51 protein-coding genes, 1 tRNA gene, 2 pseudogenes and 1 riboswitch (2 of these 55 only partly in view) are annotated in these 56,588 nt (G+C 64.0%); of the genes and pseudogenes, 31 read left to right on the plus strand and 23 right to left on the minus strand.

The genetic code is table 11. From position 1 onward, the window contains the following. From ACSVHC_RS18300 to ACSVHC_RS18325, 6 genes are all read right to left on the minus strand, one after another. A protein-coding gene (locus ACSVHC_RS18300; protein WP_437770792.1) for a class I SAM-dependent methyltransferase crosses the window boundary here: on the minus strand, positions 1-630 show its 5' portion. The gene continues 147 nt to the left of window position 1, outside the view; the window shows 630 of its 777 coding nt (coding positions 1-630); it begins with the start codon at positions 628-630; the stop codon falls past the left edge of the window. Positions 631-680: 50 nt separating this feature from the next. Next, complete coding sequence (locus ACSVHC_RS18305; RefSeq protein ID WP_437770791.1) at positions 681-2,105, minus strand: aminotransferase class V-fold PLP-dependent enzyme; 1,425 nt, start codon at positions 2,103-2,105, stop codon at positions 681-683. A 35-nt stretch (positions 2,106-2,140) separates the two neighbouring features. Next, positions 2,141-2,253: riboswitch (SAM riboswitch) on the minus strand. Positions 2,254-2,414: 161 nt separating this feature from the next. Beyond that, positions 2,415-3,227 (minus strand): histidinol-phosphatase, encoded by an 813-nt coding sequence (gene hisN, locus ACSVHC_RS18310; RefSeq protein WP_236811797.1) that lies wholly within the window; start codon positions 3,225-3,227, stop codon positions 2,415-2,417. A 59-nt stretch (positions 3,228-3,286) separates the two neighbouring features. Next, a complete protein-coding gene (gene rsgA, locus ACSVHC_RS18315; RefSeq protein ID WP_437770790.1) occupies positions 3,287-4,402 on the minus strand; it encodes a ribosome small subunit-dependent GTPase A in 1,116 nt (371 codons plus the stop codon). Positions 4,403-4,404: 2 nt separating this feature from the next. Next, positions 4,405-5,799, minus strand: coding sequence for a 3-phosphoshikimate 1-carboxyvinyltransferase (gene aroA, locus ACSVHC_RS18320; RefSeq protein ID WP_437770789.1), 1,395 nt, complete (start codon positions 5,797-5,799; stop codon positions 4,405-4,407). 6 nt (positions 5,800-5,805) lie between these two features. Next, positions 5,806-6,321 (minus strand): DoxX family protein, encoded by a 516-nt coding sequence (locus ACSVHC_RS18325; protein ID WP_437770788.1) that lies wholly within the window; start codon positions 6,319-6,321, stop codon positions 5,806-5,808. A 215-nt stretch (positions 6,322-6,536) separates the two neighbouring features. Here ACSVHC_RS18325 and ACSVHC_RS18330 point away from each other — a divergent pair, with 215 nt between their 5' ends. Beyond that, positions 6,537-7,376 (plus strand): sigma-70 family RNA polymerase sigma factor, encoded by an 840-nt coding sequence (locus tag ACSVHC_RS18330; protein ID WP_437770787.1) that lies wholly within the window; start codon positions 6,537-6,539, stop codon positions 7,374-7,376. Continuing rightward, on the plus strand, positions 7,373-7,630 hold the full coding sequence (rsrA, locus tag ACSVHC_RS18335) for a mycothiol system anti-sigma-R factor (protein WP_028264789.1): 258 nt from the start codon (positions 7,373-7,375) through the stop codon (positions 7,628-7,630). The genes ACSVHC_RS18330 and rsrA overlap by 4 nt, the downstream gene beginning before the upstream one ends. 79 nt (positions 7,631-7,709) lie before the next feature. Here rsrA and ACSVHC_RS18340 read toward each other — a convergent pair whose 3' ends face one another. From ACSVHC_RS18340 to ACSVHC_RS18360, 5 genes are all read right to left on the minus strand, one after another. After that, positions 7,710-7,784, minus strand: a complete 75-nt coding sequence (locus ACSVHC_RS18340) for a 50S ribosomal protein bL37 (protein WP_369299106.1) — start codon at positions 7,782-7,784, stop codon at positions 7,710-7,712. Positions 7,785-7,890: 106 nt separating this feature from the next. Further along, complete coding sequence (locus ACSVHC_RS18345; RefSeq protein WP_234747938.1) at positions 7,891-8,505, minus strand: PadR family transcriptional regulator; 615 nt, start codon at positions 8,503-8,505, stop codon at positions 7,891-7,893. Further along, positions 8,505-9,353 carry a DUF4097 family beta strand repeat-containing protein gene (locus tag ACSVHC_RS18350; protein WP_437770786.1) on the minus strand — a complete coding sequence of 283 codons (849 nt, stop codon included), beginning with the start codon at positions 9,351-9,353 and terminating at the stop codon, positions 8,505-8,507. The genes ACSVHC_RS18345 and ACSVHC_RS18350 overlap by 1 nt, the downstream gene beginning before the upstream one ends. 118 nt (positions 9,354-9,471) lie before the next feature. Further along, positions 9,472-10,071: a GDSL-type esterase/lipase family protein gene (locus tag ACSVHC_RS18355; protein WP_236811788.1), complete on the minus strand. Its 600-nt coding sequence runs from the start codon at positions 10,069-10,071 to the stop codon at positions 9,472-9,474. Positions 10,072-10,206: 135 nt separating this feature from the next. Continuing rightward, on the minus strand, positions 10,207-14,007 hold the full coding sequence (locus ACSVHC_RS18360; RefSeq protein WP_439181193.1) for a multifunctional oxoglutarate decarboxylase/oxoglutarate dehydrogenase thiamine pyrophosphate-binding subunit/dihydrolipoyllysine-residue succinyltransferase subunit: 3,801 nt from the start codon (positions 14,005-14,007) through the stop codon (positions 10,207-10,209). A 541-nt stretch (positions 14,008-14,548) separates the two neighbouring features. Between ACSVHC_RS18360 and ACSVHC_RS18365 the strand changes: the two genes are divergently transcribed. From ACSVHC_RS18365 to ACSVHC_RS18385, 5 genes are all read left to right on the plus strand, one after another. Further along, the gene (locus ACSVHC_RS18365) at positions 14,549-16,015 is read left to right on the plus strand and encodes a hemolysin family protein (protein ID WP_437770784.1); all 1,467 of its coding nucleotides are present in this window, start codon (positions 14,549-14,551) and stop codon (positions 16,013-16,015) included. After that, positions 16,012-17,082, plus strand: a complete 1,071-nt coding sequence (locus ACSVHC_RS18370) for a hemolysin family protein (RefSeq protein WP_345452788.1) — start codon at positions 16,012-16,014, stop codon at positions 17,080-17,082. The genes ACSVHC_RS18365 and ACSVHC_RS18370 overlap by 4 nt, the downstream gene beginning before the upstream one ends. A 125-nt stretch (positions 17,083-17,207) precedes the next feature. Further along, positions 17,208-18,164 (plus strand): metal ABC transporter solute-binding protein, Zn/Mn family, encoded by a 957-nt coding sequence (locus ACSVHC_RS18375; RefSeq protein WP_437770783.1) that lies wholly within the window; start codon positions 17,208-17,210, stop codon positions 18,162-18,164. A gap of 120 nt (positions 18,165-18,284) precedes the next feature. Continuing rightward, complete coding sequence (locus ACSVHC_RS18380) at positions 18,285-19,118, plus strand: metal ABC transporter ATP-binding protein (protein WP_437770782.1); 834 nt, start codon at positions 18,285-18,287, stop codon at positions 19,116-19,118. After that, positions 19,119-20,036: a metal ABC transporter permease gene (locus ACSVHC_RS18385; RefSeq protein ID WP_437770781.1), complete on the plus strand. Its 918-nt coding sequence runs from the start codon at positions 19,119-19,121 to the stop codon at positions 20,034-20,036. Here ACSVHC_RS18385 and ACSVHC_RS18390 read toward each other — a convergent pair. Beyond that, positions 20,033-20,515: a Fur family transcriptional regulator gene (locus ACSVHC_RS18390; protein WP_437770780.1), complete on the minus strand. Its 483-nt coding sequence runs from the start codon at positions 20,513-20,515 to the stop codon at positions 20,033-20,035. The genes ACSVHC_RS18385 and ACSVHC_RS18390 overlap by 4 nt on opposite strands. A gap of 108 nt (positions 20,516-20,623) precedes the next feature. Between ACSVHC_RS18390 and ACSVHC_RS18395 the strand changes: the two genes are divergently transcribed. Further along, positions 20,624-21,280, plus strand: a complete 657-nt coding sequence (locus ACSVHC_RS18395; protein ID WP_437770779.1) for an MBL fold metallo-hydrolase — start codon at positions 20,624-20,626, stop codon at positions 21,278-21,280. 19 nt (positions 21,281-21,299) lie between these two features. On the opposite strand, the gene cds1 is transcribed toward ACSVHC_RS18395, so the two are convergent. Next, a complete protein-coding gene (gene cds1 / locus ACSVHC_RS18400; RefSeq protein ID WP_437770778.1) occupies positions 21,300-22,388 on the minus strand; it encodes an L-cysteine desulfhydrase Cds1 in 1,089 nt (362 codons plus the stop codon). A gap of 115 nt (positions 22,389-22,503) precedes the next feature. Between cds1 and ACSVHC_RS18405 the strand changes: the two genes are divergently transcribed. The 4 genes from ACSVHC_RS18405 (at position 22,504) to ACSVHC_RS18420 (ending at position 26,469) form a co-directional block, all read left to right on the plus strand. Next, complete coding sequence (locus ACSVHC_RS18405; RefSeq protein ID WP_437770777.1) at positions 22,504-23,358, plus strand: sulfurtransferase; 855 nt, start codon at positions 22,504-22,506, stop codon at positions 23,356-23,358. Positions 23,359-23,435: 77 nt separating this feature from the next. Continuing rightward, complete coding sequence (locus tag ACSVHC_RS18410; protein WP_437770776.1) at positions 23,436-24,632, plus strand: NAD(P)-dependent alcohol dehydrogenase; 1,197 nt, start codon at positions 23,436-23,438, stop codon at positions 24,630-24,632. Beyond that, positions 24,629-25,057, plus strand: a complete 429-nt coding sequence (locus ACSVHC_RS18415) for an HIT family protein (RefSeq protein ID WP_437770775.1) — start codon at positions 24,629-24,631, stop codon at positions 25,055-25,057. Before ACSVHC_RS18410 ends, ACSVHC_RS18415 begins: the two co-directional genes overlap by 4 nt. 198 nt (positions 25,058-25,255) lie before the next feature. Beyond that, a protein-coding gene (locus ACSVHC_RS18420) for an IS3 family transposase (protein ID WP_437771182.1) occupies positions 25,256-26,469 on the plus strand; the annotation gives its coding sequence in 2 pieces (ribosomal slippage) (positions 25,256-25,517 and positions 25,517-26,469; 1,215 coding nt in all). A gap of 145 nt (positions 26,470-26,614) precedes the next feature. Here the strand turns inward: ACSVHC_RS18420 and hrpA are convergent. From hrpA to ACSVHC_RS18435, 3 genes are read right to left on the minus strand one after another with little or no spacing between them, the layout of a single operon-like run. Further along, on the minus strand, positions 26,615-30,622 hold the full coding sequence (hrpA, locus tag ACSVHC_RS18425) for an ATP-dependent RNA helicase HrpA (protein ID WP_437770774.1): 4,008 nt from the start codon (positions 30,620-30,622) through the stop codon (positions 26,615-26,617). A 13-nt stretch (positions 30,623-30,635) separates the two neighbouring features. Then, on the minus strand, positions 30,636-31,622 hold the full coding sequence (locus tag ACSVHC_RS18430; RefSeq protein ID WP_437770773.1) for a helix-turn-helix transcriptional regulator: 987 nt from the start codon (positions 31,620-31,622) through the stop codon (positions 30,636-30,638). A 60-nt stretch (positions 31,623-31,682) separates the two neighbouring features. Continuing rightward, positions 31,683-31,847 carry a hypothetical protein gene (locus tag ACSVHC_RS18435; protein ID WP_439181194.1) on the minus strand — a complete coding sequence of 55 codons (165 nt, stop codon included), beginning with the start codon at positions 31,845-31,847 and terminating at the stop codon, positions 31,683-31,685. Positions 31,848-31,928: 81 nt separating this feature from the next. On the opposite strand from ACSVHC_RS18435, the gene ACSVHC_RS18440 reads away from it, so the two are divergent. Then, entirely contained in the window at positions 31,929-32,897 is a 969-nt protein-coding gene (locus ACSVHC_RS18440; protein WP_439181195.1) for a GlxA family transcriptional regulator, read from the plus strand. On the opposite strand, the gene ACSVHC_RS18445 is transcribed toward ACSVHC_RS18440, so the two are convergent. From ACSVHC_RS18445 to ACSVHC_RS18470, 6 genes and pseudogenes are all read right to left on the minus strand, one after another. Next, entirely contained in the window at positions 32,894-33,205 is a 312-nt protein-coding gene (locus ACSVHC_RS18445; RefSeq protein WP_437770771.1) for a protealysin inhibitor emfourin, read from the minus strand. The two genes, ACSVHC_RS18440 and ACSVHC_RS18445, sit on opposite strands and share 4 nt — an antisense overlap. Before the next feature lie 33 nt (positions 33,206-33,238). Beyond that, positions 33,239-34,255: a M4 family metallopeptidase gene (locus ACSVHC_RS18450; protein WP_437770770.1), complete on the minus strand. Its 1,017-nt coding sequence runs from the start codon at positions 34,253-34,255 to the stop codon at positions 33,239-33,241. A 176-nt stretch (positions 34,256-34,431) separates the two neighbouring features. Then, positions 34,432-34,504 (minus strand) — tRNA-Arg (locus tag ACSVHC_RS18455). An 87-nt stretch (positions 34,505-34,591) separates the two neighbouring features. Beyond that, positions 34,592-36,116, minus strand: a pseudogene (locus ACSVHC_RS18460) (FAD-dependent oxidoreductase). Next, positions 36,113-36,985, minus strand: a pseudogene (locus tag ACSVHC_RS18465) (FAD:protein FMN transferase). Before ACSVHC_RS18465 ends, ACSVHC_RS18460 begins: the two co-directional pseudogenes overlap by 4 nt. A gap of 4 nt (positions 36,986-36,989) precedes the next feature. Continuing rightward, entirely contained in the window at positions 36,990-37,409 is a 420-nt protein-coding gene (locus ACSVHC_RS18470) for an FMN-binding protein (protein WP_437770767.1), read from the minus strand. A gap of 219 nt (positions 37,410-37,628) precedes the next feature. Between ACSVHC_RS18470 and argS the strand changes: the two genes are divergently transcribed. From argS to ACSVHC_RS18520, 10 genes are all read left to right on the plus strand, one after another. Next, positions 37,629-39,278 carry an arginine--tRNA ligase gene (argS, locus tag ACSVHC_RS18475; protein ID WP_437770766.1) on the plus strand — a complete coding sequence of 550 codons (1,650 nt, stop codon included), beginning with the start codon at positions 37,629-37,631 and terminating at the stop codon, positions 39,276-39,278. 80 nt (positions 39,279-39,358) lie between these two features. After that, a complete protein-coding gene (gene lysA, locus ACSVHC_RS18480; RefSeq protein ID WP_437774060.1) occupies positions 39,359-40,780 on the plus strand; it encodes a diaminopimelate decarboxylase in 1,422 nt (473 codons plus the stop codon). Further along, on the plus strand, positions 40,773-42,089 hold the full coding sequence (locus tag ACSVHC_RS18485) for a homoserine dehydrogenase (protein ID WP_437770765.1): 1,317 nt from the start codon (positions 40,773-40,775) through the stop codon (positions 42,087-42,089). The genes lysA and ACSVHC_RS18485 overlap by 8 nt, the downstream gene beginning before the upstream one ends. After that, the gene (gene thrC / locus ACSVHC_RS18490; protein WP_345452819.1) at positions 42,090-43,196 is read left to right on the plus strand and encodes a threonine synthase; all 1,107 of its coding nucleotides are present in this window, start codon (positions 42,090-42,092) and stop codon (positions 43,194-43,196) included. It begins immediately after the preceding gene. A 2-nt stretch (positions 43,197-43,198) separates the two neighbouring features. Next, positions 43,199-44,173, plus strand: coding sequence for a homoserine kinase (thrB, locus tag ACSVHC_RS18495; RefSeq protein WP_437770764.1), 975 nt, complete (start codon positions 43,199-43,201; stop codon positions 44,171-44,173). 301 nt (positions 44,174-44,474) lie between these two features. Then, positions 44,475-46,631 carry a transcription termination factor Rho gene (rho, locus tag ACSVHC_RS18500; RefSeq protein WP_437770763.1) on the plus strand — a complete coding sequence of 719 codons (2,157 nt, stop codon included), beginning with the start codon at positions 44,475-44,477 and terminating at the stop codon, positions 46,629-46,631. A gap of 177 nt (positions 46,632-46,808) precedes the next feature. Further along, complete coding sequence (gene prfA, locus ACSVHC_RS18505) at positions 46,809-47,882, plus strand: peptide chain release factor 1 (protein WP_028264759.1); 1,074 nt, start codon at positions 46,809-46,811, stop codon at positions 47,880-47,882. A gap of 18 nt (positions 47,883-47,900) precedes the next feature. After that, positions 47,901-48,773, plus strand: a complete 873-nt coding sequence (prmC, locus tag ACSVHC_RS18510) for a peptide chain release factor N(5)-glutamine methyltransferase (RefSeq protein ID WP_437770762.1) — start codon at positions 47,901-47,903, stop codon at positions 48,771-48,773. Between the two features lie 12 nt (positions 48,774-48,785). Further along, entirely contained in the window at positions 48,786-49,598 is an 813-nt protein-coding gene (locus ACSVHC_RS18515; protein ID WP_437770761.1) for an L-threonylcarbamoyladenylate synthase, read from the plus strand. Continuing rightward, positions 49,595-50,392: a WecB/TagA/CpsF family glycosyltransferase gene (locus tag ACSVHC_RS18520; protein ID WP_437770760.1), complete on the plus strand. Its 798-nt coding sequence runs from the start codon at positions 49,595-49,597 to the stop codon at positions 50,390-50,392. Before ACSVHC_RS18515 ends, ACSVHC_RS18520 begins: the two co-directional genes overlap by 4 nt. Here ACSVHC_RS18520 and ACSVHC_RS18525 read toward each other — a convergent pair. Beyond that, entirely contained in the window at positions 50,389-51,285 is an 897-nt protein-coding gene (locus ACSVHC_RS18525; RefSeq protein WP_437770759.1) for a glycosyltransferase, read from the minus strand. The two genes, ACSVHC_RS18520 and ACSVHC_RS18525, sit on opposite strands and share 4 nt — an antisense overlap. A gap of 213 nt (positions 51,286-51,498) precedes the next feature. Here ACSVHC_RS18525 and ACSVHC_RS18530 point away from each other — a divergent pair, with 213 nt between their 5' ends. The 8 genes from ACSVHC_RS18530 to atpA form a co-directional block, all read left to right on the plus strand. After that, positions 51,499-52,608: an MraY family glycosyltransferase gene (locus ACSVHC_RS18530; protein ID WP_437770758.1), complete on the plus strand. Its 1,110-nt coding sequence runs from the start codon at positions 51,499-51,501 to the stop codon at positions 52,606-52,608. A gap of 128 nt (positions 52,609-52,736) precedes the next feature. Beyond that, the gene (locus ACSVHC_RS18535; protein ID WP_437770757.1) at positions 52,737-53,225 is read left to right on the plus strand and encodes a hypothetical protein; all 489 of its coding nucleotides are present in this window, start codon (positions 52,737-52,739) and stop codon (positions 53,223-53,225) included. After that, the gene (locus tag ACSVHC_RS18540) at positions 53,212-53,550 is read left to right on the plus strand and encodes a hypothetical protein (RefSeq protein WP_345452836.1); all 339 of its coding nucleotides are present in this window, start codon (positions 53,212-53,214) and stop codon (positions 53,548-53,550) included. Before ACSVHC_RS18535 ends, ACSVHC_RS18540 begins: the two co-directional genes overlap by 14 nt. Before the next feature lie 81 nt (positions 53,551-53,631). Then, on the plus strand, positions 53,632-54,432 hold the full coding sequence (gene atpB / locus ACSVHC_RS18545) for a F0F1 ATP synthase subunit A (RefSeq protein ID WP_236811724.1): 801 nt from the start codon (positions 53,632-53,634) through the stop codon (positions 54,430-54,432). Positions 54,433-54,514: 82 nt separating this feature from the next. Further along, positions 54,515-54,733 (plus strand): ATP synthase F0 subunit C, encoded by a 219-nt coding sequence (atpE, locus tag ACSVHC_RS18550; protein WP_028264751.1) that lies wholly within the window; start codon positions 54,515-54,517, stop codon positions 54,731-54,733. A gap of 54 nt (positions 54,734-54,787) precedes the next feature. Then, positions 54,788-55,348, plus strand: a complete 561-nt coding sequence (locus ACSVHC_RS18555) for a F0F1 ATP synthase subunit B (RefSeq protein WP_236811722.1) — start codon at positions 54,788-54,790, stop codon at positions 55,346-55,348. Next, complete coding sequence (locus ACSVHC_RS18560) at positions 55,348-56,175, plus strand: F0F1 ATP synthase subunit delta (RefSeq protein WP_234747860.1); 828 nt, start codon at positions 55,348-55,350, stop codon at positions 56,173-56,175. The genes ACSVHC_RS18555 and ACSVHC_RS18560 overlap by 1 nt, the downstream gene beginning before the upstream one ends. Before the next feature lie 83 nt (positions 56,176-56,258). Continuing rightward, positions 56,259-56,588: the 5' portion of a F0F1 ATP synthase subunit alpha gene (gene atpA, locus ACSVHC_RS18565; protein WP_234748626.1), read on the plus strand. Its footprint extends 1,308 nt past the window's final position; 330 of the gene's 1,638 nt are visible here — the first part of the coding sequence; its start codon is at positions 56,259-56,261; the stop codon falls past the right edge of the window.

A 56,588-nucleotide genomic window follows, 5' to 3' on the forward strand; every position in this document is an offset into this window, starting at 1 on the left:
GCGCGACTTCACAAGTTCGAGGATGTCGGCCGGAGTCACGGGATCCTCCCAATGTGTCACGTGACTTTCGAGACCCGCGAACTCCGGGCCCACCACAGGCCGGAAGTCCGGTTTGTGGACATCGCCGGCATGCATGATGCGGGTCAATCGATGGACCCAGGGCACCGAAGTGTCCATTTGGTTCCAGATCAAGCCGATAGTGCCCTGGGGTCGAAGGATCCGGGCGATCTCGGTGCTCGCGGCGAGGGGATCGCACCAGTGCCAGGCCTGGGCAACGCTGACGACGTCGAATGCTGAGTCCGCCAGTCCAGTTGCCTCGGCAGTGCCCTCCAGGGTGATCACTTGTGGATACGTTTTGCGGAGCTGGGTGAGCATGTCCATCGAGGGGTCCACTGCGGACACCGCGAGCCCGCGCTCGACGAAGAGCGCGGTGAACTTTCCGGTGCCGGCGCCGATGTCTGCCGCGTCCCGGGCGCCTTCCGGCAGCAGCCAGTCGGCCGAATCCGCAGGGTAGCCGGGCCGGACACGATCATAGTGTTCTCCGCCGTCCTGGAAACTCCGGCCGAGTTCAAGGCGCCGTTCCTCATAGAGCTTGGGGCCGGCTGATGTGCCTTTGGGTCGCGGGGCCACGCAGGAACTCCTTCGTAGGACAGGAAAAATACCCTACGAATCTACCGCAATCAGTCAGTGCTGCAGGGAGCGGCTCCCGCGGTCCCGGGAGTGTTGGGAGCCCACTCCGGGTAGCTGCGGTGGTCGTTCGCCGGCACCCAGCGGCCGGCATCCACTACGTAGTCCCAGCCGAGGCCGTTGCTCTTGAGCGCGTGGATGCCCGCAATGAGCCGGGTGGCGTCTTCCAAGCGCGAGCCCACGCCGAAACTGGCTCGAAGTGATCCGGAGGGCAGGCCGAGGCGCTTGAGCAGCGGGTGGGCGCAAAAGCGTCCGTCGCGCAGGCCAATGCCGTGCTCGGCCGCAAGATAGGCAGCCACAAGTCCGGCGTCGTAGCCCTGGAGCGAGAAGTTCACGACGCCGATGGTGTCCTGGGGATCCGTGTCGCTGAAGATCTGGTGCACGGTCACGCCGTCGATTTGCTTGAGGCCCTCGACCAGATGCGAGCGGATGGCTGCCTCGTGGGCGTGCCATTCATCGTGGTCGAGGCTGGCGATGACCTGTGTGGCCCGGGCGAGTGTGGCCGCGCCGAGTACGTTCGGCGAGCCGCCTTCGTGCCTGGCCGGTCCTGTGGCCCAGCTGACGGAATCGAGGCGCGCTTCTCGGACGGCGCCGCCTCCGGCCAGGTGCGGTGTACCGGCGTCGAGCCAGTCGGGACGGCCCACCAGGACACCTGCGCCGAACGGCGCATAAAGCTTATGCCCCGAGAAAACCAAGTAGTCGACATCCGCGGCGGCGATGTCGATTCTGCGGTGCGGGGCGAGTTGCGCCGCGTCCACCACAATCCGCGCCCCGAATTCGTGGGCCAAGGCAGCGAGTTCCTTGATGGGCAGGATTTCGCCGGTCACGTTTGACGCGCCGGTGACAGCCAGGAGGCTGACGCCGCCGTGGGAGAGCGCTGTGCGGACGTTGGCGACGGTCTCGGACAACGTTCCCGCGGCAACGATGCTGCGGTGGGGGACACTTTGCCACGGGAGGAGATTGGCGTGGTGCTCGATGTCCAGGTAAAGGACTTCGCCAATGTGTCGACCGTCCTCAACTGGCAGGCAGCCGGCCAGTAGATTGAGGGAATCAGTGGTGTTGCGCGTGAAAATGACCGAATCGTCCGGCCGGCCGCCAACGAAGTCACGGACGATGTTGCGGGCGTTTTCATAGACCGAGGTGCTGATTTGGGAGGCATAGCCTGCGCCGCGGTGGACGCTCGCGTAGTACGGCAGGATCTCGTTGAGGTACGCGGAAACCACCGTCAGGGCAGGTGCGGAAGCGCCGTAGTCAAGATTGGCGTAGCGGATGTGGCCGCCCTGGATCAAGGGTGCCTGCAACTCCGCGCCGGTGACCGCAGCGAGTGGGCGCGATGCCCGGGGGAGGGTTTCACCGCGGTGCTGTGCAGATTCGTTGTTCAGCGAAAGAGCCTGGGAAGTAAATGTGGCTGTGCTCATGGGACCTCACTCAAGAGGGACCCCTGCGTGCAGGGGGTCCGCGCTTGCCGCATCCGTTCCGGACCGGCCGGGTCGTCACCCGGGGCACCCCGCCGCGATGGAGGGTTGCCGGCCAGCAAACCGGGGTTTCGCGCTGGCACTCGTGACCTGTAAAGAGCGTAGGACACCGGCAAGGCTCATTCCAATGTGACCGGCGATTGTTAAGCGGATTATTACACCGCCGGAAAAATGTGCCTCCTGCCGAAGAAAAAGCGGCGGACGCCCCCAAAAGTGGGCGTCCGCCGTCGTTTATTCAGTGGAGAGAGTGGACTAGAGGAGGTCGTCGAGCTCGGGGTTGAGCCTCTTGAGGACCTCGGAGTGCAGGATCGAGTTAGTGGCCACGGCGTTTCCGCCGAAGGGACCATCCGCACCGTCCAGGGACGTGAAGCGCCCGCCGGCTTCCGTCACGATCGGCACCAAAGCCGCCATGTCGTAGACCTGGAGTTCCGGCTCGGCAGCGATGTCCACGGCGCCCTCGGCCACGAGGCAGTAGGACCAGAAATCGCCATACGCACGGCTGCGCCAGACATCGTTCTCGAGGCCCAGGAAGTTGTCCAGCTTATCGTGCTGCTTCCACTCGGAAAGCTCGGAGTAGGAAAGCGAGGCGTCTTCGAGCCGCGACACGTTGGAAACCTTCAACCGGGTGGCTGCGGCCAGCGACCGGCCCATGTAGGCGCCCGAGCCCTTGGCCGCCCACCAACGCTTGCCGAGCGCCGGAGCGCTCACGAGCCCCACTACTACCTCGCCCTCGTCCACGAGGGCGATCAGCGTAGCCCAGACGGGTACGCCACGCACGAAGTTCTTGGTCCCGTCAATGGGGTCGATGATCCAACGCCTCGAGCCGTGGCCCGTGCTGCCGAATTCTTCCCCGAGGACGGCGTCGCGGGGGCGGGAACGGGAGAGCTGCCCACGGATTGCTTCCTCTGCTGCTTTGTCGGCATCGGTGACGGGGCTCAGGTCGGGTTTGGTCTCGACCTGGAGGTCCAGTGCCTTGAACCGCTCCATTGTCAGGGAATCGACGGAGTCGGCCAGGACGTGTGCCAGCCGCAGGTCGTCGTTGTAGCTCGAATCGGGTTGGGTCATGGTTCCAAACTACCGTCTGTTCGCCGGTGAGCCGGGGAGGTAGGACGGCAGGCGCGCAGTTAGTTGACCGTACCCAATTCCTTGGTCTCCTGGGCTTCCATGCGCGGGTCCGCGCCGAGGAGCCGGCGCAACGACGCCAAGCGGGCCGGACCTGCCTCGCCGGCGTGGCCGTCGGCGACCCAGGAATCCAGTCCGCATCGAACCGCGGAGGCATCGTGCTTGCAGCCTCGCTCGCACATCTCCGTTCCGGGTTCCAGATCCGGGAAGGCATGCAGGATGCGGTCCGGGTTCACGTGGGCGAGGCCGAAGGAGCGGATGCCGGGCGTATCGATGATCCAGCTGCCCCCGGGGGCATCGCTGAGCTTCAGTGCGAGGGCAGAGGACGAAGTGTGCCGTCCCCGACCCGTCACGGCGTTGACCCCGCCCGTGGCGCGCTCGGCGCCGGTGAGGGCATTCACCATCGTGGACTTCCCGACGCCGGAATGGCCCAGGAGCACAGTGACCTTGCCGTCGAGGTAGTCCCGCAATTGGCCGACGGCGTCGCCATCAAGGCGGGCGGAGAGGCCGTCGTCTGAACGGGCATCGATGCCGGAGGCGCCGGCGTCGGCCGTGCGGCTGATGATGATGGGGAAACCAAGGCTCACATAGTTGGCGAGCAATTCCGTCGGATCCTTGACGTCCGCTTTGGTGACGAGCAGCAACGGCTCGATTCCGGCGTCGTACGCTGCCACCAAGGCGCGGTCGATGAATCCGGTGCGCGGCTCCGGATTGGCGGCCGCAACCACCACCACGAGCTGATCGGCGTTGGCGACGACGGCCCGTTCGATCGGATCCGTGTCGTCGGCGCTTCGTCGCAGGAGGGTCTTTCGCTCCTGGACGCGCACGAGGCGAGCGAGGGTGTCCGGGGCTCCGGACACATCGCCGACGAGGGCCACGAAGTCTCCGGGAACCACGGGGGAGCGCCTCAGTTCCCGGGCGCGTGCGGCAATCACAATGCGTTCGTTGTCCGAGCTTTCGCCCACGATCGCGGTGTAACGGCCGCGGTCGACTGTGATGATGCGCCCGATCACGGCGTCGTCGTGGCTCGGGCGGTCTTTCGTGCGGGGGCGTGTGCCCTTCTTGTTGGGGCGGATCCGGACATCGGACTCATCCCAGGAGCTTGCGTCGCGGGCCATCGTTAGTTGCTTGTCTCCGTTGAAACGGTGTCCGCGCCCGCTGGGCCGGAACTGAGCATCGATGCCCAGATTTGCGGAAATTCGGGCATGGTCTTGGAAGTCGTCGCGATGTCTTCGACCTGGACACCCTCGATGGCGAGCCCAAGGATGGCGCCCGCGGTAGCCATGCGGTGGTCGGCATAGCTGCGCACGACGCCGGCGTGCAGCGCCGCGGGCCGGATCACCAAGCCGTCGCTGGTTTCCTCGGCGTCGCCGCCAAGCCGGTTGATTTCGGCGACCAAAGCAGCCAGCCTGTCCGTTTCGTGGCCCCGCAAATGAGCGATGCCGGTGAGCCGGGAAGGGCTGGTTGCCAGGGCGCACAATGCCGCAACGGTAGGGGCGAGTTCGCTGGTTTCGTCGAAGTCCGCGCCAAGGATCTCCGGTCCGCCGGTGACTGTCAGCGTGCCGTTGTCCAGCGTGACAGTGGCACCCATGGCGGCGAGGATGTCCCGCCAGAGGTCCCCGACTTGCGTGGTGTTGGCCGGCCAGTTGGGAATCCGGACAGTTCCCTTCGTGGCCAACGCCGCGGCGAGGAAGGGACCCGCGTTGGAGAGATCCTGCTCGATCCTCTCGTCGAACGCCTGGATGGTACCGGGGGCGACGCGCCAATGGTTCGGCACGGAGTCATCCACCTGCACTCCGACGCCGCGCAGGACCGAGACGGTCATGTTGATGTGGTCAAGGCTCGGTACGGGTTTGCCGACATGTTCCAGGTGAAGGCCCTCATCGAACCGGGCACCGACCAGCAACAGGGCGGAGACGAACTGCGACGAGGCGCTCGCATCGATCACCAGGTGGCCACCGCGGACAGAGCCCGTGCCGGATACTTTGAACGGCAGGGAGCTCGCCGCGTGCCCGTCCAGTGCGCTGACTTCCAGCCCGAGTGTCCGGAGGGCCTCGATAATGGTGCCCATGGGACGTTGGCGTGCGTGGGGATCGCCGTCGAACACCGAAGCGCCGTTGCGCAGGGCCGCGAGCGGCGGCACGAAACGCATGACCGTGCCGGCCAGGCCACAGTCGATGGCGGTCTCCGACGCGACGGCCACGGGGTCGATCGGAGTGACTTCAAGGTCCGGGCCGTAGTGTCCATCGCCGGGAACCTCGGTAATGGTGGCGCCAAGCCGGCGGAGGGCCTCGACCATGAGTGCCGAATCCCGTGAATGCAAGGGTGCCCGCAGCCTGCTTGGGCCGTTGGCCAATGCCGCCAGGACCAGATAGCGGTTGGTCAGCGACTTCGAACCAGGAACCGTGACCGTGGCATCCACGGGGTGGCTGGCGAAGGGTGCCGGCCACAGGGGGAGTGCGGAGGCTGTGGTGCTCCCTGAATCGTCTGTCTGCGTCGAGGGGGTTCCTGGCATGCTTCCTTATGCTCCAACTGCGTTGTCTACGGCCTTGCGGACGGCCCGGTCTGTCTTCTTGAACTGCTTGCCCGTGGCCTTCTTGGCGTCCATGGCAAGGTGTTCGGCGCGCCATGCGAGGCTCGGTTTGCCCGCGGTGTCGACGGCGGCAAGGAATACGCCACCTGTCAGCGAAATGTTCTTGAGCAACTGGGCGCGGCGGGCGAGCCGGCCTTCCTTGGTGCTGATGTCGGCAGAACGCCATTCGACAAAGGTATTCAGGACCGAAATGCCGGCAAGCAGGCTTGCCGAGAACCGGGAACATTTGCCGAGGGCCAGCAAGGCGCCGGCGCCCACTTGCGCGCCGCCGATGACCCGCGCCAGCACTTTCTCGTCCGCCGGGAAAGGCAGCGACTCGGAAGCGCGGCGGAGCAGCGGAGAGAGCTGTTTGGCAGTGTCATCCGCGTTCTTGAGCTTGTCCAGCCCTGCGACGACAAAACTGGAAGCCAACATTGGCCTGGCGAGAAAACGGACGAGGGACATGTTTTGCCTCCTGGATGGCTTGCCACAGTGTTCAAGTGGTGTTGCGTTCAAGTGGTGCGGTGTTCACGGGGTGCAGTCGGATCTAGTCTTGCATCTTTGCGGAATATTTGCCCGAAGCCTGCCGTTGTCAAGAGAAGGTGCGGTATGGGCTGGACCTTGGATTGTGGCGCGTGCATTGTGCCGCGCGGTCATGTCGTTTGAGTGGAGATGGTTTTTTGGCCTTGGTTAAAGACCGCGAGGAACACTTGGCGCTTGGGCGGGAGCTGCCAAGGGACTCCCGGAGGGTGACAGTAGACTTGGATGCAATGAGCACCATGGATCCGGCCGCAGCGGCCATGTACAAAGCAGCGACCGACGTCACGGACGCAACGTCCGACGGCGACGCCACTGTTGAGGCCGACGTCGAGATTGCAGTGGACTTCGCAACCGAGACCCCCGAGCAACGGAGGGCGCGCTTCGAACGCGACGCCATGCAGTATGTCGACCAGCTCTATTCGGCTGCCATGCGCATGGCCAGGAATCCGTCCGACGCCGAGGACCTGGTCCAGGAGGCCTACACCAAGGCCTTCTCAGCCTTCCACCAGTACAAGCCGGGCACCAACCTCAAGGCGTGGCTGTATCGCATCCTGACCAACACGTACATCAACCTCTACCGGAAGCGGCAGCGCGAACCGTTGCAGTCGAATTCGGACACCATCGAGGACTGGCAGCTGGCGCGGGCGGAATCCCATACGTCCGCGGGGCTGCGCTCTGCGGAGGCGGAGGCACTGGACCATTTGCCGGACTCGGACGTAAAGAGCGCCTTGCAGTCCATTCCGGAGGAATTCCGGCTCGCGGTGTACTTCGCTGATGTCGAAGGATTCGCATACAAGGAAATATCAGACATCATGAATATCCCGATCGGGACGGTCATGTCCCGGCTTCATCGCGGCAGGAAAATGTTGCGCGATCTGCTGGCGGACTATGCCGCAGAGCGGGGAATCCGCGCCGGCGCGGAAGAAAAGGCCTTGGCCGTGGGCGCGGCCACAAGCAAAAAACAGGAGAAAAGGAAATGAGCTGCCAAGGATTGGGCGACTGCGACGATGCTCGGATGCAGCGTATCTACGAATACCTCGATGGTGCGTTGACCCGCGAGGACATCGCGGAGATCAAAGTGCATCTGGAAGACTGCCCGGAGTGCACCGAGCAATACGACCTTGAGTGCGTCATCCGCACCGTGGTAAAGCGCTCCTGTACGGAAGCGGCTCCTGAGAATCTCAAGAACTCGATCCTGGACAGGATCCACGCTATGAAGTCCGTGGACGTCTAAGAGGCTTGAACGGCAAGGGCCCCGGAAACCTGATGGTTTCCGGGGCCCTCCGCATTAAGTCTTACGCTAAGCCGCTGGCTTAGGTGTTGGGACGCTTGCCGTGGTTTGCGCCGCCGCGCTTACGGTCACGACGCTTACGTGCACGCTTGCTCATAGCTGGCCTCCTTAGATTCTTGATACTCAATAAAGCTGCCCTCCAGTCTCCCACATCACGGGGCCGCCCCGCGAACCGTGCCGGCCAGGCCGGCGGGAATCCGGACTCAGCCGCGCAGGGAATTCCGGATGGAGATCCTGGCCTGGTCCAGGACGGTGCGCACGGTTTCGAGGGCAATCGGAGTCAGGGCCTTGGAGCCGGCGTGCTGCCGTAGCTCCACGCGTATGTCATCGCGGAAGGACTGGACCATCATTTCGGCTTCCTTCAGGATGCGGTGTCCCTCCGGAGAGTAGCTTCCGGCCCATGACTGGAATTCCGCGGACTTCGCATTGGCTCGCGCGGCTTCGGCAGTCGCGGCCAGGTCTGCACGCAAGCCGCGCATGTTGCTGCGGATATCGTCGCGAAGATTGTCGGCCAACCGCCGCACCGAGGCGGAAATGTTGTCCTCGACGTCGGCCAGTTCCTGCCGCCGGCTGTTGAGCTCCGCCAGTCCGGCCGCGGTGATCGAATAGTTGGTGCGGCGCCCGTCGCTGCTGGTGGCTACAAGGCCCTCCTCCTCGAGTTTGCCAAGGCGCGGGTAGATGGTTCCTGCACTGGGGGAGTAGGTCCCGCCGAAGCGTTCGCCGAGGGCCTTGATGAGCTCGTAGCCGTGCTTGGGACCAGATTCCAGGAGTGCTAGCAGGTAGAGCCTAAGTGCTCCGTGGGCAAAGACGGGCGGCATCAGGCTTCCTCTTCTCCGGGGACTGAGTGCGTTGTTCCAGGTGTTGGCGCACTGCCATGGATGATGGAGGTCTTTCCAGACACGGAATTGGTACGTGCCACCATGAGCCGCTCGTCGGGGCCAACGATGGTCTGGACCCTTCCGCCTGACTGCGCGTAGAGCTGGTCATCGATCATCACAGTGCCACCGGCCGTTTTGGCCACGATGTCCACGCCCACATCATGAGGCAGGCGGATGGTGAGGTCGCCGGAAACGGAATTGGCTCCGAAGTCCTGGGTGTAGCCGTGAAGGTCGAAGCTGAGGTCGCCGCTGACGGTATTGGCCCGGATATTCTTGAAGCGGCCCGAAGCCGTGACTTCGCCCGAGACGCTCTTGGCGGTCATGACGCCGTCGTGGTTCCGGGCGATGACTTCACCGCTGACGGTGTTGACGTGGAGCTCGCCCCGCGTGCCGTCCGCGAGGACTGACCCGGAAACTGTATTGAGTCGGATATGACCGCTGACGCCCGACACCATGCCGTCGCCGCCCACGGTTCCTGCTTCGACGTCGACGCCGGCTGGCAGCGCGATGCTGATGACGATCGTGTTGGTGCTGGTGTTGTTGACGGTCCCCATCAGGTTGCGGAACCAGCCCTGGGGGCCGTGCAACTGGTGGCGGACTTCGAGCCGGCCGTCAATGAGGCTGACGCTCAGTGGATCGCCGGCGATCTCCGAGACTTCGATCCTGGTGATTGCTTCGTCGTGGGTGACGACGTCGAAGCGGCCCTTGACGATCCCCAGCTTGAGTGAGCGGACGCCGTCGACGTCGATGGTCTGCGGACCGGTAACGGTCCAGTTTTCTTCTGACATGACCCCTCCATTGCTGCACTGTGGACATTGCGATATATCGCGTTTATGTAAACACGATATATCGCGATATCGAAGTTGGCAATGGGCGCTGCGCGAGAGGGGCTGTCTAAGGCCCCGGCTATTCCGGCTGGGCGATCCTCAGCCACTGGAACCAACCGCGGTGCAACACGAGCCAGGCCATGAGTCCATAGCCCGCCTGGCCGGGGGTGCCGCCATTCGCGGCGAGGTCCGTGCGCCATTGTTCGTGGTTGAGCAAGGGCGAGAACGTGTCGACGTAGTGATGGTTGCGGCGGGTGGTGACGTCCGCAAATGCCGCGTTGAGATCCGCGATCCGACGGTTTTTGGCCGGGTCCAGCGTGGGCGGCGGACCGACGACGAATACTTCGATGTTGCTTTGGGACGCCCCGTCCAGGATATTGGCCAGATTGAGGCGGCTGCGTGCTGTGGAGACACCGAATTCGATGTCGCGGCCGGACAGGCCGATGACCAAGCGGTTTTCGTGGACGTTGCTGAAGCGTCTCCCGGCTTCGTCGAGCCAGCGCGCCGCAAGGCCTTCTGTGCCCTCCATGGGGCAGGGAAGAGAGTAGCTTTCCACAAGGACGGAGTCCTGTGGAGTCCGTGCAAGAACCCGTCCGAGCCAGCCCAAGGCCCTGGGATCACCGAGCCCGGCGAGTAGTTCATCACCAACAGCTGCGATGCGCAGCTTCCTGTCTTCCACAGTTACCTCTTCACCAAACGTTGCGGTCCTTGCACTGTGCCCGGCCGGGCGGCTGTATCACCGGACACTTGTTCCATTAAACAGAACTGCCCGGCTGGAAGCGGGTATTGAACCTCCAGCCGGGCAGCTGCCGTCTTACTTGCGTTCGAATGCCTGCTTCAGCAACGTGGCCTGTTCGGCGCTGTGGCGCTTCATGGAACCGGCTGCCGTGGAGGCCGATGCCGGACGCGAAACGAGCCGGACCTTGCGGTCCAGTGCCTGCGGCAGGTTCAAGCCGATGAACGGCCATGGACCTTGGTTGGCGGGTTCGTCCTGCGCCCAGACGATGTCGGCGTTCGGGTACTTGGCCAGTTCCGCCTCGATCTGGGCCTGGGGCAGCGGGTACAGCTGCTCCAGGCGGATGATTGCCGTCGAGGTGTCGCCGGTCTTCTGGCGGTTCGACAGGAGATCGTAATAGAGACGGCCGGAAACCAGGATCACGCGGTCAACGTTCTGTGCCTGAAGGGGCTCATGTTCGCCGATAACCGGCTTGAAGCCGCCCGTGGTGAAGTCCTCCACCGCAGAAGCCGCACCCTTGAGGCGCAAAAGCTGCTTCGGGGTGAAGATGATGAGCGGCTTGCGCGGACGACTGTAGGCCTGCCGGCGCAACAAGTGGAAGTGCGAGGCGGCAGTGGTGGGGTTCGCCACGATCATGTTGTCCTCAGCACAAAGCTGCAGGAAGCGCTCGATGCGCGCGGACGAGTGGTCCGGCCCCTGGCCTTCGTAGCCGTGAGGCAGCATGAGCACGAGCGAGGAACGCTGGCCCCACTTCTGCTCGGCCGAGGAGATGAATTCGTCGATGATGGTCTGTGCACCGTTGACGAAGTCACCGAACTGGGCTTCCCACAACACCAATGCGTCTGGGCGTTCCACGGAGTAGCCGTATTCGAAGCCCATGGCTGCGTATTCGGACAACAAGGAGTCGTAGATCCACAGCTTGGCCTGCTCGTCGCTCAGGTTGCCCAGCGGCATCCATTCGCGCCCGTTGGCGCGGTCGTGGAAGACGGCGTGACGCTGCACGAACGTGCCACGGCGGGAGTCCTGGCCGGCAAGGCGGACGGGTACGCCTTCCATGACAAGCGAACCAAAAGCCGCGATCTCGCCGAAGCCCCAGTCGATGCCGCCTTCGCGGGACATCTGCTCGCGCTTCTCAAGCAGTTGCTTGAGCTTGGAGTGGACCGTGAAGCCGTCCGGAATGTCGAGGTGCGCCTGGCCGATCCTCTGCAGCATTTCGGCTGAAATGGCGGTGGTGGCCGGCGCGTTGGTGCCGAAGTCCGCCTGCTGGGCGATGGGACGCTCGATGTCCGAAACCGCTGCGGAATCCGCCGTGATGATCGGGATAGGCGAAGTCTGCGCCGCGTGGGTCTCCGCGAAGACGCGTTCGAGGCGTTCCTGGTAGTCGCGCAGCAACTGTTCGGCTTCGTCCTCGGTGATGTCGCCACGGCCGATGAGGGATTCCGTGTAGAGCTTGCGGACGGAGCGCTTGGCTTCGATGAGGTTGTACATGAGCGGCTGCGTCATCGAGGGGTCGTCGCCCTCGTTGTGTCCACGGCGGCGGTAGCACACCATGTCCACAATGACGTCCTTGTGGAAGCGCTGGCGGAACTCGTAGGCCAACTGCGCGATGCGCACGACGGCCTCGGGGTCGTCACCGTTCACATGGAAGACCGGAGCCTGGATCATCTTGGCCACGTCGGTGGAGTACGTCGAGGATCGCGACGACGACGGTGCGGTGGTGAAGCCCACCTGGTTATTCACGATGATGTGGATGGTTCCACCGGTACGGTAACCACGCAGTTGGGACAAGTTGAGGGTTTCCGCCACAACGCCCTGGCCGGCAAAGGCGGCATCGCCGTGGACCATGATCGGCAACACGGGGAACGCTTCGCCAAGGTCCAGCCGGTCTTGCTTGGCCCGGACAATGCCTTCAAGCACAGAGTCAACCGCTTCAAGGTGGGACGGGTTGGCGGCGAGGTAGACCTTGGTCTCATTGCCGTTGTCCGAAGTGAACGTTCCTTCCGTGCCCAGGTGGTACTTGACGTCGCCCGAGCCCTGCACGGAGCGGGGGTCCTGGGTGCCTTCGAACTCGCGGAACACCTGGGCGTACGTCTTGCCCGCGATGTTGGTGAGCACGTTGAGGCGGCCACGGTGGGCCATGCCGATCGCTACTTCGTCGAGTCCGTCGTCGGCGGCGTCGGAAATGATGGTGTCCAGCAGCGGAATCAGCGATTCGCCGCCTTCGAGGGAGAACCGCTTCTGGCCCACGAACTTGGTCTGCAGGAAGGTCTCGAAGGCCTCTGCTGCGTTGAGCTTGGAGACGATGCGAAGCTGCTCTTCGCGGCTCGGCTTGGAGTACGGGTGCTCCACCTGGTCCTGGAACCACTTGCGTTCTTCAGGCTCCTGGATGTGCATGTACTCAATGCCCGTAGTGCGGCAATAAGCGTCGCGGAGGACGCCGAGGATGTCGCGGAACTTGAGCATGGGCTTGCCGCCGAATCCGCCGGTAGGCCACTCGCGGTCCAGGTCCCACAGGGTGAGGCCATACGTCAGCACGTCGAGGTCCGGGTGCTTGCGCTGGACGTATTCGAGCGGGTTCGTGTCGGCCATGAGGTGGCCGCGGACCCGGTAGGAGTGGATCAACTGCTGGATGCGGGCAACCTTGTTGATCTCGTCGGCGGGGTCGACTTGGAGGTCGGGGCTCCAACGGACGGGCTCGTAGGGGATGCGGAGTGCTTCGAAGATCTCGTCGTAGAAGTTCTGGGCACCGAGGAGGAGCTGGTGGACGAGCTTGAGGAACTCGCCGCTTCCGGCGCCTTGGATGACGCGGTGGTCGTACGTGGACGTCAGCGTGAGGATCTTGCTGATGGCGTTCTGGGCGATGATCTTCTCGCTGGCGCCCTGCCACTCAGCCGGGTAGTCGAGGGCTCCGACGCCGATGATGGCCGCCTGGCCCTTGGAGAGCCGGGGCACGGAGTGCACGGTACCGATGCCACCCGGGTTTGTCAGGGATACTGTGGTCCCCGCGTGGTCGTCCGCCGTGAGCTTGCCGTTGCGCGCACGCTTGATGAGGTCTTCGTAGGTGTGCCAGAACTCCGCGAAGTTCATGGTTTCGGCCTTCTTGATGTTGGGAACCATCAGGAGGCGCGTGCCATCGGGCTTGGGCATGTCGATGGCGATGCCGAAGTTGACGTGTGCGGGCTGCACGGCAACGGGCTTGCCATCTACTTCGTCGTAGTACACGTTCATCGACGGGAACTGGGACAGGGCGCGGACCACTGCGTAGCCGATGAGGTGGGTGAAGGAGACCTTGCCGCCACGGGCGCGGGCGAGGTTGGAATTGATGACGACGCGGTTGTCGATCAGGAGTTTGGCTGGAACGGCCCTGACGCTCGTGGCAGTAGGAACCTCAAGGCTCAAGACCATGTTGGACGCAATGGCCTTGGCCGGACCGCGGAGGACGGAGACGACGTCCTCTTCCGGGGGAGTGGGAGCCTTGGTGCTCTTGGGGAGCTGCGCCGGGATCGGCTGGGACTGGCTGCCGTCGGATGGCTTCTGCGCGCCGTCCTTGGCGACAGTGGCCGGAGCCTTCTTGACCGGTGCTGCGGGAGCAACCGGAGCAGGTGCGGGGGCTGCCGGGGCAACCACAGGCGCGGCCGGCGTCATTGCCGTTGCGGCGGCCTGTGCCACGACAGGAATTTCACGAGTGGGAGGGTTTGCAGGGGCTGCGGAGGTTCCGTTGGAGGAAGTGCCGTCAGCGGTGTCGAAGGACTCGAAAAGCGGCCACCATTTGGCGTCGACCGAATTCTTGTCCTGCTGGTACCGCTCGTACAGTTCGTCAACGAGCCACTCGTTTCCGCCAAATTCCTCGGGTAGACGGTGGCTTGGCTGCTCTGGCACTTGAAATACGCCTCTTCCATGAGTGTTGATTTCCAGCTGGCCCGGGAACTGCAGGAGGTGCAAAGGCGAGCCAGGGTCTGGGTCCCGCGAACTCAGACCCTAGCCAGTCTAGTGACGAGCGACGGCTATCTGCCAATAGTGGTGATCTAAATCATGCCGATGGCGATATGCCCCGGCTTCCATGCCCCGAGGTGCATCTTCTTTCCCGGGTTTTTCCTGCCGTTTTAGCGCCGCAGATCTCGAACCCGGCCGGTGAAGTCGCGTGAAGCCGCGCCGCGGCCGGACTGTAGACTTGAATTCTTATGGACAGTAATTCTAGGTGCCGGCCTGGGAGCTGCAGGGGAAGCCGTTCGGCTATCTCCGAGCAACGCGCCCACAGAGCCGGCAATGCCCGTACACATGCCCATCGCACCCCGGAGCTCCAGGCCGGCAGGCCGGCGGATAGTTCTTCCGCAGCGTCCGACCAACCTCCGCCGGGTCAACCAGCCATTAGTCTTCCTGGCGCCCTGCTCCAGCCGCTTGCACCATCCGGCGGCCTCTGATGGAGTGGCTTTTCCTTCTGGCCGGCGTGCTCCTTATTCTGGGTACCGGCTTCTTTGTCGCGGTCGAATTTTCGCTCGTGGCGCTGGACCAGTCAACGGTCCAAAGAGCGGTCGACGGCGGCGACCATGCCGCCGCGGCGTTGCTCAAATGCCTGAAATCCCTCTCCACCCAGCTCTCTAGCTGCCAATTGGGGATCACCCTCACCACCTTGTTGACCGGCTTCGTCATGGAGCCATCCGTCGGCTCCCTCCTGCACGGACCGCTGCTTTGGGCCGGGCTGCCTGAGGCCGCTGCGCAGTCCTTGTCACTCATCCTGGCCATGACCTTCGCCACCGTTTTGTCGATGCTGATCGGCGAACTCGTCCCGAAGAACATGGCCCTGGCCTTGGCATTCCCGCTGGGCCGGGCGTTGGCCCGCCCGCAACTGATGTTCACAGCCGTGTTCAAGCCCGCAATCGTTGTGCTTAATGGTTTCTCGAACAAGGTGCTCAACCTCGTGGGACTCGAGGCCAAAGAAGAGATCTCGGGTGCCCGCTCGCCTTCTGAACTGGCCTCCCTCGTGCGCCGTTCAGCAGAGCTGGGAACCCTCGACGCCGGCACGGCCAACTTTGTTGCCCGGACCCTGAACTTCTCGGCACGTACGGCGGCGGACGTCATGACGCCCCGCATCCGCATGGAAACCATCGACGCCGACCAGCCGGTATCGGACATCATCGAAGCGGCGCGGCGGACCGGATATTCGCGCTTCCCGGTCATCGGCGAATCGGCCGATGACATCCGGGGCGTGGTGCACATCAAGAAAGCCGTGTCCGTCCCGTCGGAACGCAGGAGCCGGCTGGAAGCCGGAGCAATCATGTCCGAGGTCCTCAGCGTTCCCGAGACCATCCACCTTGACGCTCTGCTTTTGGAACTTCGCGAGGGCAACCTGCAACTCGCGGTCGTGCTTGACGAGTACGGCGGAACCGCGGGGATCGCGACCCTTGAGGACCTGGTGGAGGAAATCGTCGGCGAAGTTGCGGATGAGCACGACAAAGTCCGTCCTGGACTGCTGCAGAGCGCCTCGGGGGACTGGTATTTCCCTGGACTCTTGCGCCCGGACGAGGTCAGCGAGCAGATCCCGGGCCTCACGGTTCCCGACGACCCCGCCTACGAGACCGTGGGTGGTTACGTCATGAGCCAACTTGGACGGATCGCGTTGGTAGGCGACGTCGTGGAGGCCGGAGGCGGCACCTTGGCCGTCACCCGTATGGACGGTCGCCGGATCGACCGCATTTGCTTCCACCCCACGGCGCCCGACACCGACGATGACGGCGACGACGATAAAGGCGCTACCCAAAGCGATTCGAGCGGATGGCAAAGCAGGAAGCAGGCGGGCAAACGGTTGAGTAAGGGCTCCGGCGGTTCGGCAGGCGATACCGTTGGCAACCCCATGGCCAAAACCAGTCGCAAAGGACGTGCCGCATGAGCGACTGGGTAGGAATCCTGTGGCTCGTGGTGCTGTTGATCGGCAACGCCTTCTTTGTCGGCGCGGAGTTTGCCGTGATGTCCGCACGCCGCAGCCAGATTGAGCCTTTGGCCCAACGCGGTTCCAAACGCGCGCAGACGACTCTGTACGCGATGGAACACGTCTCGCTGATGTTGGCGTGTGCCCAGCTCGGCATCACCGTGTGTTCCTTGCTGATTCTCCTCGTGGCCGAGCCTGCCATCCACCATTTGCTGGGGGCGCCGCTGGAGTCCGTAGGTGTCCCTGTTGAGTTGGCAGACGTTATCGCTTTTGCGGTTGCCTTGCTTGCGGTCACCTTCCTGCATGTGACCTTTGGCGAGATGGTACCCAAGAACATCTCTGTTTCGGTCGCAGACAAGGCCGCGTTGCTGCTGGCGCCGCCATTGGTCCACGTGGCCCGTTTCGTGAAGCCCGTCATCTGGACTCTGAACTGGCTGGCAAACCGCATCCTTCGACTGATGAAAATCGAGCCCAAGGACGAGGTGACCTCCTCCTTCACGCTCGAAGAAGTGCAGTCGATCGTGCAGGAATCGACCCGCCACGGGCTCGTTGACGACGACGCCGGCTTGCTGAGCGGCGCTTTGGAATTTTCCGAGCACACCGCGGCGCACATCATGGTGCCGCTGGACAAACTGGTAACGCTCAAGCCCGGCTCTACGCCGCGGCAACTCGAGAAGGCGGTCAGCCGCACCGGTTTCTCCCGCTTCCCCGTGTTGGACGACGACGGCGAGTTGACCGGTTACCTGCACATCAAGGATGTGCTGTCCATCCCCGAGGAAGGACGCCGCTATCCGATCGCGGAAAGCCGGATCCGGTCCCTCGTGAACCTCGCACCCGAGGACGAAATTGAAGATGCCATGGCAGTGATGCAGCGGACCGGCTCGCACTTGGGCCGTGTCGTGGGGACCGGCGGCGCGACCCTGGGAGTGTTGTTCCTGGAGGACGTTATCGAGCAGCTTGTGGGCGAGATCCGTGACGCCACCCAGGCCAGGGGAATCCGGCGGCTGGGCGGACCCGAGTCAGCGTAGCCTCCTGCCGGCCCCAAGGGGCCGGCAGGACCCGGCTGGAATTCTAAATAGGAATCATTCCCATTTGTGGGTACACTCATTTGAGTCCCCCTGTTGTGCTTGATTCGGTAGATCCGAGGTTTCCCGTGCGCCGTACCGCCGCCCGTCTTTCCCTTGCCGCAGTGCCTGCTGCGTGCGCGGCCGTTGCCGTCCTGCTTGCCGCATGCTCGGCACCCGCCGCGACGGCGCCGTCGTCGTCCTCCGGAGTGATCGACGTCGTCGCCTCCACCAGCGTGTACGGCGACATCGCCAAGAGCGTCGGCGGTGACAAGGTGTCTGTCACGTCCATCATCAACAAGACCAGCCAGGATCCGCACTCCTACGAGGCAAGCACCCAGGACAAACTGGCCGTCTCCAAAGCCCAATTGGTGATCGACAACGGCGCGGGCTACGACGACTTCTTCAGCAAGCTGGCCGATGACAGCAAGGTGGCTGCGGACAAGACGATCACTGCGGTCAACGTTTCGGGGCTCCTTCCCGCGGCGACGAGCAGCACATCCGCCTCAGCGGTGCCGGAAGGGTTCAACGAGCACGTCTGGTATAATTTCGACGCCATGGCGAAAGTGGCCGACGCCGTCGCTGCGAAGCTTGGAAGCCTGAATGCGGCCGATGCCAGGACCTTTACTGCCAACGCCGACAAGTTCAAGTCCTCGCTGACCGGACTCAGCGCAAAAGTCGCTGAAATCAAGTCATCCAAGGGTTCCGCTCCGGTCGCCATCACGGAGCCTGTTCCCGGGTATTTGCTTGAAGCTGCAGGCTTGGAGAACAAGACGCCGGAGGAATTCAGCCACGCCATTGAGGTCGGCTCGGACGTTCCCCCGGCAGCAGTCAAAGAAACGAGCGATCTGATTTCGTCGAAGTCCGTTCGCTTCGTGGCGTACAACGAACAGACTGCAAGCGCCGAGACGGAAAAGCTGAAGGCCGCCGCAACCGCCGCCGGTGTTCCGGTGATCGGTTTCACCGAGACACTTCCCGAGGGCAAGGACTACATCGCCTGGATGACGGACAATGTGGGCAACGTTGCCGCTGCCCTGAACAAGTAAACGGCGCCGGAAAATAAGAACAGACCGGCCCCGCAATCGTCCTAAGATATACAGGGCGGCTGCGGGGCCCTCTCTATTCATCCAAGAGCAGGCCACCAGCACCATCGCTTCGCGAACCCCATGGATCGAGGAATCTTTTTGACACCGGTAGTGAGCCTTCGCGGCGCGGGCCTCCAGTTTGGCCAACGGGCCCTCTGGAAGGACCTCGACGTGGACATCCAGGCGGGTGAGTTCTTCGCTGTGCTCGGCCCCAACGGCAGCGGCAAGACCAGCTTCCTCAAAGTCCTCCTCGGTTTGCAGCAGCTTCACTCGGGGACGGTGACCGTGGCCGGACGTCCCGTGGAACGTGGCAGCCGGAAGATCGGCTACATTCCGCAGCAGAAGTCCTTTGCTCCGGATACGCCCTTGCGTGCCAGGGACCTGGTTGCCCTCGGCGTCGACGGCCACCGCTGGGGCCTGCGGATCAAGGCCAAAGCCGTCAATGAACGCGTCGACTCGCTCCTGGACTTGGTGGGGGCGAGCGACTACGCCCGCGTGCCGCTTGGCCAATTGTCCGGCGGCGAGCAACAGCGGCTCCGTGTTGCGCAAGCCCTTGCCGCGGCGCCTGAACTCCTGCTCTGTGACGAACCGCTGCTGTCCTTGGACCTGCACCACCAGCAGGCCGTGAGTGCCCTCATCAACCAGCAATGCCACGAGCGGAACAGCGCCGTCGTGTTCGTGACCCACGAGATCAACCCGGTCATCGACTACGTCGACCGGGTTCTCTACCTTGCAGGCGGCAGGTTCCGGGTCGGAACACCGGAGGAGGTCATGACCACCGAGGTCCTGTCCGAGCTGTACAACAGCCGCGTTGAGGTCATCCGCGCGAACGGCAGGATCGTCGTCGTCGGGCTTCCGGACGCGACGACCCACTACCACGATGACGCCCACGCGGGTGTGGAGGAAGGTCACTAAATGGATCTCGGAAGCATCCTGCACACCATCTTCAACTTTGAAAACTATGGCGAACTGCTGGCGCTCGTCCAGAATTCCATCTGGGCCGGTGCAGTCCTAGGCCTGCTCGGCGGGCTCATCGGCACTTTCGTCATGAAGCGGGACCTCGCCTTCGCGGTGCACGGCATTTCGGAGTTGTCCTTCGCCGGTGCCTCCTTCGCCCTGCTCATCGGGGCGGACATCATTTTAGGTTCGCTCGCGGGATCCGTCGCGGCTGCGCTGCTTCTGGGACTCATGGGCGTCCGGGCGCGGGACAAGAACTCGATCATTGGCGTCATCATGCCGTTCGGGCTGGGCCTTGGCATCTTGTTCCTGGCCCTCTACCAGGGCCGGGCTGCCAACAAGTTCGGGCTACTGACCGGCCAGATCGTTTCGGTGGATACTGTCCAGCTCCAGGTCCTGGCAGGCACGGCTGTGGTGGTCATGCTCGCACTGGCCGCAATTTGGCGCCCGCTCAGCTTCGCGAGCGTGGACCCCGAGATGGCGGAAGCCAGGGGAGTGCCTGTCCGTGGCTTGGCGATTGCCTTCATGGTGTTGCTCGGCGTCAGCGTTGCCCTGTCCATCCAGATAGTCGGCGCGCTTCTGGTCCTGGCATTGTTGATCACGCCCGCGGCTGCTGCCCTGCGGGTGACTACTTCGCCGCGGCTCGTGGTCTTGTTGAGCGTGGTTTTTGCGATTACCGCCACAGTGGGTGGAATTCTCCTGGCGCTCGGCAGCCGGATTCCGATCAGCCCGTATGTCACCACTTTGTCGTTCCTGATCTATGTGGTGTGCCGGATCATCGGCAACGTACGGGCCAAACGGGGAATCAACGGCAGGATCGTCCGTCCCCACGCCGCCGTGGGCCAGGCCGTCCAGGACCAGGCGGTAGCCGGCTAGAGCAGGCCCGCAGCCTTCTTAGCAGTGCACTCAGGGCAGAGACCGAAAATCTCCACCGTGTGCGCCACTTCGGTGTAGCCGTTCTCGGCAGCCACCCGGGCCGCCCACGTCTCGACGGCTGGAGCTTCCACTTCGACGGCCTTGCCGCAATTGCGGCACAGCAGGTGGTGGTGGTGGCCCGTGACGGCACAGCGGCGGTAGACGGCTTCGCCATCGGCATTTCTCAGCACATCGATAAGGCCGTCGTCGGCAAGCGACTGCAGAATGCGGTACGCCGTTGCCAGCGACACCGAAACGCCCTGGTTCTGGAGCAGCCGGTACAGTTCCTGCGTGCTCACGAAGTCGTCAAGTTCGTCCAGGGCGGCGCTGACCGCAAGGCGTTGCTTGGTGACGCGCTGCTCCTTGACGGCGGGATCCTTCGCATCCGGAAGCGACCGGGCTGCGGGCCCGGACGTGGCGGCATGGGCGCCCTGTGACATTCGTGGACTCATTTCGATGTGGATGTTCGCAAATACCAACGTTACCAGCAGGCCACGCTCCGACGTCGGTTCGTGGACACCATTGGAGGCCCGCCCTAGGCTGGCTGCATGAAGCTCACCAAGTTCACCCACGCTTGTGTCCGCCTGCAAAAGGACAGCCAGGTCCTCGTGATCGACCCCGGGACTTTTTCCGAGTCCGAGGAAGCCCTCGCCGGCGCCCACGCGGTGCTGATCACCCATGAGCACGCTGACCACGTTGACGCGGACGCCGTCGTCGGGGCCCTCAAGGGAAACCCCGGACTGCAGGTGCACGCACCCTCGGGAGTCGCTTCCCAGCTGGCCGTGAAGGCGGGCGACGGCGGCGATCGGGTACACGCCGTCGAACCCGGGACGTCCTTTGAAGCGGGGGGCTTCGCGATTCGTTCCTTCGGAGGCCAACATGCCCTCATCCACCCGCAGATTCCGGTCGTGGCCAACATCGGCTACCTCGTGGACGAAAACGTCTTCCACCCGGGGGACTCGTTCGTTGTCCCTGATGGCATCGCCGTACAAACCCTGCTGGTGCCAATCCATGCGCCGTGGTCAAAAGTGGGCGAGGTGGTTGACTTCGTGATCGCGGTCCGCGCGCCCAAGGCCTATCCGGTCCACGATGGCCTGCTCAACGAACTGGGACGCGGATTGGTGGAGGCCCATGTGACCAGGATCGGCGCGAAGTACGGTACCAGCTATGCCAGGTTGTCGCCGCGGGAATCGGTGGAGGTCTAGCTCAGTCCGCCGCGGGCGCCTACATCCTGGGCGGCCAGATGCCTGTCTCGAAGAAGTCAGCCAGCACGGCCTCGTACGGGGCCGGATCCAGTCCACGCTCGGCTAGCCAGTCCGGGTTGTAGTAGCTCCCCGCGTAGCGATCGCCGGCGTCGCACATGAGCGACACAATGCTGCCGCGCTTTCCCTGGGCCACCATCTCGGCAATCAGTTGGCAAACGCCCCACAGGTTGGTTCCCGTGGAAGGCCCGGCGTGCAGCCCGGCCAGCCTGCGGAGGTGCCGCATAGCGGCCACCGAGGCCGCATCGGGAACCTGGATCATGGTGTCGATGACGGCCGGGACGAAGCTGGGCTCCATGCGCGGCCGTCCGATGCCTTCGATCCTGGAGGGCATGCCCGTCGAGTAGTCCGGGACGCCGTCGCGCCATCCGGGATAGAACGCGGAATTTTCGGGATCGACCACTGCCAGCCGGGTCGAGTGGCAGTGGTACCGCAAGTACCGGCCGATGGTGGCGCTGGTTCCGCCGGTGCCGGCGCCCACCACGATCCACTCGGGCACCGGATGCTCTTCGAGGGCCAGCTGCTCGAAGATCGATTCCGCGATGTTGTTGTTGCCCCGCCAGTCGGTGGCGCGCTCAGCAAAAGTGAATTGGTCCATGTAGTAACCGCCGGAAGTCCGGGCAACCTCCTCGGCCATCGCATAGACCTCCGAGGCGTGGTCCACGAGGAGGCAGGCGCCACCGAACTCTTCGATGAGGGCGATCTTTTCGGGGCTGGTAGTGCGGGTCATCACGGCGATGAACGGAAGCCCGATCAGCCTGGCGAAGTACGCCTCGGACACAGCGGTACTCCCGCTGGAAGCCTCAACAATGGTGGTCCCTTCCGTGATCCAGCCGTTGACCAGGCCGTAGAGGAAGAGCGAGCGGGCCAAGCGATGCTTGAGGCTGCCCGAACGGTGCGTGGACTCGTCCTTGAGGTAGAGCTGGACACCCCAGTGTTCCGGGAGTGGCACCGCGTAGAGGTGCGTGTCCGCCGAGCGGTTATTCTCGGCTTCGATGCGTCGGATTGCCTCGCTGGCCCATGCCCGGTCCTGGTTGCGTAGAGTGCTCACCGATCCAGCCTACCGGCGGCGACGGCCGCCCAAGGATAGGCTGGTAGCCGGTTGGCAGCTGCACGGCGGCAGCTTCCACGTCGTTTGGTAGACACAGCGAAACGAAGGAGATTTGATGGCCACGATCATTGACGTAGCCTCGCTCAAGGACCGCATGGACGCGGGTAAGCGGACTGTTTTGCTCGACGTTCGGTGGGTGTTGGGCGATCCGCACGGCCATTCGCACTTCCGCCAGGCCCACATTCCCGGCGCGGTCTATGTGGACCTGCACAACGAACTCGCCGATCCATCGGCCGAGGGCCGGGGCAGGCACCCGTTGCCGCCCACCGCTGCGCTGCAGCGGAGCGCCCGGGCCTGGGGCATCAACGACGGCGATACCGTGGTTGCGTACGACGACAGCGGCAGCACCGCCGCGGCGCGGTTGTGGTGGCTGCTTCGGGACGCCGGTTTCCACTCCGTCTTCCTGCTCGACGGCGGATTGGGGGCCTGGCGCGCGGCCGGCCACCCGTTGGCGCAGGACGAGCAGCCGCCGGTTCCTGGCGATGTGGTGCTGGGACACGGCCACATGGATGCGATCACCATGGACGAGGCAGCGGAGTGGCACAACCACGGAATTCTTCTCGATGCCCGGGCCGGGGAGCGCTACCGCGGCGAAATCGAACCCATTGATCCCCGCGCGGGACACATTCCCGGCGCGCTGAGCGCCCCCACAGCCGGAAACCTCGGACCGGACGGCACGTTCCTCCGCGCAGCCCAGCTCCGCAATAGATTTGCGGCCCTGGGCATCGACGAGGGCAGCAAGGTAGCGGTTTACTGCGGCTCCGGCGTAACGGCAGCCCACGAGATCGCTGCCCTGGAAATCGCCGGATTCAGGGCGGCACTCTTCCCGGGCTCCTTTTCGCAGTGGTCCTCGCTCGACTCCAACCAGGTGCTCACTGGAGCAGCGCCGCTGGGATCTGCGGGTCAGTGAACCATGGCCGAAGCGAAGCCGGAGGGCGTGGCAGCGCAGAGTGGCAATAAATCAGCCCGCAGGGGTAGCGTCGAGGCATGACTCCCGGACGCCCCGTTCCTCCACCCCTTGGCAAGCCGCTCGTCGTGGCTGACGAGACAGCGGAGGCCGCCTCATCAACACCCGGCGCGCCATCAACACCCGGTGCGCACGGCACGCCGACACTGGCGGCCGCATACGGCGCCACTTCTGCGGACAGCGGTCTTGTCCCGCTGACCGTGGCCCGCCGCGTTCCCAAGGAAGACGACGTCGAGATCGAGATCGATTTCTGCGGCCTCTGCCACTCCGATGTCCACGCGACACGGGGCGAATGGGGGGCCCAGGACTATCCGCTGGTCCCCGGCCACGAAATCGTGGGCCGGGTCCGCAGCGTTGGCTCCGCCGTCGACGACTTCGCGCCGGGAGACCTGGTGGGCGTCGGCTGCATGGTGGACTCCTGCCGCGAGTGCGGCAGCTGCCTCGAAGGCCTGGAGCAGTATTGCGAACGCGGAAACGTCGGCACCTATGGGGTGAAGGACGCGCGGAACGGCAACTCCATCACCCAGGGCGGGTACTCCACCTCGGTGGTGGTTGACCGCCGCTTCGTGCTCCGGGTGCCAGAGGGCCTTGACCCTGCAGCGGCGGCGCCGTTGCTCTGCGCGGGTATCACGACCTACTCGCCGCTGCGCTACTTCGACGTCGAGGAGGGTGACGTCGTAGGCGTCGTCGGACTCGGCGGGCTGGGCCACATGGCGGTCAAGATTGCGAAGGCCATGGGGGCGCACGTAGTGGTCTTCACCACCTCGGAGGCCAAGTTCGAGGCGGCAATAGAACTTGGCGCCGACGACGTGATCCTCTCGAAGGATCCCGAGGCAATGGAAGGCGCCAACCGCACCATCGACGTCATTATCGACACTGTGGCGGCCCCCCATGACCTCAACCCGTACTTTCGCACCTTGCGGCTGAACGGGGCCCTCTTCCAATTGGGGCTCCCTCCCACGGACATGCCCCCCGTCAGCCCCGGCGCGCTGATCCGGCGCCGCCTCTCCTATGCAGGCTCGTTGATCGGCGGTATTGCCGAGACCCAGGAAATGCTGGACTTCTGTGCCGAGCACGGCGTAGTAAGCGACGTCGAAGTCGTTACTGCCCGGCAACTCAACGAAGCCTACGACCGCATGGTTGCCGGCGACGTCAAATACCGTTTCGTCCTCGATACCAAGACCCTTCAGCCCGCTTCGGAAAAGGCAGACGTATGAGCACCCTGTTTACCAAGATCATCAACGGCGAGATTCCCGGACGTTTTGTCTGGAAGGACGACGACGTCGTCGGCTTCCTGACCATCGCCCCGCTTACAGACGGCCACACGCTCGTGGTGCCGCGCCAAGAGGTGGACCGCTGGACCGACGTCCCCCCTGAGCTCCTCAACAAAGTCATGTCCGTCGCGCAGACAATCGGCAAGGCACAAGTGGAGGCGTTTGGCGCACCACGGGCAGGCCTCTCCGTAGTGGGATTCGAAGTGGAGCACTTCCACGTGCACGTCTTCCCGGCAACCTCCCTGGCCGATTTCGACTTCGGAACCGTAGAGCACAACCCGGACCCTGCGCGGCTCGACGCGAACGCGGCGAAACTCCGCGCCGGCCTCGTCGCCGCCGGGCACCGAGAGTTCGTTCCGGCGGATTGAGGCCCGGAGAAGCCGCCGAAGTGGCAGCACCCTTGCGGTCCGGCGACCCGGTTCCGGGGTGACGCTCGCTCACCTATGTGGTGTTTTTCTCAAACGCTCGCTCACCTATGTGGTGTTTTTCTCAAACGCTCGCTCACCTCTGGCAGGAATGCGGCCGTATGGTTTTGTGAGACAGCTTGATGGGAGCCTCAGTTTCAGATGACCACCCGCAGAAAGACATACGACGCCGCGTTCCGGGAGGAATCGGTTCGACTGGTTTTGTCTTCGGACCGGCCGGTGAAGCAGATCGCGCAGGAGATCGGGGTGAAGGAAAGCACGCTGGGAAACTGGGTACACAAGTCCCGGGACAAGCAACCGGACACCCCTGCCCAGCCCGAGGACCGGGGGCCGGTGGCGTGGGATGAACACCAGAAAGCGCTGGCCGAAAACGCCAGGTTGAAGGCCGAGGTCGAGTTCCTGGGAAAAGTCAGCGCCTTCTTTGCCGCGAAGCAAAAGTAGAGGATTTCTACGAGTTCATCGAAGCGGAGAAGGCCAACCATCCCGTGGTGTGGCTATGCCGGAAATTGAACGTCTCCCGGGCCTCCTATTACCGGTGGCGCAAACCTGCCGGCCCTTCACCGCGCACCGTGCGGCACGGGGAGCTGGTCACCGCGGTCACCAAGCTCTACACGAAGGAGTCCGGGCGTGCCGGGCGGGACCAGCTGACCCGGCTCCTGAACGCGGCCGGGACCAAGGTCTCCGCCCCGACCGTGGGGGCCATCATGCGCGAGCACGGCCTGCGGGCCATCCGCACCCAGGCCTGGAAAAAGACCACGCTCCAGGACCCGCAGGCCAAGACCGCCCACATCCAGAACCACATGCTCGATGACCAGGGCAGGCGCGACTTCACCTCCGCGGTGCCCGGGACCCGGCTGGTCGGGGACATCACCTACCTGCGCACCGGCGAGGGCTGGCTCTACCTGGCCACGGTCATCGACCTGTTCTCCGGGATGGTCATCGGCTGGGCCATGGCCGAACACATGCGCGCCAGCCTGTGCACCGCGGCCCTGCGGATGGCCCGGAACCACGGCCACCTCATCGGCGGCCCAGTCGTCTTCCACTCCGACCGGGGCACCCAGTACACCTCGGAGGAATTCCAACGATGGTGCGCCCAGAACGAGGTCACCCAGTCCATGGGCAAGGTGGGGGTGTGCTGGGACAACGCGGTCGCCGAGAACTTCTTCTCACACCTCAAGACCGAGTTCTACCACCACCACCGCTTCGGTTCCAGGCTCACCGCACGGACCGCCGTGATGGACTACATCGAGGGCTGGTACAACCGCCGCCGACCCAACCGACGGGCCGGCGGCATCCCGCCAGCCACCGCCCACGCAAACCACCACACCAGCGTCCAGGAACCCCTGGCCGCCTAACCAAAACAAACAACGAAAATGTCTCAAAAACTTGACGACCGCAGAATGCGGCGGTATAGGTGAGCGAGCGTCGGGGGAAGGCGTGTATAGGTGAGCGAGCGTCGGGGGGAAGGCGTGTATAGGTGAGCGAGCGTCGGCGCCCCGGTTACGCGGGTGCCAGCGCCTGGTTGAGAACCGTCCGGATGCGCTTTTCCGAGACGGAGTAGGCCGTGCCGAGCTCGACGGCGAAAAGGCTCACGCGCAGCTCCTCGATCATCCAGCGCACCCGTGTTAACTCAGCTCCTGCCCGTCGGCCCGGCAGCAGCGCGGAGACGGCGTCGTCGTAGTCGTCTTCCAACGCCTGAACTACCGACATGTTCAGCCCGTCGCGCTGGACATTGTTCGGGAGCTTTTCGAGGCGCTTCTCGATTCCGGCCAGATACCGGGGCAGCTGGCTCAATTGGGCGTAGCCCGTCCGTGCCACAAAACCGGGGAACACGAGCTGCTCCAGCTGGCTCTTCATGTCGTTGAGCGCGCTGATCAAGGCGAGGCTCGTGCTGCCCTTGAGTTGCTTCTCTATCCGCCGGGTGCTCCCCAAAATGCGTTCGACGACGGCGGTCACCGTGAAGACGGTGTCGATCAGTTCCGCGCGGACCAGTTCGTACAGGGCATCGAACGCCGCCTTGTCCCAAGGAAGTTCGGCCGGAGTCAGCTTGTCGACGGCCGCCAGGACGCAGTCCGCGATCAAGGCGCTCACCGAGCCGTGAGGGTTCTGGCTGAACGTCAACTTCTCCGTGTTGTTCAGATGTTCCAGGACGTAGCGGTCCGGGGCGGGAACGCGCAGGGCGAGCAGCCGGATAACGCCGCCGCGCATTGCCGGTTCCTGCTCCGCCCGGGTCTGGAACACGCGCAACGCAACGGATTTTCCCTCATCCACGAGAGCGGGAAAGCCCGTGACATCGTGCCCCTTCACCGTGCGCGTCACTTGGCGTTCGATAGCTCCGAAAGTCCACTCGGTCAGCCCGGTTTGCTCGGACAGGAAACCGGCGGACTGCTGGGTCGTCCCGCCGCGGCCGTTTCCGCCGCTTGATCCGGTACCGCCGGCATTTGGGGCGCCCTTCGGACCGTTGGCGCGTGCCGTCGTCGCCGGTGTTGCCCCGAGGGATTCGGCGATGGCCCGGCGGGTAGCCGGGGCAAGCTGTTCCTGGAGTGCGGCGAGGTCCTTGCCTTCGTCGAGCACCTTGCCGCGGCTGTCCACTACCTTGAAGCTGACGCGGAGGTGCGCCGGCACAGCGTCCCAATTCCACGATCCCGGAGGAATGATGTGTCCCCGGATACGGCGCAGCACCAGCTCGAGCGAGGTTTCAAGATCGTCCGTGGCGGGATCGAAGTCGGTTTCCAAGGCAGCAGCCGCTCGCCGGGCCACGTCCGGGGCCGGCACGAAGTTCTTGCGGATCTGTTTGGGCAGCGACTTGATCAAGGCGGTAACGAGCTCCACCCGCTGGCCGGGTATCTGCCATCGGAAGGCGGCGTCGTCGAGCTGGTTGAGGAACAGCACGGGAACCTCGGCTGTGACGCCGTCCGAGGGATTGGGCGGGGAACCGGGAGCTACCGGATGGAACTCGTAGCTCAGGGGCAGCTCAAAGCCCTTGTGCAGCCAGGTTTTCGGGTAGGCGGAATCGTCCAGCGCTTCGGCGTCCTCGCTGATGAGCAGCGATTGGTCGAAGTCCAACAAGGTGGGGTCCTGCTGGCGGGCTTCCTTCCACCATTTGTCGAAGTGGCGTTCGGAAACCACGTCCTTGCCGATCCTGGCGTCGTAGAACTCGAACAACGTGTGGTCATCCACCAGGATGTCCCGGCGGCGCATCCGCGTCTCGAGTTCCTCGATCTCGTGGAGCAAGGCGCGGTTGCGGTGGAAGAATTTGTGGTGGGTCTTCCAGTCGCCTTCTACCAGGGCATGCCGGATGAAGAGTTCGCGGCAGAGCTCGGGGTCGATCCTGCCGTAGTTGATGCGGCGGTTCGGGATGATGGGAACTCCGTAGAGCATCACCTTCTCGTGCGCCATGACCAAGCCCGTCCGGGTGGACCAGTGGGGTTCGCTGTAGGAGCGCTTCACGAGATCGGGTGCAACTTGCTCGGCCCACAAGGGATCGAATTTCGCCGCGACCCGGGCCCAGAGCCGGCTTGTTTCAACCAATTCCGCGGCCATCACGAAAGCGGGCGACTTCTTGAACAGCGCCGAGCCCGGGAAGATGGCGAATCGGCTGCCTCGTGCTCCGGCGTATTCGCGCTTGCGTTCATCCAGCATGCCGATGTGGCTCAGTAGCCCCGAGAGCAGGCTGATGTGGATTCCCTCGTTGTTGCCTACGGGGTCGGCCTCGCGCTTGTTGTCGATGGTGATTCCCAGCGGCTTGGCGAGCTGGCGCAATTGTTGGAAGAGATCCTGCCATTCGCGGACGCGCAGGTAGTTGATGAACTCGTTCCTGCACAGCCGGCGGAACTGCGTGGAGGAGAGCTCCTGTTGCTTTTCCTGGATGTAGTTCCACAGATTCAGGAATCCGGTGAAGTCCGAGTTCTCGTCCCGGAAGCGCGCGTGCTTCTCGGCGGCAAGCTGTTGCTTATCGCTCGGGCGCTCGCGCGGATCCTGGATGGTCAAGGCAGCTGCCAGGATCATGACTTCCTTGACGCAGCCGCGCTTTCCGGCTTCCACAATCATCCTGCCGAGCCGGGGGTCGACCGGGAGTTGGGCCAATTTCTGCCCGACGGCGGTCAGGCCGCCCCGGTTTTCTGCGCCGCCCCCCGTGCGCGCGTTGCCGCCGTCGATGGCCGGGGGAGCGCCGCCGTCGCCCGTGCGCGCGGCGCTGAGGGCGCCGAGTTCGCGCAGCAGCGTGACGCCGTCGTTGATGGCACGGGAGTCCGGCGGCTCAACAAAGGGGAAGTTCTCGACGTCCTTGGGGCCGCGGGCAACGCCCATGGCGGTCATCTGCAGGATGACCGCGGCAAGGTTGGTCCTCAGGATCTCCGGATCAGTGAACGGTGGGCGGGACTCGAAGTCTTCCTCGGAATAGAGCCGGATGGCGATACCCTCGGACACGCGACCGCAGCGGCCGGAACGCTGGCTTGCCGATGCCTGCGAAACACGTTCGATCGGCAGCCGTTGCACTTTGGTGCGGTGCGAGTAACGCGAGATGCGGGCCGTGCCGGTGTCGATGACGTATTTGATGCCCGGCACCGTCAGGGAAGTTTCCGCGACGTTGGTGGCAAGGATGATCCGCCGTTTGCCGCCCGGGTTGAAGACCCTGTGCTGCTCCTGCAGGCTCAAACGGGCAAACAACGGGAGGACCTCCGTGCCCGCCAGCCTGCGGTTGGCTTGGATCCGGCCGTTCAGGGCTTCCGCCGCGTCGCGGATTTCGCGCTCGCCGGAGAAGAACACCAGGATGTCTCCCGGAGCCTCAAGGGCGAGCTCGTCGACGGCGTCGCACACGGCGTCGAGGGGATCGCGGTCCTCCTCAAGCTCGTCGTCGGAAGCGTCCTCATCTTCGCCGGAGGCACTGCCGCCGGCTGGTTGGGACAGCGGACGGTAGCGGATTTCCACCGGGTAGGTCCTGCCCGAGACCTCGATGATAGGCGCAGGTTCGTCTTCGCTGCCGAAATGCTTCGCGAAACGCTGGGGATCGATGGTGGCCGAGGTGATGATGACCTTCAGGTCCGGCCTTTGCGGCAGGATCCGCTTGAGGTAGCCCAGGATGAAGTCGATGTTGAGGCTGCGCTCGTGTGCCTCGTCGATGATGATGGCGCTGTACTTGCGCAGGAGCTTGTCCCGCTGGATCTCGGCCAACAGGATGCCGTCGGTCATCAGCTTGATTTTGGTAGCCCTGCTGACTTCGCCGGTGAAACGGACCTGGAAGCCCACTTCCTGGCCTATCTCCACGCCCATTTCGAAGGCGATGCGTTCGGCAACGGTACGCGCGGCAAGGCGGCGCGGCTGGGTGTGGCCGATCAAGCCCTTGTCCCCGAGGCCGAGTTCCAGGCACATTTTGGGGATCTGGGTTGTCTTGCCGGAACCGGTTTCGCCGGCGATGATGGTCACTTGGTTTGCGGCGATGGCCGCCATCAAGTCCTCGCGGCGCTCGGAGACGGGCAGCTCTGCGGGGTAGGAAATTTGAAGTGTCATGGCTGCTGACAGTCTACTGTGGCGGCGCGTCGCCTTGCAGTGCGTGCTTCCCGGCGGCTTTTTCCAATCGCCCGGCCATGGTGCGGGCGTACTCCTTGAATTCCTCCGGGGAGATGATCTCAAAGTCCATGTCCAGCGCTGCGAGGTGCGCCGCCGGCTGCGCCAGGCTGTCCCAGCCGGCACGGAGCAGGGTGGCGTTCCCGCCGTCGTCGCTCAAGCTCGCGAGCTGCGGACCGACGACGGCGGCCACCTCGCCGATGGGGGCGTGGAGGCGCACGACGACGTCGTAACGGTACGGCGAGCGGGTCACGGAGCGCTGGACGTAGTCCGCGAGGTCCTTGGCCGGCAGGGGGCGCGGCACATACTTCTTCCGTTCCGCCGGAAGCGTGGCGATGCGGTCGGCACGGAACGTGCGCCAGTCTTCCCGGTCCACATCCCACGCGACGAGGTACCAGCGCCGCCCGGTGTCCACCAGCCGGTATGGCTCCACTAGACGCCGGCCAGCGTCGCCGTCAGCCTTGACATAGTCGAAACTGAGTTGTCGCTTGTCCGCGATCGCCGCAGAGACCACGGTGAGTTGCTGGGGGTCTACCGACGCCGCGTTGCTGGGCAACGTGGTGACCGCGGCCTTGAGCATCGCGAACTTCGGGCGGAGACGCGCGGGCAGCACCTGCTCGAGCTTGGCCAAGGCTCGAACCGACGCTTCGCCGATACCGGCGACCGGACCCGCCGCCACGGAGTTGAGCCCCAGAGCGACGGCGAGTGCTTCATTGTCGTCGAGCAGCAACGGCGGGAGCTGCGCCCCGGCGCCCAGCTGGTAGCCGCCGGCTATGCCCGGCGAAGCGTGGATGGGGTAGCCGAGGTTCCGGAGCTTGTCGATGTCCCGGCGGACGGTGCGCTCGGTGACACCCATCCGCTTGGCCAATGCCGGGCCGGTCCATTCACGCCGGACCTGCAGCAAGGACAGCAATTGCAGCAGCCTGGCGGACGTCTGGATCATGGCATTGAATCTAGCCCAAGATGCGGACAAAAGTCGTCCGTGTTCAGGGGCACACCGTGCTTAGAACGCGCGCAGTGTCCAGCATGAGTTGTTAGGCGGATCCCTCGCCGTCCAGGGCTCGGAACGGTCGGGAAGCCGGCCGCGGCCGTCCCTAAGGACAGCGGAGATGGAAGCGGCGGCGGTGATGATGAGGATGATGAAGAGCAAGACTCCGATGAATTCCATGACTCCATCGTGGTCCTGGTGCACCTCAAGAAACAGTGGCAGAAACGACCCAGTTAGGCAATTTTCTGCCACACTGGATCTATGTTGAAAACGGTGGCAATCATTGTTGTTCCCAACTTCTCGATCTTCGAATTCGGGACCGCCTGCGAGGTCTTTGGCATTGACCGCGCGGACCGTGGGAGCGGCGTTCCCGGCTTTGACTTCAGGGTCTGCACTCCGGTCCCCGGAGACGTGAAGATGAAGTCCGGGCTGTCGATGCACGTCGGCCGGGGCCTGGAAGCCACGGCCGATGCCGACCTGGTCATCATGGCTCCGTACGGACGGGATGAGGACGTGCCGGAGTCTGTATTGGCTGCGCTACGGGCGGCGCACGCGCGCGGGGCGTGGGTCATGTCAATTTGTTCCGGGGCGTACGCGCTTGCCCGCGCAGGCCTCCTTGACGGGCGCCGCTGCACCACGCACTGGCATTATTCACAGGACCTCGCCAGCAGGTACCCGCAGATTCACGTGGACGAAAATGTGCTCTACGTCCAGGACGGAACGATCATCACAAGTGCCGGCACGGCCGCCGGCATTGACGCCTGCCTGCATCTGATTCGCGTGGAGCTTGGCGCCCACGTTGCTGCTGCCATTGCCCGCGACATGGTGGTTCCGCCGCACCGCGACGGCGGACAGGCCCAGTTCATCGACCGGCCCATGCCCACGTGCGGCTCCGCGCCAATGGAGGCATTGTTGCGCTGGATGGTGGAGAACCTCGATCGGGACCACAGCGTCAACGAACTGGCCGCCCGGCTGCACATGTCCGCCCGGACCTTCGCGCGCCGGTTCCGGGCCGAAACAGGTGCCACACCGGCGGCGTGGCTCAACTCGCAGCGCGTGCTCCGGGCACAGGAACTCCTGGAAACCACGGAGCTGAACATCGACGAGGTTGCGCGCGAAGCCGGGTTCGGACATTCCGTGCTGCTGCGGCACCACTTCGCCAAGGTCCTGGACACGAGCCCGCAGTCGTACCGCAGGGCTTTCCGTGGCCAGTTGGCGGAGGTCGGCTAGCGGCGGAGGGTCTCGTGTCCCTCTACCTTGGCGTTCTCCACGAGGGTGTGCCATGGCCCGGTGACATCGGTTTCCGGAAGCGTGGCCCGGCGTTGTCCGGCGCGGATCGAATACATGAACCGGTCGGCCTGCCCGGCCGCTCTCCCGGCTGCCTGCGCGGCCGCTAGTGCGCGGGATGGCACCTGGTCCCAAGGGCAGGCCTCCACGATCGGCATCCAGCGTCTCTTGTCTTCGGAAGTGGCGGCATCCACGGTCCAGACGCGTGTGATCGCGGCGACGCCACCGCTGCGCTGGACAGTGATTTTCATGTTCTGCGGCTTCCACTGCTCCGGAGGGTGCTGCTAGAGCTTTACCTTCACAGTTTCCCACGCCTCGCGGACTGCGTCATGCTCGTTCGAACCGGCCCCGAAGAGCTCCTCTGCAGACGCCACTGTGGCTTTTGCGAAGCGTCCGAAGGTGCACGTCGCAGGCAGTGAGCCGCTGCTCAGCGTGTTGTACCAGATCTGTCCCGGCGCCTCCCAGGCATTACCGCCCAGCTCCTGGGCAACAAGGGAGAACGCCCGGTTGGGGATGCCTGAGTTGATGTGGACCCCGCCGTTGTCCGCGGTGGTGCGGACGTACTTGTCCATGGAGTCCGGTTGCGGATCCTTCCCGAGCACGTCGTCGTCATACGCGGTCCCTGGTGCTTTCATGGATCGGAGGGCGGCGCCTTGGACGGCGTCGGTGAACAAACCCTCGCCGATCAGCCAGCTGGCCTCGGCTGCAGACTGCTTTTTGGCATACTGCTCCACCAGTGCCCCGAAAACATCCGACATGGACTCGTTGAGGGCTCCGGCCTGGTTCCGGTAGGCGAGGGCTGCCGTGTACTGGGTGACACCGTGGGCGAGCTCGTGCCCTATCACGCTGAGCGACTTCGTGAACCTCTGGAAGATCTCGCCGTCGCCATCACCGAAGACCATTTGGCTGCCGTTCCAGAAGGCGTTGTCGTACAGTTCGCCGTAGTGGACAGTGGCATCGAGTTTCAGCCCGGCGCCGTCGATCGAATTCCGGCTGAACGCCTCGGCATAAAGCGCGTGGGTTTCGCCCAGTCCGTCGTAGGCTTCATCGGCGGCAGCGTCGCCCGTCGCCGGACCTTTCTCCTTGCGGACAAGCTTCCCCGGCAAAGCCTCGGTGGAGCCGGCGTCGTAGATGGTCCGCTTGGGCGGGCCGGGCTTCGCCTGGCGCGCCGTGGGCACAGGGACCGGCACCGGAAGCGCCCGGACCGCCTGGAGGTTCTTGATGTGCAGCAGGGATTCCTTGGCCGCGCGCGCAATCACGCGCAGGCGGGGCTCGTGCTGGGCCGCCAGCCTTCGCAGCATATAGGGAGGAATGATGGAACAAATCACGGCGAACCCTTTCGTACCTGTTGGACGGGTACGAACAGCTTAGGAGCGGCCACCGACTTTTTAGCGGGCCCGGTGCGGCATGTCCCCGGCAACGCGGACAGGCAAGGAAAAACCCCGCCGGTTCCTTGAACTGGCGGGGTTTTCTCTTGTGCCCTCGATAGGATTCGAACCTACGGCCTTCTGCTCCGGAGGCAGACGCTCTATCCCCTGAGCTACGAGGGCATCCGGGGCTCCCGTCCGTTGCCGGAGGGACGTCCATGAGCTTAGCAGGTCACCGCGCCGCAATGGAAAACGGGCGGGGGCGAGCCGTCAGTAGCCCGCGAAAGCGTCCACGTGGATTCGTCGGGCTCCGGCATGGCGGGCGGCGGAGCGAAGGGTGTCCACGTTCGCCGGGGACCCGGAGACGTACACGTCCCGCTTGGCGACATCGGGGATGAGCTTCCGCAGGGTGTCGCCGTCGATGCGGCTCCGCCCGGCTTCGTGCATGAACGACGGCGGTGGGGAACCGTCCGAAAGACGGGCGATGACCCGTGCGCCCGAGGCCTCCAGGACATCGCTCCCGGCAAGTTCGGCGACGCTGGGGGCGAGATACAGCACGACGATGTCCCGTCGTGCGGAGTCGCTGGACGCCAGTTGGGAAAGGAAAGGTGCAATCCCGATTCCCGCCGCGATGAGCAGCACGGGTTTGCCGGCGTCGGGGGGTAACACAAAGTCGCCGCCCACCGCTGTTCCACTGATGCACTCTCCAGGCTCAAGCGCGAGCAACGCGCGCTTGGCGGCGGAGACTGGTTCCGCCGTGCCGACGCCGAATGTCATTTCGGGCGAGTCCGGCGGGCTGGTGATGCTGAAGACCCGTCGCCGTCCCTTCCCGTCCGAGCGCGAGTGCGGAAGGTTGAGTTCCATGAACTGCCCCGGGAGGAAACGGACGGGCCGTCGTGGCTCAAAACGGAATTCGGTGGTGAAGGGCGTCAGCGGACGCGAACCCCTGTACGTCAGCATGATTCCGCCGCGCTGTCCCACGAGGAAGGCGAGGAGGTTCCCGATGAGCAGCGCGAGCTCGGGCGAGTTGGCGACGACGCCCGCCAGGTTGTAGGGCACCGCAAACAACAGGGCCACGACGGCGGCCAGTGCCACTTGCTGCCATCGGCGGGGAGGCAGGGTGAGGGGCTCGGTGAGCATGAAGCCGACGAAAAAGAGAAGCGGCTGCTGCGCGATCGGTTGCCACACAGCGGAGCCGAAGGTCATGCCGCCCCGGAGGAGTATGGCGCAAACCACCGACAGCGCAACCACGACGAAAACGCAGGCCATGAGCACCTTCAGCGTCCGGTAGAGCACCAGCAGCACGCCGGGGACCAGGAGCCACAGCATGGCCGGGGTTGCTGCCCACCAAGTGGCGATGTTCAAACCGGTGAGCCCGGCGATGAAGGCGCCCGCCGCGGCGGGATTGAAAATGTGCCGGCCGCGGAAGGCTAGGACATATTTGGATGCCGAGGCCAGGACGCATGCCACGGCGACCCCCGCGAGATCGAGGATCTGCACCGAGGGAATCAGCTCGGTGGGCCAGAACAGGAAGTACAGCAGAAAGCCCGTGATGAGCGAGGACTCCGAATGCGGCTGGACCTTGAAGAGCCTCGCCACGAGCCGGTTGGATGCGTACGTCAGACCCAGGCACAGCACGAGGTGGACCAGCATTTCAGGCAGCCCGAAGCTTAGCCAGCCCAAGGCGTCCAACACCAGGCTGTACCGCCGCGAGCGCGGCAAGGACCCAGAGGATCAGCCGGTACATCGTGAAACGCCCGAGCCAGGCATCCACGCGCGCTTTGATGGCAATCATGAGAACAGTGTCCCTTCGAAGCCGGCCGAATAGGCGGCATGTCCGTCCGAATAAACCTGGAGCCAGGAGAAATCGAATTCTCCCTCAAGCAGCGTCGGATCCACCATGAAAAGCGCGGTCGCCAGGGCATCGGCTTCCATTGCGGTAACAGCCATGGTCCACGTGGCCACTACCGTCTCTATCGGGCGACCGGTCGCCCCGTCGAGGACATGGTGCAGTCCGTCGCCCCACGCCCGGCGGTTGGCTGCGGAAGCGCACAGCGCGCCGTCGTGGAGTTCGACGACGCCGATCGCCTGGGTGGGGTCCTAGGGGTGTTCGAGGGCCACGCCCAAGGGTTCCGCCCCGGAATGGAGCATGTCGCCGCTGGCATCGACAAGGAACTCCGTAATTTCCGCTGAGCGCAGGACCGCAGCCGCAAGGTCCACCAGCTGGCCTTTCCCGGCAGCGCCGATGTCAAGGACCACGGGAACGGAAACGGAGATCTCTGTACCGTTCCACTCGAGGACGTCTTCCCAACGCGGCGCTGGCACCGGGTGGCCGAGGGGCCGCAAGGCATAGCCCGCACCGTAGCCCAGGCGCTCGAGGCTGCCGCCGATGAGCGGCGTCATGGCGCCGTTGCTGAGGCGGTACAGTTTTTTGAATAGCTGTTCCAGCTCTCCTGCCCCGGCCGGGAGGGTGACAGTGCCGGCTTCACGGGCGAGCGCTGCAACCAGGGAGTCGTCCCGGAAACGCGAATAGCTTCGGTCGTAGTCCTCCACGACCCCGAGCAGGCTGGCGCGCACCGCGTCCGGGAGTTCCTCCGGCGTCGAGATTTCCCATCTGGTCCCGATACCGTCGAAGCTGAAAACGCTCCAGCCCGTGTGCGTCATGCGCCTACTTGGCCTCGGACTTGATGGTTTCCACGGCCTTGTTGAACCCTTCGCTCGTCAGCGAGGAGCCGGCGACCTTTGAGACGTTGATCTCGTCCAGTTTCTTGCCGACCACCTGCGCGGCGATGCCGTTCTTGAACTGCCCCTGGAATTCCTTGGTGTTCGTGTTGTTGGCATGGACGGTGATGTCCACCGCGGAAATGGTGTTACCGGCCAAGGTCAGCTTGACGCCCACGGTTTCACCGCCGTTGGGTGAAATGTAGTCACCGTCCGCGCTGTAGGTACCGTCCTTGTACGGGCCGGAGATCGTGGAGGTCTTTTGCGGGGTGCTGCCTTGGGCCGAGGGGGCGCAAGCTGCCACCGAACTGGCCAGGGAGAGGCCGGCGGCGCCCACCAGGAGGCCCTTGCGGAGTGGCGTGGTCATGGTTCTGCTCGTTTCAACTGGACTCGAAAAGGGTCAATGCACATTGCTCCGGGCCGTGGGCCGATCACACCATTGACGTTGATTTCAGCCTATCGGTTCAGTCTGGGAGCTCTACTGGCCGAAGCTGGGCGTCGGCTGGGTGCGCGCTGGTGCCCGCGTGTGCGCATTGCTAAGCATAAGAATTCCACCACTTGCAAGCCCCACCGGTAGGCTAGACAGGTGACTCCCGAAGAACTCTCAGCCGCCATATCCGCCTGCCTGAAAGACGCTGTCGCCGCCGGCGAGCTTGCGCTTTCCGAATCTGCCCTCCCCGAGGATGTGCGCGTGGAGCGACCGAAGAACCGGGAGCACGGCGACTGGGCCACGAACATTGCCTTGCAGCTTGCCAAGCATGCCGGGACCAACCCGCGTGAGTTCGCGACGATCCTGGGCAAGCGACTGGAAGCGATCGACGGCGTCACAGCCGTGGACATCGCGGGCCCGGGCTTCCTCAACATCACCGTGGATGCAGCCGCCGCCGGCGCGCTGGCCAAGGTCATCGTCGAGGCGGGAAGCTCCTACGGAACCAACCAGGCGCTCGCAGGCCATGTGGTCAACATGGAATTCGTCTCGGCCAACCCGACGGGACCGCTGCACATCGGCCACACGCGTTGGGCCGCCCTGGGCGATTCCATTGCCCGCGTCCTCCGCGCCTCCGGTGCGGACGTCACCGCGGAGTACTACATCAACGACGCCGGCTCGCAGATGAACGTTTTTGCGAACTCGGTGCTGTCCCGCCTGCACGGACGCGGTGTTCCTGAGGGCGGCTACCCGGGTGAGTACATCCGGGAACTCGGCGACGAGGTCCTCACGGCCCATCCGGCAATCCGCGAGCTGACCGACGAGGCAGCACTGCCCGTGATCCGTTCCGCCGCCTACAAGGCCCAGATGAAGGACATCAAGGACACCTTGGCCGGGTTCGGCGTGGCTTTCGATGTCTTCTTCTCCGAGCAGGAACTGCACGACGGCGGTGCGATCGAATCCGCCGTTGCCCGCCTCCGGGAGCAGGGCCACGTGTTCGACGACGGCGGGGCAGTCTGGCTGCGCACCACGGACTTCGGCGATGACAAGGACCGCGTGATGATCCGCGCCAACGGCGAACCCACGTATTTCGCCGCCGACGCCGCGTACTACCTGTCGAAGAAGGACCGCGGCTTCACGGAGAAGATCTACCTGCTCGGGGCCGACCACCACGGCTACATCAACCGGCTCAAGGCCATCGCCGCGTGTGCGGGCGACGACCCCGAGGTCAACATCGAGGTCCTGATCGGCCAGCTGGTCTCCGTCAACGGCGCCAAGCTGTCCAAGCGTGCCGGCAACATCATCGAGCTCAAGGACCTTATCGAGTGGCTCGGGAAGGACGCCGTGCGTTACTCGCTCGCGCGCTTCCCCGCCGATTCGCCACTGACGCTGGATCCGGAACTGCTGAAGAAGAACAGCAACGAAAACCCTGTGTTCTACGTCCAGTACGCGCACGCCCGCTCCCGCGGCACGGCACGCAACGCGATCGAGGCCGGCGTCGACCACAGCGCCTTCGACGCGTCCCTGTTGGACCACGCCACCGAGAACGAGCTGCTGTCCTACCTCGGCAGCTACCCGTCCATCGTTGCCAAGGCTGCGGAGCTCCGCGAACCGCATCGTGTGGCCCGCCACCTCGAGGTCATCGCCGGTGCCTACCACCGCTGGTACGACGCCTGCCGCGTCTCACCGCTCGGCGACGAGCCGGTCCAGGACGTCAACCGCACACGGCTGTGGCTCAACGACGCCACGAGCCAGGTACTTGCCAACGGACTTGAACTCCTCGGCGTTTCAGCCCCGGAACGGATGTGATCCCCGTGAGCGAGCCCAATACCGTGCAGCAGAGCCCCAACAATGCCGCAGCCTCGCCCCTTGCCCCCGAATGGCTCACAATGCCGGAGGACGTGAACGCGCTTCACTCGCCGATGTGGGCCGAAGGCGTCCGGCGGAACAACGACGGCGAACTCACCATTGACGGCGTTCCCGTCAGTGAGCTCAAGGCGCAGTTCGGAACCCCGCTGTTCGTCATGAGCGAGGGCGATTTCCGTGCCCGCGCCCGCTCCTTCAAGGATGCCTTTGATGCAGCCTTTGAGGACATCTGCGGGGGAGTGGACGTCTACTACGCCGGAAAGTCCTTCTTGTGCACTGCCGTGGCCAGCTGGGTGGCGGAGGAAGGCCTGCGCCTGGACACGTGCTCCGGCGGCGAACTCGCCGTCGCGGCCCGCGCCGGCATCGACGGCGCCAACTTGGGGCTGCACGGCAACAACAAGTCCGATGCCGAGATCAACCGGGCGCTGGACATGAAGCTCGGACGCATCGTGGTGGACAGCCTCGATGAGCTTGAGCGGGTTGCCAAGATTGCCTCCGGCCGCGGCGAGACGGCGAAGGTCATGCTGCGGCTGACTCCCGGCGTCCACGCCCACACCCACGAATTCATCGCCACGGCCCACGAGGACCAAAAATTCGGTCTTTCCATGGCCGGGGATACCACGGAGTCAGCAGGCCTCTCGGCCGCCGAGGAAGCCGTCGCTGCCGCCACCTCGTACTCGAATGTGGAACTCCTGGGCCTGCATTGCCACATCGGTTCCCAGATCTTCGAGCCTGACGGCTTCGCCCTGGCAGCCGTGAAGCTGTTGGAATTCCTCGCCGCGATGCAAGCGAAGTACTCCATCGTCTTGCCGGAACTGGACCTGGGTGGCGGCTACGGCATCGCCTACACGCCCGTGGACACCCCCCGTCCGCCGGCCGAAATCGCTCAGGCGATGGCCGCCGTCGTACGCTCCAAGTGCGCTGAGCTGGGCATCACCTCGCCGCGCATTTCGATCGAACCGGGCCGCGCAATCGTGGGCACCAGCACCTTCACCTTGTACGAGGTCGGGACCCTGAAAACCGTCCGCGTGGACGCGCCTGCCGGTGCCGAAGGCAAGGAAAACGTTACGTTCCCGCGCCGCTATGTGTCGGTGGACGGCGGTATGAGCGACAACGCCCGTCCGGTGCTGTACGACGCGGATTATTCGGCCATTCTCGCCTCCCGGACCTCGGACGCCGCCCCGCAACTGTCCCGAGTAGTGGGCAAACATTGCGAGAGCGGCGACATAGTTGTTAGAGATGTATATCTGCCCGAAGACGTGGCAGCCGGTGATCTGCTCGCTGTACCGGGAACCGGCGCTTACTGCTGGGCCCTCTCAAGCAACTACAACTATCTGGCCAGGCCTGGCGTTGTCGCTGTGCGCAATGGATCCGCCCGGCTGATCGTCCGCGGGGAAACCGAAGAAGATCTCTTGAACCGCGACATGGGAGTGGCGAATGTCTGAAGTGCGAACCCTGAAGGTGGCCCTGCTGGGCTGTGGCAACGTGGGAGCCCAGGTAGCGCGGATTCTCCTGGACGACGCCGACGCCCTTGCTGCCCGCACTGGCGCACGCTTGCAGCTGTCCGGCATCGCCGTGCGAAACATTGATTCAGAGCGCGACGTCGAATTGCCGCGCGATCTGTTCACCACCGACGCCGACACCTTGGTCAAGGACGCCGACCTGGTGATCGAACTCATGGGCGGCATCGAGCCCGCCCGCTCGCTCATCCTGACCGCCATGCAGAACGGCGCTTGCGTCGTGACCGGCAACAAGGCGCTCCTGGCACAGGATGGCCCCACGCTCTACGAAGAGGCCGACAAGGCCGGCGTCCAGCTCTCCTATGAGGCCGCCGTCGCCGGAGCCATTCCGATCCTTCGCCCCATCCGCGACAGCCTCTCCGGCGACCGCATCACCCGGGTCCTGGGCATCGTGAACGGCACCACCAACTTCATCCTCGACCAGATGGACAGCACCGGTGCGCAGTTCGCTGACGCGCTGGCCGAGGCCCAACGGCTCGGATACGCGGAAGCCGATCCGACTGCCGACGTCGAAGGCCATGACGCTGCGGCCAAGGCCGCCATCCTCGCGTCGTTGTCCTTCCACACGCGCTTCGCCCTCGAAGACGTCTACTGCGAAGGCATCACGAAGGTCAGCGCAGCCGACATTGCAGCCGCGAAGGAAGCAGGCTTCGTCATCAAGCTGCTGGCCATCGCCGAGAAGATCACCAATACAAACGGCGACGGCGGCATTTCAGTCCGCGTCCACCCCACCCTCCTGCCTCGCGAACACCCGCTTGCAGCCGTTCGCGGTGCGTTCAACGCCGTCTTCATCGAGGCCGAGAACGCCGGCGAACTGATGTTCTATGGCCAGGGCGCCGGCGGAACCCCGACGGCGTCTGCCGTCCTGGGCGATCTCGTCTCCGCGGCGCGCCGGGTGGTGCTTGGCGGTCCCGGTCGTACCGAGACAACCACCGGCTACGTGCCTGCGCTGCCGATCGATGCGTCGACCACGAGTTACTACATCGGCCTCGACGTTGCCGACCAGGCCGGCGTGCTGGCCCGGATCACCCACATCTTTGCCGAGCACGGCGTATCGATTGAAATCATGCGCCAGACGATCCACCGCGACGCCGCCTCGAAGGTTGAGTCGGCCGAGCTGAAGATTGTCACCCACCGCGCATCCGAAGCCGCACTCGCGGCAACCGTCGAGGCCGTCAAGGGCCTGGACGTCATCAATTCTGTGACATCCGTCCTGCGGGTAGAAGGGGTCTAAGTGGCTCACCAATGGCGCGGAGTAATCCGCGAATACGCTGATCGTTTGCCTGTAACGGAAGCCACGAAGGTCATTACCCTCGGCGAGGGCGGAACTCCCCTCGTTCACGCACAGAAGCTCTCCGAACTCACCGGGTCCACTGTGTACCTGAAGGTGGAGGGCATGAACCCCACCGGTTCCTTCAAGGACCGCGGCATGACGATGGCCATGACGGCGGCTGTCGAAGCAGGCGCCAAAGCCGTTGTCTGCGCCTCCACGGGCAACACCTCGGCCTCGGCCGCAGCCTACGCCACGGCCGCCGGGCTGAAGTGTGCCGTTTTGGTCCCCGAAGGCAAGATCTCCATGGGCAAGCTCAGCCAGGCGATCGCGCACGGCGCCACGCTCCTGCAGGTGGACGGCAACTTCGACAACTGCCTGGACATCGCCCGCAAGCTCGGCGAGTCCTACCCGGTGTTCCTCGTGAACTCCGTCAACCCGGCGCGCATCCAAGGCCAGAAGACCGGCGCCTTCGAAATCGTCGACGCCCTCGGAGACGCTCCGGACATCCACGTCCTCCCGGTGGGCAACGCGGGCAACATCAGCGCGTACTGGAAGGGTTACAAGGAGTACTCCGCGCCCTTCGAGTCCGCAACTGCCGGCACCCTTCCGGCCGTCTCCACCAAGACGCCGGCCATGTGGGGATTCCAGGCAGCAGGCGCGGCACCGTTCGTGGCAGGCCATCCCATCACCGAACCGGACACGATCGCCACGGCCATCCGCATCGGAAACCCGGCATCCTGGGACACGGCCATCGCGGCACGCGATGAATCCGGCGGCTTCATCGACGCCGTGACCGACGAGCAAATCCTCGATGCCCACCGCTGGCTCTCCGCCAAGGAAGGCGTCTTCGTCGAACCCGGTTCCGCGGCAGGCGTAGCCGGCCTCATCAAGAAGCACGCCGCAGGCGAGGTTCCCACCGGCAAGACGATCGTCATCACCGTCACCGGACACGGACTCAAAGACCCGCAGTGGGCTCTCCGCACGGAGGACGGCAGCGAGGTCCAGCCGGTCAAGGTGCCGAACGACGTCGTGACCGTGGCATCCGAACTGGGACTGGAAGAAAACTAAGAGTGGAAACCACGCAGCCCACCGCGACTGGTCTCAAGCTTGTCGCGGCAGGCCAGCAGCTGACCGTCAGGGTCCCGGGTACCAGCGCAAACCTGGGCCCCGGCTATGACAGCCTCGGCCTGGCATTGTCGATCTACGACACCCTGACTGTCGAAACACTCACCACCGGAGAGCTCGAGTTCGAGCTCTCCGGTGAGGGAGCCGACACTCTCCCTCGCGATGCCAGCCACCTGGTCGTGCGGGCCCTCAACACCGCCTTGGAACGACTCGGTTTCCGGCACAGCGGTCTCAAGATCACCGCGGACAACGTCAACCCGCACGGCCGCGGACTTGGCTCGTCGGCGTCTGCAGTAGTTGCCGCTGTTACCGCAGCCAACGCCTTGGTGCCCGAATCCGCCCAGCGTGACCGCGGGTGGGTCCTGCAGCTCACGAGCGAGATGGAAGGGCACCCGGACAACGTCGCACCCGCGATTTTCGGCGGACTGGCCTTGTCATGGCAGGACAGCGAGCAGTACAGCAGCACCCGTGCAGAAGTGGTCCGGTCCGTCATTCCCATCGTGGCCGTGCCTGACTACGAACTGTCAACCGAAACCGCCAGAGGGTTGCTGCCTGCTTCCATCGGCCACCACGCAGCAGCGATGAACTCAGGACGCGCGGCCCTCCTGATCCACGCGTTGACGGCAGACCCCCGTTTCCTGCTTCCCGGAACCGAGGACTACCTGCACCAGAGCTACCGTGCAGAGGCAATGCGGCCAAGCGCGGCGCTGATCACGGCATTGCGCTCGGCGGGCCATGCAGCTGTCGTTTCAGGAGCGGGGCCCACGGTTCTGACATTGGCCAACGGCGCGGACGAAGCCGGGGCGATTGCCGAATTGATTAACTCGTTCACCGCGGACAACACTCCGGACGTTGCTTGGCGCGTGATGACACTGGCAGTGGACGTTGAAGGTGCTAGAGTGGACTTGCACCGGCGGTAGAACCGCGGGCAGTTCCCTGACATTGGATCCCGGCTAAATGCCGTTCCCGTCTCCTACTGTGTCGAAGTCTGCCGGTGTCGTCTCCTTATCGGCCTGTCGCAGGTGCCACAGAACCCTTTCTGTTACCCGAACCGTCAGCCCGCGCCCCGCCCGCCGGAGCATCGAAGACGTATTAGTATCCGGCCCTGCTGAAACTAAACCGGCAAGACCGAAATCACGGCTGCAGATCTGAACTGCAGTCCAGAACAAATCATCGCGTCCAGCTCTAGGTCTGGACGCCGTCGAGGGGGAAGGATCCTTCGTGACAGAAACCACTGAGCTGGCTTCAGCTGTGGACACAACATCTTCTGCAGCTGAATCAACGGCCGCAACCGCTAAGAGCAGCGGCCTTGCAGGCCTCAAGCTCGCGCAGCTCCAGGCTCTCGCCAGTCAGCTGGGCATTTCGGGCGGATCCCGGATGCGCAAGGGGGACTTGGTCTCGGCTATTTCGGCCCACCGTGCCGGTGCAACCACCAGCAAGGCTCCCACCGCGGCCAAGGCCGTGGCGGCAAAAGCCGCGCCTGCAGCCCCGGAAGCTGAGACCTCTGCCGCACCTGCCGCAGTATCCACCGAAGCTCCTGCGCAAGACGGCACCCGGGCACGTGGCCGTGGCCGAAGCCGTCGCGCCACTAGCGATGGTGTTGTTGCCGCTCCTGCCGCCGCGGAAACCGCGGAGGCTCCCGCCGTCGAGGCTCCTGCCGCTCCCGTCGCCGAAGCAAGCGAGGCCGCCGGCGAACGCCGTCAGCCGCGTACGCGGAACCGTCGTCGTGGCGAGGCCGCTCCTGCGGAGGCCGGTGAAGCCGGTGAGACCCGCGCTGCCGAGCAGCCCCAGGCCGAACAGCGTCAGCCCGAGCAGCGTCAGACGGAACAGCGCCAGGCCGAGCAGCGTCAGCCCGAGCAGCGCCAGCCCGAGCAGCGTCAGACGGAACAGCGCCAGGCCGAACAGCGCCAGCCGGAGCAGCGTCAGGCGCAGCCGCGCCAGGGCGAGCAGGCTTCGGTCGAAGCCGGCGAACCCGGCCAGCGCGAACGCCGTGACAACACACGTACACGTCGCGAAGACACGAACGACGGCGATGACACCGGCAACCGCCGCAATCGTCGCAACCGCCGCGACCGCAACGATCGTCCGGGTCCGCAAGACAACCGTGACAACCGCGACGGAAACACCCGCAGCGACCGCTTCCGCGACCGCAACGAACGCCGCCGCGGCCGCGGACAGGGCCCGGACGTCGACGACGTCGAGGTCACCGAGGACGACGTCCTGCTGCCGGTTGCCGGCATCCTGGATGTCCTCGAGAACTACGCGTTCATCCGCACTTCCGGTTACCTGCCGGGTGCCAACGACGTGTACGTGTCCCTCGCCCAGGTCAAGAAGTACAACCTGCGCAAGGGTGACGCCGTCGTCGGCGCAATCCGCGCCCCGCGTGACGGCGAGGACCGCAGCCAGCAGACTGCGCGCCAGAAGTTCAACGCGCTCGTCCGCGTCACGTCGGTCAACGGCAAATTGCCCGAAGAGCTCAAGGACCGCGTTGAATTCGCCAAGCTCGTCCCGCTGTACCCGTCCGAGCGCCTGCGCCTCGAAACGGATCCCAAGAAGATCGGCCCGCGCGTCATCGACCTCGTGGCCCCGATCGGCAAGGGCCAGCGCGGCCTGATCGTCTCCCCGCCCAAGGCCGGCAAGACGCTCATCCTGCAGTCCATCGCGAACGCGATCACCACCAACAACCCTGAGGTCCACCTCATGATGGTGCTGGTGGACGAACGTCCCGAAGAAGTCACGGACATGCAGCGCACCGTCAAGGGTGAGGTCATTGCCTCTACCTTCGACCGTCCCGCCGATGACCACACCACGGTTGCCGAGCTTTCCATCGAACGCGCCAAGCGCCTCGTGGAAATGGGTATGGACGTGGTGGTCCTCCTGGATTCCATGACCCGACTGGGCCGCGCCTACAACCTGGCAGCACCGGCCTCCGGCCGTATCCTGTCCGGTGGTGTCGATTCCGCTGCGCTCTACCCGCCGAAGCGCTTCTTCGGTGCTGCGCGCAACATCGAAAACGGCGGCTCGCTCACAATCCTGGCTACCGCGCTCGTCGAGACCGGTTCCAAGATGGACGAAGTCATCTTCGAAGAGTTCAAGGGCACGGGCAACATGGAGCTCCGTCTGTCCCGCCAGCTGGCGGACAAGCGCATCTTCCCGGCCGTGGACGTCAACGCTTCGGGTACCCGTCGCGAAGAGAACCTGCTTTCGGCTGAAGAAGTCAAGATCATGTGGAAGCTGCGCCGCGTCCTGTCCGGACTCGAGACCCAGCAGAGCCTTGAACTCTTGACCAACAAGATCCGGGAGACCGGGAGCAACGTCGAGTTCCTCATGCAGGTTCAGAAGACGACTCTTGGAGCCAAGTCGGATAACGACAAATAGCTGTTTTAGGGGCGGGTGCTGGTTCGTTCGTGCGGTTGATTCCGCGCGGATGTTCCGCTCCCGCCCCTTCCCGTTGCGTTGCGGGGTCACTTACGGCCCATGCCGGAGGCCCGGATGGGCCGTAAGTGACCCCGCGTTGCAGTTATTAGACTTGTAGAAGTCGAAAGAGGTTTTGAAATGTTTGAGTCCGTACAGGGATTGCTTGATGAGCATGCTGCTATCCAGGCGCAGTTGAGTGATCCTGCCGTTTATGCCGACCAGGCTTTGGCCCGCAAGTTGGGGCGGCGCTCTGCCCAGCTGCAGGGCATCGTTGAGGCGTACAACCGTTGGCGCGGGCTCATGGACGATCTCGAAGCAGCCAAGGAAATGGCTTCCGAGGACGCCGAATTTGCCGCCGAGGTAGACGAAATCGAGGCGAAGCTTCCGGCCGCGCAGGAGAAATTGCGGCGATTGCTGATCCCTCGCGATCCCGACGACGCCCGCAACGTCATTCTTGAGGTCAAAGGCGGCGAGGGCGGCGACGAAGCTGCGCTCTTCGCCGGAGACCTGCTGCGCATGTACATGCGTTACGCGGAGTCCCGCGGCTGGAAGACCGAACTCATCTCGGCCACCGAATCGGATCTGGGCGGCTACAAGGACGTCCAGATGGCCGTCAAGGGCAACTCGAACGATCCCGCTGAGGGCGTCTACGCACGCTTGAAGTTCGAAGGCGGCGTGCACCGCGTCCAGCGTGTCCCTGTCACCGAGTCGCAAGGCCGCATCCACACTTCCGCGGCCGGCGTCCTCGTGCTCCCCGAAGTGGATGAGCCCGAAGAACTCGAAATCAACCAGAACGACCTCAAGATCGACGTCTACAGGTCCTCGGGTCCCGGCGGCCAGTCCGTCAACACCACGGACTCGGCAGTCCGCATCACCCACTTGCCTACGGGGATCGTGGTGGCCATGCAGAACGAAAAGTCCCAGCTCCAGAACCGCGAAGCCGGCATGCGCGTCCTCCGTGCCCGTATCCTCGCCCACCAGCAGGAGCAGATCGACGCCGAGAACTCGGCCCAGCGCAAGTCGCAGATCCGCACCATGGACCGTTCGGAGCGCATCCGTACGTATAACTTCCCGGAAAACCGGATTGCCGACCACCGTACCGGCTACAAGGCGTACAATCTCGACGCCGTCATGAATGGTGACCTGGAACCGGTCATCCAATCGGCCATCGAGATGGATGAACAGTCGCGCCTGGATGCCCTGGGCGAGTAACAGACTGCAAGGAACTTCATGACGCTCTTTCCGGGCCAAAGCCTCGCGGACGCCGTCCGCGAGGCAACAACCATCCTGTCCGACGCCGGAGTCCCCACTCCGCGCGTGGACGCGGAACTCCTCGCCGAACATCTCCTGGGTGTCGGCCTCGGCCGCTTGCGCGCCATGCTGCTTGGCGATTCCGCCGCCCCGGAAGGCTACGCGGACTTGGTGGCCGAGCGCGCCCAGCGCGTTCCACTCCAGCACATCACCGGCGTCGCGCACTTCCGCTACCTCACGCTCGCCGTGGGCCCGGGCGTGTTCATTCCGCGGCCGGAAACGGAATCCGTCGTCCAGCTCGTCATCGACCACCTCCAGGGACTCGGGCACCCCAAAGTGGTTGATCTTGGCACCGGCTCCGGCGCCATCGCAGCCTCGATCGCCCACGAAGTGCCCGGGGCCGAGGTCCACGCCGTCGAATTCAGCACGTTCGCCCATGCCTGGGCCGCGAAGAACCTGAAGCCCCTCGGGGTGAAGCTCGTTCAAGGCGACCTCAGGAATGCCTTGCCCGAACACGACGGAACTTTCGACGTCGTCGTTTCCAATCCGCCCTACATCCCGGCTGAAGCAATTCCGAACGAACCTGAAGTGGCACTGCACGATCCGCCGGAAGCGCTTTACGGCGGGGGAGCGGACGGAATGGATCTTCCGACGGCGGCTGCCGCCTCGGCTGCGCGGCTCCTCAAGAGCGGTGGCTTCTTCGTGATGGAGCATGCGGAGGTACAGGCACGGTGGATTTCCGCGCATCTAAAGGCCGCCGGCTGCTGGACGCAGGTCACCACCCACCTCGATCTCAACGGCAAGGAACGTGCCACGAGCGCAGTATTGGCAATCGACGCCTCGCGGGAATGAAAGAATAGCGCTGTGACCACAAGCTACAACTGCACGTCAGAGGAACAACGCGCCGAAGGCCTGGAGCATGCGCAGCGCGCCATCAGCGAGAAAAAGTGTGTCGTCATGCCGACGGACACCGTCTACGGCATTGCCGCCGACGCCTTCTCGCCGCAAGCCGTGACCATGCTGCTGGTCTCGAAAGGCCGTGGCCGCCATATGCCGCCCCCGGTGCTGATCCCGCGGCTCAACGCGCTGGACGGGCTGGCGACCGACGTATCGGAAGAAGCCCGCAAACTGGCAGAAGCCTTCTGGCCCGGCGGCCTGACGCTGATCTTCCACGCCCAGCCGTCCCTGGATTGGGACCTGGGGGAGACCCGCGGAACCGTCGCCCTGCGCATGCCTGACGACGAAATTGCGCTCGAACTGCTCAACCGCACCGGTCCGCTGGCGGTGTCCTCGGCAAACCGCACCGGTCAGCCGGCAGCGCAGACAGCCTCCGAGGCGAGGACCCAGCTCGCTGAATCGGTCGAGGTATACCTTGAGGGCGGCTTCCGGCCTGTCGAGGGAACCGAGTCCGTGGCGTCCACGATTGTCGACGCAACCACTCTGCCGCTCCGTGTGGTCCGCGATGGTGCCATTTCCCTGGAACGCCTCCGCGAGATAGTTCCCGGAGTGCTGGCCCTTGGAGAAACCACGCCTGAAACTGAACCGGCGGCTGAAGCCGCGCCGGAAACTGCAGCGGCGTCTGAAACCGCCCCTGAAACCGAACCGGCGACTGAGACCGAAACGGCCCCGGGGGAACAAGCTGGGACTGTTGTCCACACGGAGACCAGGGCCGAATGAGCCTGGTTCGGGATCGTGTTCCCCTTCTGGACGTAGACGTCACCGCACTATGCGCCGACGAACTTATCGAGGCCATCAGCGGGTACGTTTCGGACGGCACCACCAAGGTAGTCCTTGGACACAATCTGCACAGTGTCACGCTGTTCCATTCGAGCCCGGATTTCCGCCGCCTCTATGAGCGCAGCGATGTGGTGCTCATGGATGGTGCGCCTGTCGCCATGCTCTGGGGACTAGGTCGCCGCACAGGCTCAAGAGACGATGGCGCGGGGTTGATGGAATACCGTTTGGGATCCACTGACTGGGTACCGGCCCTCGGCGGAGTCGAGGGGCTACGCCGGATCGCCGTCGTGGGCGCCGGCCCCGAGGCCAACAGCAAGACGGTGGAGCGCCTCCGCAAAATCGTGCCCGGCGCCGAGGTCTCCGGGCGGCCTGGTGAGAATTGGAACGATGCCAGCGAAGAGGCCGCCGTCGCCTGGCTCGCGGAATTCCGTCCGCAGCTCGTGCTTCTTGGCCTTGGAATGCCATTGCAGGAATCGGTCTTGCACCGCCGTTTGGACGAGCTTCCGCCTGCGGTCTACTGCACGGTCGGCGGCGCCATCGAGCAGCTGGCGGGCCTCCAGAAGCTCGCTCCACGCTGGCTGGGCCGTCTCGGGCTCGAGTGGGCCTGGCGGCTCGTCCTGCATCCGGGACGCGTCGCTTACCGGGTCTTCGGCGAGCCGTGGGTGCTCCTCGGCCTGCTGGTCCGCCGTCGGCTTTCCCGCAGGAACAGGACGCAGCGCCCGGTGGGCCGTTAGAACTTCTGGTCCTCCAGCGGGCCGAAGCCCTTTTCCCGCAAACCGGCGGAGAATGCCCTGAACCATTCGGCGAGCCCGCGGAAGTCACCGCGGGGGAGGAAGTAGCCCAAGTAGCCGCCGACGTCGGCTACCATCGACTTGCCGCGGCGGTAGCGGCGGATCAAGTAGCCTCGGTTGCGGTAGTAGAAGTAGCGCTTGAAGGCAGAATCCGGCACGATCACGTGCCAGCGCGCGCCGAAGACGTGCTTTGTTTCGGAGAACGCGTGCGGGTGGGTGATCCACGCCGTCGCGACCGTACCGAAGCGTATCCCGGCTTTCCTGAGGCGGATCATGAAGTCCACCTCATCGCCCCGGATGAACAGCCGGATATCCGGCACTCCGACTTTGAAGAAGACGCTGGAACGGATGAGCGCACCGTTGAAGAAGTGCCCGACGTCGGGCAGGAACCCCGCCTTCTCGACTTCGGCGCGCTCGTGGGTCACCTTGCCGTCAATCCGGAAGAAGAAGGAAAGCTTGTCCGGGTGGCCGGGGGCGACGACAAGCGGAACGACTGCATCAAGTCCACGGGCCTCCGCTTCGCGAACCAGGGTTTCGAGACAGGCGGGATCGCCGGGTTCGGCGTCATCGTCCATGATCCAGACCCATTCGGCACCGCTGGCCACCGCCTTGAGGATCGCAAGGGCGAAGCCGCCCGCGCCGCCCAGGTTCGCCTCCGAGCGGACGTAATCCACCTTTGGATGGCTTGACGCAAGCTCCCGCGAAGGAACGGTTCCGCTGTCCACGAGGCAAATCGTGTCCACGGGCATGGACTGCTTGTTGATGGCGTCGAGCAGGACTGCTAGCTCTCCGGGGCGGTCAAAGGTCACAGCCGCAACGGCAACGGAGACTGGCATGTAGGGTTCCTTCCGGGCAGTTGCGGGGAGGGTCCTCCCGGCTCGCCCTAGGGGCGCGTGAAACGGAGCAAAGCCGCCGTAGCCGCTAGTATCTTGACAGAGTCCAACTGTAGTACAGCAATATTCGGCGGTGCGCAGAGGTGTTGCAGGTGTTGTGCCGGCAGCTAGTCGCCAGGGACAGAATCCACCGCCACCGCCAACAGGAGCCGCCACGTGATCATGTATTCGCTCATGATGCTCACGGCTGCCGTCGTGTCGTACCTCGCTACGTGGGTAGCCCGCCAGATGGGCAACAAACTTCGGCTTTTCGCCCCCATCCGCAGCCGGGATATGCACTCGGTGCCGATTTCCCGACTCGGTGGCCTGGGACTCTTCGCAGGCTTTGCCGTGGCCCTCGTGGTAGCCAGCAATTCGTTCTTCGTGAAGGACATATTCCACGGGAACGGTGCGCCGTGGGGAATCCTGGCAGGTGCCCTTGTGATCGTGGCGGTGGGTGTCGCCGATGACGTGATGGACATCCGCTGGTGGGTCAAACTGATCGGCCAATGCACGGCCGCTACGATCGTTGCGGTCTGGGGAGTGCAGATGTCCGTGATTCCGTTTGTTCCGGAACCCATACGGATTGAGGCGGAGCCGTTGCGGATCGTCCTGACCGCGCTCCTCATCGTGACCACCATGAACGCAGTCAATTTCATCGACGGCCTCGATGGCCTGGCGGCCGGCGTCGCCGCAATCGGCGGGGTTGCGTTCTTCCTGACGGCGTATTGGGTCCACCGCAATGCAACGCTCACGGACCGCTCGGATCTGGCGGCGCTGCTGATGGCGATCATCGTGGGTTGTTGCATCGGATTCCTGCCGCATAACTGGTTCCCGGCCAAAATCTTCATGGGCGATTCCGGCGCCATGCTTCTGGGCCTCGTGATGGCTTCGGCCGGTGTGGTGTCAACGGGCCAGATCAGTTCAGGACTGTACGACCGCGCCAATGGTATTCCGACCATCGTGCCAATCCTTCTGCCGTTCGCCATCCTGTCGCTACCGTTGCTGGACCTAGGACTGGCGGTGTTGCGACGGACCGCTCGCGGCCAATCGCCCTGGTCGGCTGACCGCGGTCACTTGCACCACAAGCTCATCGAGCTCGGCCACACCCACCGCACGGCGGTGCTGATGATGTACGTCTGGACCTGCATTCTGGCGTTCGGAGGCCTCGCGTTTGCCATTTTCCCGTGGCAGATGGTCCTCACGGTCGACATCGTGGCCGCGCTGATCATGGCCGGAGTAACAGCCTGGCCATACTTCGTCCGAAAAGGGCGCGCCGTCCAGTAGACGGTGTGTGACGAAGGCGTTAACATCACAGTTCTATCTCATGTAGAATTCTAGGGCGGACAGTCACTCGCCCGCGCACCCACCCTTTTTGAGACTTTGGCATTTTTGCCACGACGATTGGCATCCCCATGACCACCAACGCCGGCGGACAGCAGTCCGACTCGAGCGGCGTTGCTGCCCCCCGCTCCACCTCTTCGCTGTGGCTGCGGCTTCTTTTCCTCAGCTCGACGACGGCGGTGGCGGCTCTCGCTGCGACGGCGGCTGTTGCGGCGGTCATGAACGGTGGCGTAGGAGTGCTTTCTGCCGCATTCGGCGGTGCGATCGTGATGGCTTTTTTTGCCATCAGCCTCTTGATCGGCCATTTTGTCGGCAGGGATAACCCCTCCGGCGCGGTTGGCCTTTTCGTTGCCAGCTATTTTGTCAAGGTCGTCGGCTTCGCGGTGGTGCTGTTCGTGTTGGGAGCCCCCGCATGGCTGCACGGACGCTGGTTCGTGATCGGCGCCGTCGTCACGGTTGTCTCATGGCAAGCCGCCGAGATCTACGGCTTCAGCAAGGCCCGGCTCCAGATCTACAACGACCCCGCAGCAGGCAAAGGGGGCGACGATGTTCACTCCTAGGAACAAGCGACGCTCCGCTACGCCCAATGCCCCAAAACCCGGCGATTCCACTGAGCAAGTGAGCGACGGAAGCGACGGCGGATACAACGCCGGCATCGCCGTCTTCAGCTATATTGTTGGCGGAATCATAGTCTGGAGTTTGATAGGCTGGGGTCTGGATAATCTGTGGGGGACTCGCTGGATTGTGCTCCTTGGCGCTCTGCTTGGAGCCGCAGGAGGGTTCTATCTTTCCCATATGCACGGCCTCACAAGTCATCGCTCGTCTTCCGGTGGAAGCAAAGCAGACAGTGGTCCGTCCCAGGACGGGGACAGTAATGCCAAATAATTTCACACGGGAAATGGCTGCAAGAAACGCGGCCGGATCCTCAACAACGCCCAATGATGGACACTGCAGAGAGGAAACGCGTTGATCGCGCTTGCGCTCCCGGCCCAGGATTCAGGGACCTTCACTCCTCCCGGAATCGACCAAATGCACCTGCCGGCTATCCTGCCGTGGGGTGCGAGCGATGGCTTCTCCAAGCAGATGTTGCTGGTGATCCTGTCGGTCGTCCTTATCGCTACATTCTTCATCCTTGCTGCGCGCAAGCAGCAGCTGGTTCCCGGCAAGCTGCAGTTCGCGGGCGAGATGGCCTACGGCTTCGTCCGCAACAGCATCGCCAAGGACATTATCGGCGGACGCGACTTCATGAAGTTCGTGCCCCTTCTGTTCTCGCTGTTCTTCTTCATCCTGGTGAACAACATCTACGGCGCCATTCCCGTGATCCAGCTTCCGAGCTTCTCGCACGTCGGCGGGGCCTATGTGCTGGCCGCAGTTGTGTACGTCACCTGGATCGGCATCGGCATCAAGAAGAACGGCCTGAAGTACTTCAAGCTGGCCACTGTTCCTTCCGGTGTTCCGTGGTACATCCTGCCGATCGTCGTGCCGATCGAGATCATCTCCAACTTCATGGTCCGGCCGGTCACCCACAGCCTTCGTCTCTTCGCCACCATGATGGCAGGTCACCTCATCGTGATGATCGCCGGCTCCGGCATTGAGTTCCTCGTCATGCAGGAAAACGTCCTTCTCAAGGGCGCGTCCGTGCTGGTGCTCGTTGGCGCAGTCGCCATGTACATGCTCGAAGCCCTGATCATGGTGCTGCAGGCGTATGTCTTCACGCTTCTGACTGCGATCTACATTGAAGGCGCGCTCCACGCCGACAGCCACTAGGCACAACCCCTCAATCTTCCCCTCCGGGGGTTGAAGCAAACCAAACAACCTGCCGCGACTGCGGCATCTTGAAAGGAAAACAATGAACGGCGATATCAACGGCTCCCTTAACCTCATTGGCTACGGTCTCTCCGCAATCGGCGGTGGTATCGGTGTGGGTCTCGTATTTGCTGCTTACATCAACGGTGTTGCACGTCAGCCGGAAGCCCAGCGCGTGCTCCAGCCGATCGCGTTCCTTGGTCTGGCTCTGACGGAAGCCCTCGCCATCCTCGGCCTGGTCTTCGCTTTCGTTCTCAAGTAAACCGCTAAGAACCAAGCGAACATTCAGAACCGAGTAGATAAGGACGGGTGAAATATGAATCAGCAGATCATCTCAGCCGCCGCTCAAGGTGCCGCCGAGTCGGCTAATCCGCTCGTTCCCAACGTCTGGGAAATGGGCGTCGTCCTCGCTGGCTTTGCGGTCCTCTTTTACATCGTGGTCAAGTTTGTTGTCCCGATGTTCGAGAAGACTTTCGCCGAGCGCGCAGAGGCGATTGAGGGCGGCATTGCCAAGGCTGAAAAGGCCCAGGCAGAAGCTTCTGCAGCTCTCGAAGAGTACAAGCAGCAGCTCCACGATGCCCGCGCCGAAGCCAACCGCATCCGCGAAGAAGCTCGAGCCGAAGGTGCCCAGATCCTTGCGGAGCTGAAGACCAAGGCAGCAGCCGAGTCGGCTCGCATCACCGAGCAGGCGTACGCCCAGATCGAATCAGAGCGCCAGGCAGCTGTTGTCTCCCTGCGTTCCGAGGTGGGTACCCTGGCCACGACATTGGCAGAGCGCATCGTTGGCGAATCGCTCAGCGATGACGAGCGTGCCGCCCGCGTGGTGGACCGCTTCCTCGCAGATCTGGAGACCCAGAGCGCAGGTGCAGCTAAGTAATGGCAGGTGTATCGAGCGAATCGCTGACCAAGGCGCTGGAGCAGTTGGAAGCCACGCTTCCGACGGCCTCGCTGCAGTTGGCTAAGGACCTCTTCGGAATCCTGGGAACGGTGGACAGCTCGGCTGGCTTGCGCCGCGCCCTGACTGACCCCTCCCGCAGCGGAGAAGAAAAGTCGGCGCTGGTCAAGCAGCTGGTTGGCGGAAAAGTCTCCGCTGATGCTGCGGAAATCGCGAGTGGATTGGCCAGCTTGCGCTGGGCATCGGCACGCGATATCGGCGATGCACTCGAGACTCTTGCCGCCACGGTGGTCATTGCCGTGGCTGAAAACAAGTCGGCCGTTTCTGCCTCCGGAATCACGGGGCTGGAAGAGCTGGAAAACGATCTGTTTGCTTTCAACCAGACCGTTGCTTCCAGCCACGAGGTACAACGTGCTCTGGGAGAGTCGCAGGCAAGTGCTGCGGCCAAGATCAGTCTGGCGGAGAAGCTGCTTCCTGGTGCAAGCCCGGAAGCCCAGCTCCTCATCGGCCAGGCCGTGTCGCAGCCGCGCGGCGTCAAGCCGAGCAAGCTCATCGACAATTTCGCCAAGCTTGCAGCCAAGCGCCAGCAGCGCTGGATCGCAACTGTCCGCGTTACCCGTCCGTTGACGGATGCGCAGGCCAGCCGTCTGCAGGCCGGGCTTGATGCCCTCTACGGCCGCGAGCTGAAGGTCAACATCAGCGTTGATCCGACGCTGATCGGTGGAATCCGGGTCCAGGTGGGAGACGAAGTACTTGATGCTTCCGTCGTAGCCCGCCTGTCCGAGCTCCGCCGGCAACTCGCTGGCTAGCCAGAAAAGCACAACTTAACTGATACAAACACCGGTCATCGTGAGCAACGATGATCACGAAAACAGGAGAGCAGGGACTGCAGATGGCCGAATTGACCATCAACGCCGACGACGTCCGTAATGCGTTGAACGAGTTCGCGGCGTCCTACGAACCCGGAAACGCAGAGCGCGTAGAGGTCGGCCGCGTGACCGCCGCAAGTGACGGCATCGCCCGTGTTGAGGGCCTTCCCTCGGTCATGGCGAACGAGCTGCTTCGCTTCGAAGACGGCACCCTGGGCTTGGCCCAGAACCTCGACGTCCGCGAAATCGGCGTCATCATCCTCGGTGACTTCACCGGCATCGAAGAAGGCCAGGAAGTCCACCGCACCGGTGAAATCCTGTCCGTCCCGGTAGGCGACGCCTTCCTGGGCCGC

The sequence above is a fragment of the Arthrobacter sp. KNU-44 genome, assembly GCF_051843155.1.
Lineage (GTDB): Bacteria > Actinomycetota > Actinomycetes > Actinomycetales > Micrococcaceae > Arthrobacter.

What these genes read in the sequence shown, in the direction of transcription:
- ACSVHC_RS18305 (WP_437770791.1), bottom strand. Translation starts at nt 2,105, where the DNA reads ATGAGCACAGCCACATTTACTTCCCAGGCTCTTTCGCTGAACAACGAA.
- hisN (WP_236811797.1), bottom strand. Translation starts at nt 3,227, where the DNA reads ATGACCCAACCCGATTCGAGCTACAACGACGACCTGCGGCTGGCACAC.
- rsgA (WP_437770790.1), bottom strand. Translation starts at nt 4,402, where the DNA reads ATGGCCCGCGACGCAAGCTCCTGGGATGAGTCCGATGTCCGGATCCGC.
- aroA (WP_437770789.1), bottom strand. Translation starts at nt 5,799, where the DNA reads ATGCCAGGAACCCCCTCGACGCAGACAGACGATTCAGGGAGCACCACA.
- ACSVHC_RS18325 (WP_437770788.1), bottom strand. Translation starts at nt 6,321, where the DNA reads ATGTCCCTCGTCCGTTTTCTCGCCAGGCCAATGTTGGCTTCCAGTTTT.
- rsrA (WP_028264789.1), top strand. Translation starts at nt 7,373, where the DNA reads ATGAGCTGCCAAGGATTGGGCGACTGCGACGATGCTCGGATGCAGCGT.
- ACSVHC_RS18345 (WP_234747938.1), bottom strand. Translation starts at nt 8,505, where the DNA reads ATGCCGCCCGTCTTTGCCCACGGAGCACTTAGGCTCTACCTGCTAGCA.
- ACSVHC_RS18350 (WP_437770786.1), bottom strand. Translation starts at nt 9,353, where the DNA reads ATGTCAGAAGAAAACTGGACCGTTACCGGTCCGCAGACCATCGACGTC.
- ACSVHC_RS18365 (WP_437770784.1), top strand. Translation starts at nt 14,549, where the DNA reads ATGGAGTGGCTTTTCCTTCTGGCCGGCGTGCTCCTTATTCTGGGTACC.
- ACSVHC_RS18370 (WP_345452788.1), top strand. Translation starts at nt 16,012, where the DNA reads ATGAGCGACTGGGTAGGAATCCTGTGGCTCGTGGTGCTGTTGATCGGC.
- ACSVHC_RS18380 (WP_437770782.1), top strand. Translation starts at nt 18,285, where the DNA reads ATGGATCGAGGAATCTTTTTGACACCGGTAGTGAGCCTTCGCGGCGCG.
- ACSVHC_RS18385 (WP_437770781.1), top strand. Translation starts at nt 19,119, where the DNA reads ATGGATCTCGGAAGCATCCTGCACACCATCTTCAACTTTGAAAACTAT.
- ACSVHC_RS18390 (WP_437770780.1), bottom strand. Translation starts at nt 20,515, where the DNA reads ATGTCACAGGGCGCCCATGCCGCCACGTCCGGGCCCGCAGCCCGGTCG.
- ACSVHC_RS18395 (WP_437770779.1), top strand. Translation starts at nt 20,624, where the DNA reads ATGAAGCTCACCAAGTTCACCCACGCTTGTGTCCGCCTGCAAAAGGAC.
- ACSVHC_RS18405 (WP_437770777.1), top strand. Translation starts at nt 22,504, where the DNA reads ATGGCCACGATCATTGACGTAGCCTCGCTCAAGGACCGCATGGACGCG.
- ACSVHC_RS18410 (WP_437770776.1), top strand. Translation starts at nt 23,436, where the DNA reads ATGACTCCCGGACGCCCCGTTCCTCCACCCCTTGGCAAGCCGCTCGTC.
- ACSVHC_RS18415 (WP_437770775.1), top strand. Translation starts at nt 24,629, where the DNA reads ATGAGCACCCTGTTTACCAAGATCATCAACGGCGAGATTCCCGGACGT.
- hrpA (WP_437770774.1), bottom strand. Translation starts at nt 30,622, where the DNA reads ATGACACTTCAAATTTCCTACCCCGCAGAGCTGCCCGTCTCCGAGCGC.
- ACSVHC_RS18430 (WP_437770773.1), bottom strand. Translation starts at nt 31,622, where the DNA reads ATGATCCAGACGTCCGCCAGGCTGCTGCAATTGCTGTCCTTGCTGCAG.
- ACSVHC_RS18435 (WP_439181194.1), bottom strand. Translation starts at nt 31,847, where the DNA reads ATGGAATTCATCGGAGTCTTGCTCTTCATCATCCTCATCATCACCGCC.
- ACSVHC_RS18440 (WP_439181195.1), top strand. Translation starts at nt 31,929, where the DNA reads ATGTTGAAAACGGTGGCAATCATTGTTGTTCCCAACTTCTCGATCTTC.
- ACSVHC_RS18445 (WP_437770771.1), bottom strand. Translation starts at nt 33,205, where the DNA reads ATGAAAATCACTGTCCAGCGCAGCGGTGGCGTCGCCGCGATCACACGC.
- ACSVHC_RS18450 (WP_437770770.1), bottom strand. Translation starts at nt 34,255, where the DNA reads ATGCTGCGAAGGCTGGCGGCCCAGCACGAGCCCCGCCTGCGCGTGATT.
- ACSVHC_RS18470 (WP_437770767.1), bottom strand. Translation starts at nt 37,409, where the DNA reads ATGACCACGCCACTCCGCAAGGGCCTCCTGGTGGGCGCCGCCGGCCTC.
- lysA (WP_437774060.1), top strand. Translation starts at nt 39,359, where the DNA reads ATGCCGGAGGACGTGAACGCGCTTCACTCGCCGATGTGGGCCGAAGGC.
- ACSVHC_RS18485 (WP_437770765.1), top strand. Translation starts at nt 40,773, where the DNA reads ATGTCTGAAGTGCGAACCCTGAAGGTGGCCCTGCTGGGCTGTGGCAAC.
- prfA (WP_028264759.1), top strand. Translation starts at nt 46,809, where the DNA reads ATGTTTGAGTCCGTACAGGGATTGCTTGATGAGCATGCTGCTATCCAG.
- prmC (WP_437770762.1), top strand. Translation starts at nt 47,901, where the DNA reads ATGACGCTCTTTCCGGGCCAAAGCCTCGCGGACGCCGTCCGCGAGGCA.
- ACSVHC_RS18520 (WP_437770760.1), top strand. Translation starts at nt 49,595, where the DNA reads ATGAGCCTGGTTCGGGATCGTGTTCCCCTTCTGGACGTAGACGTCACC.
- ACSVHC_RS18525 (WP_437770759.1), bottom strand. Translation starts at nt 51,285, where the DNA reads ATGCCAGTCTCCGTTGCCGTTGCGGCTGTGACCTTTGACCGCCCCGGA.
- ACSVHC_RS18535 (WP_437770757.1), top strand. Translation starts at nt 52,737, where the DNA reads ATGACCACCAACGCCGGCGGACAGCAGTCCGACTCGAGCGGCGTTGCT.
- ACSVHC_RS18540 (WP_345452836.1), top strand. Translation starts at nt 53,212, where the DNA reads ATGTTCACTCCTAGGAACAAGCGACGCTCCGCTACGCCCAATGCCCCA.
- atpE (WP_028264751.1), top strand. Translation starts at nt 54,515, where the DNA reads ATGAACGGCGATATCAACGGCTCCCTTAACCTCATTGGCTACGGTCTC.
- ACSVHC_RS18555 (WP_236811722.1), top strand. Translation starts at nt 54,788, where the DNA reads ATGAATCAGCAGATCATCTCAGCCGCCGCTCAAGGTGCCGCCGAGTCG.
- ACSVHC_RS18560 (WP_234747860.1), top strand. Translation starts at nt 55,348, where the DNA reads ATGGCAGGTGTATCGAGCGAATCGCTGACCAAGGCGCTGGAGCAGTTG.